Source organism: Rhizorhapis sp. SPR117, assembly GCF_021742065.1.
The window spans coordinates 1-55,790 of sequence record NZ_JAKKIE010000010.1; the positions used below are offsets into that span (position 1 = coordinate 1).

General features: G+C 59.1%; 61 protein-coding genes and 1 tRNA gene (1 of these 62 running past the window's edge). 43 read left to right on the forward strand and 19 right to left on the reverse strand.

Going from position 1 to position 55,790, the window contains the following annotated elements; all coding sequences use genetic code 11:
• Window positions 1-180: 180 nt before the first annotated feature.
• From L3X40_RS05795 to L3X40_RS05820, 6 genes are all read left to right on the forward strand, one after another.
• A complete protein-coding gene (locus L3X40_RS05795) occupies window positions 181-705 on the forward strand; it encodes a hypothetical protein (protein WP_237364816.1) in 525 nt (174 codons plus the stop codon).
• 134 nt (window positions 706-839) lie between these two features.
• Window positions 840-1,613 carry a hypothetical protein gene (locus tag L3X40_RS05800; RefSeq protein WP_237364817.1) on the forward strand — a complete coding sequence of 258 codons (774 nt, stop codon included), beginning with the start codon at window positions 840-842 and terminating at the stop codon, window positions 1,611-1,613.
• 96 nt (window positions 1,614-1,709) lie between these two features.
• Window positions 1,710-2,513, forward strand: a complete 804-nt coding sequence (locus tag L3X40_RS05805; protein WP_237364818.1) for a fimbrial biogenesis chaperone — start codon at window positions 1,710-1,712, stop codon at window positions 2,511-2,513.
• Window positions 2,514-2,707: 194 nt separating this feature from the next.
• Window positions 2,708-5,137 (forward strand): hypothetical protein, encoded by a 2,430-nt coding sequence (locus L3X40_RS05810; protein ID WP_237364819.1) that lies wholly within the window; start codon window positions 2,708-2,710, stop codon window positions 5,135-5,137.
• A 9-nt stretch (window positions 5,138-5,146) separates the two neighbouring features.
• Window positions 5,147-6,064 carry a hypothetical protein gene (locus L3X40_RS05815; RefSeq protein ID WP_237364820.1) on the forward strand — a complete coding sequence of 306 codons (918 nt, stop codon included), beginning with the start codon at window positions 5,147-5,149 and terminating at the stop codon, window positions 6,062-6,064.
• Between the two features lie 228 nt (window positions 6,065-6,292).
• Window positions 6,293-6,706, forward strand: coding sequence for a hypothetical protein (locus tag L3X40_RS05820; protein ID WP_237364821.1), 414 nt, complete (start codon window positions 6,293-6,295; stop codon window positions 6,704-6,706).
• A 96-nt stretch (window positions 6,707-6,802) separates the two neighbouring features.
• Here the strand turns inward: L3X40_RS05820 and L3X40_RS05825 are convergent, their stop codons facing one another.
• On the reverse strand, window positions 6,803-7,102 hold the full coding sequence (locus tag L3X40_RS05825) for a hypothetical protein (protein WP_237364822.1): 300 nt from the start codon (window positions 7,100-7,102) through the stop codon (window positions 6,803-6,805).
• 137 nt (window positions 7,103-7,239) lie between these two features.
• On the opposite strand from L3X40_RS05825, the gene L3X40_RS05830 reads away from it, so the two are divergent.
• The 10 genes from L3X40_RS05830 to L3X40_RS05875 all read left to right on the forward strand — a co-directional run bounded on the left by L3X40_RS05830 (window position 7,240) and on the right by L3X40_RS05875 (window position 19,835).
• Window positions 7,240-9,450: an autotransporter assembly complex protein TamA gene (locus L3X40_RS05830; protein ID WP_237364823.1), complete on the forward strand. Its 2,211-nt coding sequence runs from the start codon at window positions 7,240-7,242 to the stop codon at window positions 9,448-9,450.
• Complete coding sequence (locus L3X40_RS05835; RefSeq protein ID WP_237364824.1) at window positions 9,450-13,691, forward strand: translocation/assembly module TamB domain-containing protein; 4,242 nt, start codon at window positions 9,450-9,452, stop codon at window positions 13,689-13,691. Before L3X40_RS05830 ends, L3X40_RS05835 begins: the two co-directional genes overlap by 1 nt.
• A 2-nt stretch (window positions 13,692-13,693) precedes the next feature.
• A complete protein-coding gene (locus L3X40_RS05840) occupies window positions 13,694-13,924 on the forward strand; it encodes a hypothetical protein (protein ID WP_237364825.1) in 231 nt (76 codons plus the stop codon).
• Window positions 13,906-14,997, forward strand: coding sequence for a YihY/virulence factor BrkB family protein (locus tag L3X40_RS05845; protein ID WP_237364826.1), 1,092 nt, complete (start codon window positions 13,906-13,908; stop codon window positions 14,995-14,997). Before L3X40_RS05840 ends, L3X40_RS05845 begins: the two co-directional genes overlap by 19 nt.
• Window positions 14,998-15,205: 208 nt before the next feature.
• A tRNA-Leu gene (locus L3X40_RS05850) sits at window positions 15,206-15,292 on the forward strand.
• Window positions 15,293-15,499: 207 nt separating this feature from the next.
• Entirely contained in the window at window positions 15,500-15,742 is a 243-nt protein-coding gene (locus L3X40_RS05855; RefSeq protein ID WP_237364827.1) for a CDGSH iron-sulfur domain-containing protein, read from the forward strand.
• Complete coding sequence (locus L3X40_RS05860; protein ID WP_237364828.1) at window positions 15,739-16,467, forward strand: extensin-like domain-containing protein; 729 nt, start codon at window positions 15,739-15,741, stop codon at window positions 16,465-16,467. The genes L3X40_RS05855 and L3X40_RS05860 overlap by 4 nt, the downstream gene beginning before the upstream one ends.
• A gap of 553 nt (window positions 16,468-17,020) precedes the next feature.
• Entirely contained in the window at window positions 17,021-17,617 is a 597-nt protein-coding gene (locus tag L3X40_RS05865; protein ID WP_237364829.1) for an EF-hand domain-containing protein, read from the forward strand.
• Window positions 17,618-17,715: 98 nt separating this feature from the next.
• On the forward strand, window positions 17,716-18,435 hold the full coding sequence (locus tag L3X40_RS05870) for a response regulator (RefSeq protein WP_237364830.1): 720 nt from the start codon (window positions 17,716-17,718) through the stop codon (window positions 18,433-18,435).
• A gap of 47 nt (window positions 18,436-18,482) precedes the next feature.
• Window positions 18,483-19,835 (forward strand): HAMP domain-containing sensor histidine kinase, encoded by a 1,353-nt coding sequence (locus L3X40_RS05875; protein ID WP_237364831.1) that lies wholly within the window; start codon window positions 18,483-18,485, stop codon window positions 19,833-19,835.
• A gap of 10 nt (window positions 19,836-19,845) precedes the next feature.
• Here the strand turns inward: L3X40_RS05875 and betI are convergent, their stop codons facing one another.
• The 15 genes from betI to L3X40_RS05950 form a co-directional block, all read right to left on the reverse strand.
• Window positions 19,846-20,451: a transcriptional regulator BetI gene (gene betI / locus L3X40_RS05880; RefSeq protein ID WP_237364832.1), complete on the reverse strand. Its 606-nt coding sequence runs from the start codon at window positions 20,449-20,451 to the stop codon at window positions 19,846-19,848.
• A gap of 180 nt (window positions 20,452-20,631) precedes the next feature.
• Window positions 20,632-21,672, reverse strand: a complete 1,041-nt coding sequence (locus tag L3X40_RS05885; protein ID WP_237364833.1) for a flagellar motor protein MotB — start codon at window positions 21,670-21,672, stop codon at window positions 20,632-20,634.
• A gap of 3 nt (window positions 21,673-21,675) precedes the next feature.
• Window positions 21,676-22,539 (reverse strand): flagellar motor stator protein MotA, encoded by an 864-nt coding sequence (gene motA, locus L3X40_RS05890; protein ID WP_237364834.1) that lies wholly within the window; start codon window positions 22,537-22,539, stop codon window positions 21,676-21,678.
• Between the two features lie 123 nt (window positions 22,540-22,662).
• Complete coding sequence (locus L3X40_RS05895) at window positions 22,663-23,508, reverse strand: flagellin (RefSeq protein WP_237364835.1); 846 nt, start codon at window positions 23,506-23,508, stop codon at window positions 22,663-22,665.
• 13 nt (window positions 23,509-23,521) lie between these two features.
• Window positions 23,522-24,853, reverse strand: coding sequence for a flagellar hook-associated protein FlgK (gene flgK / locus L3X40_RS05900; RefSeq protein ID WP_237364836.1), 1,332 nt, complete (start codon window positions 24,851-24,853; stop codon window positions 23,522-23,524).
• Window positions 24,850-25,137 carry a rod-binding protein gene (locus L3X40_RS05905; RefSeq protein ID WP_237364837.1) on the reverse strand — a complete coding sequence of 96 codons (288 nt, stop codon included), beginning with the start codon at window positions 25,135-25,137 and terminating at the stop codon, window positions 24,850-24,852. Before L3X40_RS05905 ends, flgK begins: the two co-directional genes overlap by 4 nt.
• Complete coding sequence (locus L3X40_RS05910; RefSeq protein WP_237364896.1) at window positions 25,137-26,234, reverse strand: flagellar basal body P-ring protein FlgI; 1,098 nt, start codon at window positions 26,232-26,234, stop codon at window positions 25,137-25,139. Before L3X40_RS05910 ends, L3X40_RS05905 begins: the two co-directional genes overlap by 1 nt.
• 39 nt (window positions 26,235-26,273) lie before the next feature.
• Window positions 26,274-26,948: a flagellar basal body L-ring protein FlgH gene (locus L3X40_RS05915; RefSeq protein ID WP_237364838.1), complete on the reverse strand. Its 675-nt coding sequence runs from the start codon at window positions 26,946-26,948 to the stop codon at window positions 26,274-26,276.
• Between the two features lies 1 nt (window position 26,949).
• Window positions 26,950-27,738, reverse strand: a complete 789-nt coding sequence (flgG, locus tag L3X40_RS05920; protein ID WP_237364839.1) for a flagellar basal-body rod protein FlgG — start codon at window positions 27,736-27,738, stop codon at window positions 26,950-26,952.
• Between the two features lie 23 nt (window positions 27,739-27,761).
• Entirely contained in the window at window positions 27,762-28,505 is a 744-nt protein-coding gene (gene flgF, locus L3X40_RS05925; protein WP_237364840.1) for a flagellar basal-body rod protein FlgF, read from the reverse strand.
• 29 nt (window positions 28,506-28,534) lie between these two features.
• Window positions 28,535-29,371, reverse strand: a complete 837-nt coding sequence (locus L3X40_RS05930; RefSeq protein WP_237364841.1) for a flagellar hook-basal body complex protein — start codon at window positions 29,369-29,371, stop codon at window positions 28,535-28,537.
• 28 nt (window positions 29,372-29,399) lie between these two features.
• Window positions 29,400-30,077 (reverse strand): flagellar hook assembly protein FlgD, encoded by a 678-nt coding sequence (locus L3X40_RS05935; RefSeq protein WP_237364842.1) that lies wholly within the window; start codon window positions 30,075-30,077, stop codon window positions 29,400-29,402.
• Window positions 30,074-30,466, reverse strand: coding sequence for a flagellar basal body rod protein FlgC (gene flgC, locus L3X40_RS05940; protein ID WP_237364843.1), 393 nt, complete (start codon window positions 30,464-30,466; stop codon window positions 30,074-30,076). The genes L3X40_RS05935 and flgC overlap by 4 nt, the downstream gene beginning before the upstream one ends.
• A gap of 17 nt (window positions 30,467-30,483) precedes the next feature.
• Window positions 30,484-30,840: a flagellar basal body rod protein FlgB gene (gene flgB, locus L3X40_RS05945; protein WP_237364844.1), complete on the reverse strand. Its 357-nt coding sequence runs from the start codon at window positions 30,838-30,840 to the stop codon at window positions 30,484-30,486.
• An 87-nt stretch (window positions 30,841-30,927) separates the two neighbouring features.
• Window positions 30,928-31,284: a hypothetical protein gene (locus tag L3X40_RS05950; RefSeq protein ID WP_237364900.1), complete on the reverse strand. Its 357-nt coding sequence runs from the start codon at window positions 31,282-31,284 to the stop codon at window positions 30,928-30,930.
• On the opposite strand from L3X40_RS05950, the gene L3X40_RS05955 reads away from it, so the two are divergent.
• From L3X40_RS05955 to L3X40_RS05995, 9 genes are all read left to right on the forward strand, one after another.
• Window positions 31,267-31,782, forward strand: a complete 516-nt coding sequence (locus L3X40_RS05955; RefSeq protein WP_338331130.1) for a MotA/TolQ/ExbB proton channel family protein — start codon at window positions 31,267-31,269, stop codon at window positions 31,780-31,782. The two genes, L3X40_RS05950 and L3X40_RS05955, sit on opposite strands and share 18 nt — an antisense overlap.
• The gene (locus L3X40_RS05960; RefSeq protein WP_237364845.1) at window positions 31,779-32,264 is read left to right on the forward strand and encodes a flagellar motor protein MotB; all 486 of its coding nucleotides are present in this window, start codon (window positions 31,779-31,781) and stop codon (window positions 32,262-32,264) included. The genes L3X40_RS05955 and L3X40_RS05960 overlap by 4 nt, the downstream gene beginning before the upstream one ends.
• A gap of 58 nt (window positions 32,265-32,322) precedes the next feature.
• Window positions 32,323-32,823, forward strand: a complete 501-nt coding sequence (locus L3X40_RS05965) for a flagella basal body P-ring formation protein FlgA (RefSeq protein ID WP_237364846.1) — start codon at window positions 32,323-32,325, stop codon at window positions 32,821-32,823.
• 53 nt (window positions 32,824-32,876) lie between these two features.
• Window positions 32,877-33,161 (forward strand): flagellar biosynthesis anti-sigma factor FlgM, encoded by a 285-nt coding sequence (gene flgM, locus L3X40_RS05970; protein WP_237364847.1) that lies wholly within the window; start codon window positions 32,877-32,879, stop codon window positions 33,159-33,161.
• A 1-nt stretch (window position 33,162) separates the two neighbouring features.
• Window positions 33,163-33,465: a hypothetical protein gene (locus tag L3X40_RS05975; RefSeq protein WP_237364848.1), complete on the forward strand. Its 303-nt coding sequence runs from the start codon at window positions 33,163-33,165 to the stop codon at window positions 33,463-33,465.
• 112 nt (window positions 33,466-33,577) lie between these two features.
• Window positions 33,578-34,393 carry a lytic transglycosylase domain-containing protein gene (locus L3X40_RS05980; protein WP_237364849.1) on the forward strand — a complete coding sequence of 272 codons (816 nt, stop codon included), beginning with the start codon at window positions 33,578-33,580 and terminating at the stop codon, window positions 34,391-34,393.
• Window positions 34,394-34,400: 7 nt separating this feature from the next.
• Window positions 34,401-36,527: a flagellar biosynthesis protein FlhA gene (gene flhA / locus L3X40_RS05985; protein ID WP_237364850.1), complete on the forward strand. Its 2,127-nt coding sequence runs from the start codon at window positions 34,401-34,403 to the stop codon at window positions 36,525-36,527.
• Window positions 36,528-36,551: 24 nt separating this feature from the next.
• Complete coding sequence (locus L3X40_RS05990) at window positions 36,552-37,283, forward strand: sigma-70 family RNA polymerase sigma factor (protein ID WP_237364898.1); 732 nt, start codon at window positions 36,552-36,554, stop codon at window positions 37,281-37,283.
• Window positions 37,284-37,416: 133 nt separating this feature from the next.
• Window positions 37,417-38,337 carry a cation diffusion facilitator family transporter gene (locus L3X40_RS05995; protein WP_237364851.1) on the forward strand — a complete coding sequence of 307 codons (921 nt, stop codon included), beginning with the start codon at window positions 37,417-37,419 and terminating at the stop codon, window positions 38,335-38,337.
• Between the two features lie 16 nt (window positions 38,338-38,353).
• On the opposite strand, the gene L3X40_RS06000 is transcribed toward L3X40_RS05995, so the two are convergent.
• The 3 genes from L3X40_RS06000 to L3X40_RS06010 form a co-directional block, all read right to left on the reverse strand.
• The gene (locus tag L3X40_RS06000; RefSeq protein WP_237364852.1) at window positions 38,354-38,584 is read right to left on the reverse strand and encodes a hypothetical protein; all 231 of its coding nucleotides are present in this window, start codon (window positions 38,582-38,584) and stop codon (window positions 38,354-38,356) included.
• Window positions 38,585-38,790: 206 nt separating this feature from the next.
• A complete protein-coding gene (locus L3X40_RS06005; RefSeq protein ID WP_237364853.1) occupies window positions 38,791-39,606 on the reverse strand; it encodes a flagellin N-terminal helical domain-containing protein in 816 nt (271 codons plus the stop codon).
• 79 nt (window positions 39,607-39,685) lie between these two features.
• Entirely contained in the window at window positions 39,686-40,501 is an 816-nt protein-coding gene (locus tag L3X40_RS06010; protein WP_237364854.1) for a flagellin N-terminal helical domain-containing protein, read from the reverse strand.
• 354 nt (window positions 40,502-40,855) lie between these two features.
• On the opposite strand from L3X40_RS06010, the gene L3X40_RS06015 reads away from it, so the two are divergent.
• The 18 genes from L3X40_RS06015 to fliD form a co-directional block, all read left to right on the forward strand.
• Window positions 40,856-42,139: a sigma-54 interaction domain-containing protein gene (locus tag L3X40_RS06015; protein WP_237364855.1), complete on the forward strand. Its 1,284-nt coding sequence runs from the start codon at window positions 40,856-40,858 to the stop codon at window positions 42,137-42,139.
• A 13-nt stretch (window positions 42,140-42,152) separates the two neighbouring features.
• On the forward strand, window positions 42,153-42,506 hold the full coding sequence (fliE, locus tag L3X40_RS06020) for a flagellar hook-basal body complex protein FliE (protein WP_237364856.1): 354 nt from the start codon (window positions 42,153-42,155) through the stop codon (window positions 42,504-42,506).
• Window position 42,507: 1 nt separating this feature from the next.
• Complete coding sequence (fliF, locus tag L3X40_RS06025) at window positions 42,508-44,226, forward strand: flagellar basal-body MS-ring/collar protein FliF (protein ID WP_237364857.1); 1,719 nt, start codon at window positions 42,508-42,510, stop codon at window positions 44,224-44,226.
• A complete protein-coding gene (fliG, locus tag L3X40_RS06030) occupies window positions 44,219-45,238 on the forward strand; it encodes a flagellar motor switch protein FliG (RefSeq protein WP_237364858.1) in 1,020 nt (339 codons plus the stop codon). The genes fliF and fliG overlap by 8 nt, the downstream gene beginning before the upstream one ends.
• Window positions 45,231-45,878 (forward strand): FliH/SctL family protein, encoded by a 648-nt coding sequence (locus L3X40_RS06035; RefSeq protein ID WP_237364859.1) that lies wholly within the window; start codon window positions 45,231-45,233, stop codon window positions 45,876-45,878. The genes fliG and L3X40_RS06035 overlap by 8 nt, the downstream gene beginning before the upstream one ends.
• Window positions 45,875-47,206, forward strand: a complete 1,332-nt coding sequence (locus tag L3X40_RS06040; protein ID WP_237364860.1) for a FliI/YscN family ATPase — start codon at window positions 45,875-45,877, stop codon at window positions 47,204-47,206. Before L3X40_RS06035 ends, L3X40_RS06040 begins: the two co-directional genes overlap by 4 nt.
• Entirely contained in the window at window positions 47,203-47,628 is a 426-nt protein-coding gene (locus L3X40_RS06045) for a hypothetical protein (protein ID WP_237364861.1), read from the forward strand. Before L3X40_RS06040 ends, L3X40_RS06045 begins: the two co-directional genes overlap by 4 nt.
• Window positions 47,628-49,166: a flagellar hook-length control protein FliK gene (locus L3X40_RS06050; protein ID WP_237364862.1), complete on the forward strand. Its 1,539-nt coding sequence runs from the start codon at window positions 47,628-47,630 to the stop codon at window positions 49,164-49,166. Before L3X40_RS06045 ends, L3X40_RS06050 begins: the two co-directional genes overlap by 1 nt.
• A gap of 47 nt (window positions 49,167-49,213) precedes the next feature.
• On the forward strand, window positions 49,214-49,807 hold the full coding sequence (locus L3X40_RS06055; protein WP_237364863.1) for a flagellar basal body-associated FliL family protein: 594 nt from the start codon (window positions 49,214-49,216) through the stop codon (window positions 49,805-49,807).
• 38 nt (window positions 49,808-49,845) lie between these two features.
• Window positions 49,846-50,730 (forward strand): flagellar motor switch protein FliM, encoded by an 885-nt coding sequence (locus L3X40_RS06060; RefSeq protein ID WP_237364864.1) that lies wholly within the window; start codon window positions 49,846-49,848, stop codon window positions 50,728-50,730.
• Complete coding sequence (gene fliN, locus L3X40_RS06065; RefSeq protein ID WP_237364865.1) at window positions 50,727-51,053, forward strand: flagellar motor switch protein FliN; 327 nt, start codon at window positions 50,727-50,729, stop codon at window positions 51,051-51,053. Before L3X40_RS06060 ends, fliN begins: the two co-directional genes overlap by 4 nt.
• The gene (locus tag L3X40_RS06070; RefSeq protein ID WP_237364866.1) at window positions 51,053-51,310 is read left to right on the forward strand and encodes a FliO/MopB family protein; all 258 of its coding nucleotides are present in this window, start codon (window positions 51,053-51,055) and stop codon (window positions 51,308-51,310) included. The genes fliN and L3X40_RS06070 overlap by 1 nt, the downstream gene beginning before the upstream one ends.
• A 136-nt stretch (window positions 51,311-51,446) precedes the next feature.
• Window positions 51,447-52,205, forward strand: coding sequence for a flagellar type III secretion system pore protein FliP (fliP, locus tag L3X40_RS06075; protein ID WP_237364867.1), 759 nt, complete (start codon window positions 51,447-51,449; stop codon window positions 52,203-52,205).
• Between the two features lie 18 nt (window positions 52,206-52,223).
• Complete coding sequence (gene fliQ, locus L3X40_RS06080) at window positions 52,224-52,496, forward strand: flagellar biosynthesis protein FliQ (protein ID WP_237364868.1); 273 nt, start codon at window positions 52,224-52,226, stop codon at window positions 52,494-52,496.
• Entirely contained in the window at window positions 52,493-53,272 is a 780-nt protein-coding gene (fliR, locus tag L3X40_RS06085; protein WP_237364869.1) for a flagellar biosynthetic protein FliR, read from the forward strand. Before fliQ ends, fliR begins: the two co-directional genes overlap by 4 nt.
• The gene (locus L3X40_RS06090; RefSeq protein WP_237364870.1) at window positions 53,273-54,412 is read left to right on the forward strand and encodes an EscU/YscU/HrcU family type III secretion system export apparatus switch protein; all 1,140 of its coding nucleotides are present in this window, start codon (window positions 53,273-53,275) and stop codon (window positions 54,410-54,412) included.
• Window positions 54,413-54,481: 69 nt separating this feature from the next.
• Complete coding sequence (locus tag L3X40_RS06095; protein ID WP_237364871.1) at window positions 54,482-54,943, forward strand: hypothetical protein; 462 nt, start codon at window positions 54,482-54,484, stop codon at window positions 54,941-54,943.
• Between the two features lie 44 nt (window positions 54,944-54,987).
• Window positions 54,988-55,790: the 5' portion of a flagellar filament capping protein FliD gene (gene fliD, locus L3X40_RS06100; RefSeq protein WP_237364872.1), read on the forward strand. 604 nt of this gene lie beyond the right edge of the window; the window shows 803 of its 1,407 coding nt (coding positions 1-803); it begins with the start codon at window positions 54,988-54,990; its stop codon lies beyond the right edge, outside the window.

Consider the following 55,790-nt stretch of genomic DNA (forward strand, 5'->3'; position numbering starts at 1 on the left):
ATCGCTTCAATCCGGCGAACCGCCAGATTTATCGCACGAGCTTGAATCCAATGAATATTAATTTTGAGTCGGACTCTTAACGAAAGGAAGTGAGTCGGGGTCTCGCTCTCCTGGGTAGTGGGGGGATGTTCAAGCTTGAAAGAGCGTTGACATCCATTGTGTTCTTTGGGGGGGGTAGCCTTGCGTTTCCAGCTTTTTGCGCTCGCTGCAGCGGCATTTGCCGTGCCTGTTCATGCGAGCGAAATCGAAAATCTTCGCTCTCTCGACATCGCGGTCAGCGGTTCCATTGGCCAGCACTGCGCCATGGGCGGCATTCCCGATATGGATTTCGGCAATCTGGAACGGCGCGGGCTTGGTATCGAAACGCATGTGGCGTTCGACTGCAACATTCCCTTCAACATGACGATCACGGGCGCAAAGGGTGCGCTGACCCACACCAAAATGCCGCATGGTCAGGGGCCATATGGCGGTGCGCTGCCTTATTCACTGGCGGTTAAAATGCCTGTGCGGCATCCGGCGACGCAGGTCGTCAGCCGCTCTTTCAACAGTCGGCAGTTACAGGGCGGCGGGGTGATCTCCAGCAATGGCGGGATTGCCACGGACGGCATGGTCCTTTCGGTCGAACTTGGCATGCCTTCCGGCGAGGCGGGCCTTCTCGCCGGCGAATATTCAGAAACGATCACCATCAGCGTCAGCCCGATTTGAAGTTCCGCTTGCGGTTGTTCCGCAAGCGTCGGCCAGAAGAGTAGGCACCGTTGCTCTTTCGGCCTTCATATCCCCGGTGCAGAAATCACGCCCCAAACATTTTCATGGGGCGGTGTAACAGAAGGAAGAAACCTATGAAGAATATCCTTCGCGGCGCCGTAGCCGCCATCGCTCTGGCCGGCTTCGCCACGTCAGCCGCAGCGCAGACCAATCAGCGTCATTATGCGGGTCTGCCGATTGTTGGAACGGCGACCAATCCATCGGACTATCACCCGTTGGGCTTCCTCCCTTCGGCACAGGATCTTGCTGATTTTGTCGTTACACACGGTATTGGCACGCGCTACACCGCCGAAACCAATAGTCATGGCGATTCCGTTGCTGCCGTCGACCGCATCGATGTGGAATTCAGCCTCAGCGGCACCGTCAACCGGGACTGTTCCTTCTATGCCGGCAACAATGCCAGCGCCCGCAATATTGATTTCGGCGTGATCGGTATTCGTACCGGCGACAACGAAAACGTCAATTCGGCGTTCGAAATGGTTGGCCCTGCCACTGCCAACATCGAAACGCTGACCGCTGGCTGCAACACCAACAATGTCGTCGAAATCAACAAGGATGACATCCGCGGTCTCGTGAATCTGGCCCCCGGTGGTTACGACACCAACGAGTTCCAGGCGAATATCCCGTACAGCGTTGAAGCGCGTTGGACAGGCGTGCCTCTCAACAGCCAGGCCAATGGCACTTTGCAGACGCTGAACGTCGCAACAAATGCGAATGCCGGTCAGAAGCAGCAGGGTGCATGGCGCTCCGATCTGGAAATCAACATCGTCGCTCCGGCGGTAACGTCGCGCGGCCTGGTCGCTGGCAGCTATACCGGCAAGACCACGGTCACGCTGCGCGCGATCTAAATTTCACGACCGTTTGAGAAAGGGGAAAGAGTAATCTTTCCCCTTTCTTAAGTAATATATCGGATGGCAGTCCGCGTAATTCACGGGCGAGGGATCATGACAATTTTGACGATGTCGAAGCGGTGCGGCCGCGCACTGCTGGCCGCTATTGCTGTATTCATGGCATTGGCGAGTCCCGCCCTCGCCATGCGGGTTTCCCCGATGGTACTGGAAATGGAATCGCGCGGAAGCAGCGCTGTGGCGCGTGTGGAAGTTCAGAACATCAACCAGGGCAATCTGGCGTTCGAAACCCGCGTTTTCCTGATGACCATCAACGATAATGGCGACATTGTCGAAACCCCCGCCGACGACAAGTTTCTGGTCTTTCCGCCTCAGGGCGTCCTGCCGCCGGGCGGCCGTCAGGTGGTTCGCCTGCAATGGGTCGGTGAACCCGATCTGGCCGCGTCACAGGCCTTTTACGTATCCGTTCAGCAATTGCCGGTGACGTTCGAACCAACCGAGACGGATTCCGTCGCCGCACAAGTTCAGGTGCTTTACAACATGCGTGCGCTGGTGGTTGTCGCGCCGCCCGGAGCAAAGCCGGATGTGAAGGCCGATCTCGTCCGGCAGGTCGATTATCAGCCACCCGCCGCAGCCGGTTCGAGCACGCTTCCGCCCATGCAGGATGGCGTCGAGATCACCCTGCGCAATGAGGGCCGCCGCCATGCCATGATGTCGAATTTTGGCTGGCGTCTTGAGGGCACCGATACGAAGGGCGAGAAGCTCCGGGTCGATATTTCGCCGGAGGAACTGAATCGCGCCGTTGGCACTGGTTATGTTCCCGCACTGGGCAAGAGGACGTTCCATGTTCCGGTTCCCGGCTTTGGTCCTGAACCCATCCGGTTGTCGTTCATCCAGTGAAGATTCGCTTTGCTTTGAGTTCTGTCGCGCTTCCGGCTCTGTATGCGGGGGCGGCGGCTGCGCAAGTCGCGATACCGCTTCCGCAGGGAGAGGGAAGGGCGCCGCAAACGCGAATTCCTGAAGCGCCAACCCCGATTCCGCTGCCCGGACCAACACCCACTCCAACGCCGCGCTCATCTCCTGCGCTGCAGCAGTTGCCGATTGGCATTCACGGACGACCGGACATCAATCCGTATGAACGCGACATCGATATGACGGTGCCGCTCAATTTCCAGAACCGCACCTTGGGCGAAATCCCGATGCGGTTGACGGCAGACGATCGCTTTCTGCTCGAAACGGCGACTTTCCTCCGGCTGATGCGGCCAATCCTCAACGATCAGGCTCATGCGGCCTTGGCAGCCCAGTTGCAATCCTTACCGAATTTCAGTGCGGACGACCTCGGCACAAACGGTGTTCAGCTCACCTATGATCCAAGCACGCTGGCCGTTGTCCTGGTGGACGTGGGGGCAGAGCAACGGGCGGTTCAAAATCTGTTCGCCGCGCCGCGCGATGATGTGAACGACGTTACGTTGAAACCCGCCGGTTTCTCCGCATATCTTAACCTCAATCTGAATCAGACCTATATCTGGGAACAGAATCAAGCCGATCCGCCCACGATCAATTTTGACGGCGCCTTTCGTTTTGGCCAACTGGTGTTTGAAGGCGATGCGCAACTGGGGCAGCGATTTGGCGGCGATGGCGACGCTTATAAATTTTCGCGCAATTACGCGCGTCTGGTTTACGATCAAGCAGACGATTATCGCCGGTGGATGATAGGCGATCTCGACCCCGAAACGCGCGGTCAACAATCCTATGTTCAAATGGGCGGGATCGGGGTGCTGCGACAGCAGCGCCGCTTCAACGCTTTCCGATCCGCCATTTTACAATCGAACCGTCAGCTTATCGTGCAACGGGAATCTACGGTGCGTTTCCTGCGCAACGGCGCACTGTATCGCGAAATTCGGCTTCAACCGGGTCGTTATGATTTCAGCTCCCTGCCGCTGGTTGCGGGAAGCAATGACGTCGATATCGAAATCAGGGACAATAGCGGCAGCGTTCAAAGTCTCTCCTATCAGCAATATCTCGACCCCATCGACCTGGATCCGGGCGATTATGAATTCGGAGCCTATCTGGGCATGACGAATCGCTCTTTCGGTTCTGCGCCGGACTATAAAGGGCCTGCCGCTTTCACCGGCTTTTTCCGCAAGGCTTTTGTGGACAGTCCTGCCATAGGCATTGGTCTGCAGGCCAGCAAAGAGGTTCAGACCCTGTCGGGGCAGACGCAATTCATCCTGCCCAATGGCGGCCGTATTCTCCTCGATGGAGCGGCGAGCAACTCCAAAGATGCGGGGCAAGGTTTTGCATCTGGTGTCAGCTATGAGCATTTCATCGACCGCGGGGGCCTGTCGGACAATTTTTCGCTTCGCGCGGATTACATCTCTCCAGACTATGCGACGCTGGGGAATCCAGAAGCTTTCAATTCAACGTCGTTCAATCTTTCGGGGCAATATACCCGGCAATTCAGTTTTCGCGTGCTCGGCACTGCCACCGCTTCTTATCTGAAAGGGCGTGGGAATGTGGGCGACAGCTATCGGCTGGGCGTGACAGGTCACTATAGATTGACGCCCAAATGGACCTTTCGGGCCGGTGTCGATTACGCCAAATTTCCATCGGCATTCGCCAGCGGCAACGGCATCAGCTTCAATATTGGTCTGGTCTTCCAGCCCGATTACCGGCGTCGTGCGGAGGCGCGATTTGAAAGCCGCGACAGGCTGGCAGAGCTGTCTTATAACCAGAGCGGCCTCAACCAGTTGGACAGCCTTGGCTTCGGAGGCGTACTCGCGCGTCAGGACGACAATGCACGGGCTCAGGGTTTTGCGACATATTCTGCCAATCGTTTCGAAGCAGCCATGAGCCACGGAACCTTCGGTCCCAGCCTGTCCGATCTTGGCTCCGTCAATGCAACGTCTGTTCGTGTGGGCACCACACTGGCCTTCGCTGATGGCATGTTTGGCGTTGGTCGGCGTATCAATGACAGCTTCATGCTGCTGTCGCCCCACAAGAATCTGGGGGATCGCAGCGTTGTTGCGGGACAGTCCATCGCCGAAAACAACTATATCGGTCGAAGCGGCACATTAGGCGCCGCGGTAAACAATTTCCTCGGTTCTTACGTCACCCAGTCCGTTCAGTACGATGTCGAAGATCCTCCAACCGGATATGATATCGGTCCGGGCGTCGTCCGTGTACATCCTCCGTACAAGAGCGGCTATGCGTTGCGCATCGGTACGGATGCATTTGTCAGTGCGGTGGGCACTTTGGTTCTTGCGGCTGATCGCCCCGTGTCCCTGATCGGCGGTCGCGTGACCCTGCTCGATGTAAGAGAAGGTGAGAACCTGCAGCCCATTCCGTTCTTCACGAATTCGGTGGGACGCTTCTCGATCAGTAATTTGCTGCCGGGACGGCGCTATCTGGTGGAAACCTATTCCACCAACGGTACAGTTGATCGAGGCTTCGAATTTGCTGTGCCGGCTGACACCGACGGACTGGCGAAGCTCGGCATTGTCCAGTCCGGTACGAAAAACTAGGAGGCATCCATGTTGCGTTCATTTTTGTTCCTCGCAGCGGGGTTGCTGACAACATCGGCGCTGGCGCAGCCCCCGTCGAATCCCGCCGCATCGACCGGCCGTGACTGCCTCATCCGGACGAACGCGACTCCGACATCCTGGATGATCCAGGGCTATGATCCCTTTGGCGGGTCTCTTCCCGAAGGAACGTTCGGCGTGACTTTCGTGAACGAAGGGTCATCTGAATGCCGTTTCACACCCGTGTTCGAACTGGTTCAGCCGCCCTTTGGCCTCTCGACCGGCTCTGGCAAGCCAATTGGTTATGCCTTGCTGAGCATGAGTGATTCCCAGGACGTCACACCGCGGGCGGGCCGATCCCAGCAAAGACCCTCTCAACGCGATCTGAAGCTTGGACCCAATGAATCCAGGACGCTGCTATACAAGCTGGTGGCCGATCCGGATGACGTGGCGGATGCCGGAACATTCACGCAGAATGTGTTGATCGAGGCTCAAGATAATCTTTTCCGTTCGCTCGGCGGTACTCAGTTGGTGCTGGGCATCAATGTATTGCCCTCCGCACGTATCGGCCTTGCCGGGGCCTTTATGATGGATAACGGACACGCTGTGGTTAATCTGGGCGAGCTGCGACGAGGGATTGCCCCTGTTCCGCTGCAACTTCGCGTCAACAGCACTGGCCGTTACGCACTAAGCGTCTCTTCCGCTAACTCCGGTCGTCTCCGCCTGGGCCTTAGTGAGTGGTATGTTCCCTATACGATCGCCATTGGCGGCACGTCCGTCAATTTGACCGGGGAACGCAGTGTGGCAGGACCGCCAAGTTCAGGGTTTCGCCGGGATTCCCTGCCGATCCAATTTCAGATCGGAGACGTTGCCGATCGGCGTGCCGGCACCTACAGTGATGTCATCTCGATAACGGTGACTGCTCGTTAAGTATTCCAAGTCGCATCCGCTGAAGAGTGAATGGTTGGTAATATTTGCAGGAAGAACAAAAATTCACGCGTAAATCCGGTAAACTTTGTTCCTGTAGATCCGTATCTTCAATTTGTGGTGATCACGCTCTAAATTGATGGTTTATCGTTTTTAACCTCCATTATAAAGCTAATTTTAGACCGGCAGGAATACAAACTCATCCATAACCTGATTTGAAAGGGGTTACGGATGATTGCGAAGATATTACTTGCCGCCGGGAGCGTGATGCTCGCAGCAGTTCCCACCAGCGCGCTGGCGGAGTCGGTCGGATACAACCTTCGCTTGACCGTCCCCCTATATTGCACAGTCAAACACCAGGCCTTGGGCTATGGGAATAGCCAGAGCGGGGTCGTCTCCCTTGGAACCTTTCGCGAGTATTGCAATGCGCCGCGCGGATATAATCTGATCATCACTTACACTCCTGGTTCACTCAGAGGAGCCAGAATCATTGCGGGAAATGAAGAGGTCATACTCGACGGCTCCGGACGATCAGTTCTCAGCCGCGAAACTGGTCCGCGCGTGAGAGAGAGAATTATCGCAGCCATTCCCGGCGAGAACGGTTTCGACACAGATCGGTTGGAACTTATCGTCGTCCCAGTCTGACACGACCGTTCATCAGCATGCGCTGTGTCCAGCAGCAACATATGAAGGTGATGTGGCATGTTGAGCGGGCTCTCAACTGCTACCTCTCACCTTGGATCAAGCCTGTTCCTGTCTTGACGAAAACGCAAGCGTTGCGAGCCACCCTGCCACCGCATAGCCCCCGAACCACATCAGAACGGCGGCCGCATCTCCGCTTGCTAAAAAGGCGATGGGCGCTGGAATGAGCAGCGTCATATATTCCGCCACCACAACGGAGAGCATGCTTTCGGTCCTGTGATCCGTTTGCGTGCCCAGCACCCGCCAAACCATCCAGTCACCAGCGATCAGAACGGCGGTATCGAGAGCCATGATGATCAGCTGACCTATCGTCACCTGCCAAGCGGCGTGCGGAATCATCAGCGATAGTTGATGATGCGGTAATGATGTGCTGCCGGAACGTTGCCGGGTTTTGAAGCGTATGTACCTATGGACTGCCAAACCGTGCTCTGTACGAGACGTCCGACGTTGTTGTTTTGGTATCGGGAAAAGCTTTTGTGATCTGTCGGGCGTACCATCTCATCCGAAAAATTGTCGTTGTGGCGACATTCCTTCCTTTTCTCTCCCACGCGCAGACCTCCCAGACCCCGTCCTCCACGAGCACTTCACAGCAGCAGCAGGACCGGCGGGAACCGATCATCACCGATGAGGAATTCGACGAGACTGTTCCTCCGATAAAGGATGACCTTGGCGCTCCTATGGGTTCGGTCCAGCAATGGGACGAGGAACAACGGAAGCTTGAACAAAAAGCCAGAGCGGAAGATGGGAAGGATGGCGTCGCGACCCTTCCGGCGGCGGCGGATGGCAAAGCAGAGGAGCTCCTGGCCGACCCGCCAGTCAACGATCCGGAGATCGACGATCCGCTGACGCCACTGTCGCAGTTCGACGTGACGCCCATTGATGAGGACGCCTATACCGAACAGGCCGATGCCGAAAAGCCCGCCAGCCTGCGTTACAGTTATCGGATCACCGGCCTTGAAGAATTGAGCGATGACAGCAAGGTCGCCGATGTTGATGCCAGTGACATAACGGGCCGCTTCAAGGATCTGTCGGCTCTTGAGGATGGCGATGGAAAAGCGGCCAATGGGGCGATGGTGTCCGCGCGGATGCGGGAAGACCAGCAGTTGCTGATCGATATATTGCAGGGCCAGGGCTATTTCGATGCGATGGTAAATGGAACGGTCGAACTGCCCGACAAGGAAGAGGGCAAGGTCAATGTGGTGCTGTCAGCTGCGCCGGGCAAGCGCTATGCTTTCGGAGCCATCGCGTTCGACAGCGAACCGCTCGTGCCCGCCGATCTCGCACGTAAAAATTTCAAGATAGATAGCGGTGAGCCAATCGTTGCCGAACGGGTTCAGGCGGCTGAGGCTAATGTTGCGGTTGAGTTGCCAGAAAATGGCTATCCCTTCGCGCAGACCGGCGACCGCGATATATTGCTGGATGCTCAAACCGGCACGGGCGACTATACGCTGCCCATTTCCGCCGGACCGCGGAGCAGCTTTGGTGAGATCGCCACAAGCGGCACCACCGCCTTTGACGCCGATCATATTGCCGTGCTCGCACGCTTTAAAAAGGGCGAGCTTTACGACAGCAAGAAGGTCGATGATCTGCGGCAGGCGCTGGTCGCCACCGGCCTGTTCTCGCTCGTCTCGATCACGCCTGAGCAGACCGGCCAACCCGGACCGGATGGGACCGAATACGCCCGCCTCTCGGTAAATCAGGAGGCGGGGCCGCCACGCACCATCGCGGGAGAGGCAGGGTATGGAACAGGTCAGGGTTTTCGCGTCGAGGGAAGCTGGACTCACCGCAATCTGTTTCCGCCGGAAGGCGCGCTGATATTTGGCGCGGTGGCGGGCACGCAGGAACAGGGGGTATCGGCGCGTTTCCGTCGTTCCAACGCTGGCAAGCGCGACCGGACGGTGGAATTAGGGGTTTCCGCGACACACAGCGACTATGATGCCTATGAAGCTTATACCGGCCTGATTTCTGGCAAAATCGCCTATAACAGCACGCCGATCTGGCAGAAAAAACTGACCTACAGCTATGGGTTCGAACTGCTGGCCAGTAATGAACAGGATTATGATTTTACCGCCGGAAAGCTGAACCGCCGTACATTTTACGTGGCGGCGCTACCGGGTCAGGTGACTTTCGATCAGTCCGACGATCTGCTCGATCCTACAAGCGGCTACAGGCTGACGGCCAAATTGTCGCCCGAGGCTTCGCTTGGAAGCGGTACGCAACTATATGCACGCGGACTGATCGAGGGATCGGCCTATTATCCCGCGGGCAACAGCATCGTCTTGGCCGGACGCGTTCGGGTCGGCTCCATCTATGGCGCGGACCGTGCGCAGATCGCGCCGACGCGCCGCTATTATGCCGGTGGCGGCGGTTCGGTCCGCGGCTTTGGCTATCAGGAACTTGGCCCGAAAGACCCGCAGAACCGCCCGATCGGCGGGCGCAGTCTGTTCGAAGCGGCTGCGGAAGTGCGCTATCGCTTTGGAAATTACGGCATCGTCGGTTTCGTCGATGCCGGGCAGGTCTATACCAGCTCGACGCCCGGCTTTGACCATATCCGCTTGGGCGCGGGTATTGGCGGGCGCTTCTATACCAATTTCGGGCCGATGCGGCTCGACGTTGCAACGCCGATCAATCGTAAACCGGGTGAATCTCGTATCTCCATCTATGTCTCGATCGGGCAGGCCTTCTGATGGCGACGGAAAAAGATAGGACGGCGCAGGAGCCGGAAGCCGGATCAACACCATCCCGCAACCTTTGGCCGCGGCGCATTTTAATCGGGCTGGGCTCGGTTCTTGGCATCCTTGTGCTCGTGATTGGCGCAGGCCTTCTGTGGCTCAACAGCGAAAGCGGACGCCGCTTTGCCGCAAAGCAGATCGAATCGATGCAGTTCGCAAATGGCATGCAAATCGATATGGGCAGAATCGATGGCTCGCTTTACGGGGCGATGCGTGTTCACGATCTGGTGTTCCGCGACCCGCAAGGCGTGTTCTTCACTGCGCCGATCGTGGAAATGGATTGGCGTCCCTTCGCCTTCATCAACAACCATGTCGACATCCGATCACTTGCTATCCCCAAGGCGCGACTGCTGCGCTTGCCGACATTCAAGCAAACACCGTCCGACCCCGATGCGCCCCTGCTGCCTGATATCGATATCGACGTGGGTTCGTTGAAAATAGGGCAGTTCCTCATCGAGCCGCCAGTGACTGGAAAGCGCCATGCCATCGCGCTCAATGGCAAGGCGCACATTGCCGATGGGCGCGCGGTGGTGGATGCCGATACCCGTGCGATGGCGGGACCCAATATCGCGGGCGGCGACCGAATGACGCTCCGGCTGAATGCGGTGCCGGATGACAATAAGCTCGACCTTGCGCTTGATATCGCTGCGCCCGCCAATGGTCTGGTCGCGGCGCTTTCGGGTATTGGCCAACCGATGCGCCTGACATTGAAGGGCAAGGGCGATTGGGAGCGGTGGAACGGCACGTTGACAGGCAATAGCGGTGGTCGGCCACTTTCGGACATTACGCTTTCAGGACGTGACGGCACCTTTGCTGCAAAAGGCAGTATGCGCCCCGGCCTGCTGCTGCCCGGACCCGCCGGAAACCTGCTACGCCCGGTGACGCAGGTCGATCTGCGCACCACGGCGCAGGATCGCCGCTTCGACGTTGACGGCAGCATCGAAAATGAAAATTTCGCACTCAGCGCATATGGCATCGCCGATCTTGGCGCCAACAGCATGCGCGACCTGGCCATCGGTTTCCAACTGAAGAAGCCCAATGCGCTCGCCGAAAACCTCGTTGGGGCCGGGATAAGTGCAGGCATTACCATGAACGGCAAAATGGCCGCGCCCCGCATCGACTATCGCATCAACGCCGCACGGATCGGATTCGATAAAACGGTCATTCAAGGATTGCAGGCGAACGGAAGCGCGCAATTGCGCAAAGATCGCTGGATGATTCCGGTGAATGCCCGGGCCAGGGCGATAACCGGCCTCAATGCGGCGGCCGGGTCGCTGCTCACCAATGTCCGTATCAATGGCGATCTTGCCTATGCGAACTCCAAAATCCTTTCCGACAATTTGCGGCTGCGCTCCGACAGGATAGACGCCACCGCCATCGTGCTCGCCGATCTGAGCAGCGGCCTCTACACCGGCGGGCTCAAGGGCCGTGTCAATGATTACAGCATCGATGGCGTCGGGACCTTCAATGTCGTAACCGATATCGATCTGGATACGCCCAAGCCCGATACCTATCGCCTTGCAGGAACGGTGCGCGCCAAATCCAGCCGTATCTATAGCGATGGCGTGCGGAATTTCCTTGGCGGCAATTCGCTGATCGTCGCCGATGTCAGCTACAGCACCGATGGCATTGCCCGTGTGAGTCGCCTGAACATCGCCGCGCCTGCCTTTCGCCTGACGAGCGGCAGCGGAACCTATCGCACCAATGGGGCGATCCAGTTTACCGCGCGCGGCACCAGCAACCAATATGGTCCTCTCGGCCTTGATGTATCGGGCACAGCGGACCGACCGGTGGTTAAGCTCGCCGCGCCAAGGCCCGGTGTCGGGATTGGTCTGGCCGATCTGGTCGCAACCGTCCGGGGCACGCCGCGCGGCTATGCGGTCGCGGCGACCAGCACCAGCGACTATGGTCCATTAAAGGCGGACGTGGACCTTATCATGGGTCGCGGGCCGATGCTGATTCAGGTGAACGACGGCAGCAGCTTTGCCGGTGTCGGCTTGACGGGCCAGCTGCGACAGACCGCCGCTGGACCGTTCGATGGCCGCCTTGTTGCCAACGGCTCGGGCATTGAAGGGACTGTGCAACTTTCATCGCTGAGGGGCAGCCAGCGTGCGGTCGTGGATGCGACCGCGCTGGACGCTCGCCTTCCGGGCAGCGCCAATATTTCGATCGGGCGCGCAATCGTCGACGCGGACGTCATTCTCTATGACCAACCGCAAATCACCGCTGACGTGCAGCTCGAACGCGCCCGGACGCGCAAGCTGTTCATTGCGGCAGCGCGTGCCAAGGTCGATTATCGCAGCGGCAGCGGCACCGCCAAGCTGATGGTGGAGGGACGCAACACATTCCCGTTCCGTCTGGCAGCCAACAGCATTCTCCGGCCCGATCTATGGCGGATCGCACTCGATGGCCGCGCCAACGGCATTGATTTCAAGACGCGCAATCCCATGCGAATCATTCCCACAAACGGCACCTACCGCCTGATGTCGACGACCATCGATCTGTCGAACGGCGCGGTGCAGCTTGCGGGCGATTATGGGGATGGCATGAATATCCAGACCCGGCTTAACGATGTCGACCTCGCCCTCTTCAACCCGATCATGCCCGGACTGGGACTGGGGGGGAGCGCAACCGGGAGTCTCGATTTCGCGCAGCCCACCGCCAATGCGTTTCCCCACGCCGATGCACGCCTGCGTATCGATGATTTTACACGCACCAGCCTCGCTTCGGTGTCGCAGCCTGTGGATATTCACCTCGTCGGCAGACTTCTGCCCGATGGCGGCAATGCGCGCGCGATCATCCGGCGTCGCGGCGCGGCAATCGGGCGGATGCATGTGAACCTGCGCCCGCTCCCCCCGGGCGCGGGAAGCTGGACGACGCGATTGATGGCCGCGCCGCTTTCCGGCGGCATTCGCTACAACGGCCCCGCCGATACGCTGTTCTCACTGGCGGCCCTTCCCGACCAGAGCCTGAAAGGTCCGGTTGGCGTCGCGGCTGATTTTTCCGGTCGCGTGCAGCGTCCACAGCTCAGCGGCATCGTGCGCGCCAACACGCTGGTCTATGAAAACCATGCTTACGGTACACGCCTTACCAACATGCAAGTGCGCGGCTCTTTCACCGGTGACCGGCTGAATGTCGAACAGCTTACTGCCCGGGCGGGCGATGGAACGATCAGTGGCTCAGGTTTCGTTTCGCTCAGTTCCGACCAGGGCTTTCCGGTGCAACTGGCACTCGACCTGGATCATGCGCGACTTGCGAACAGCACGGACATCGCTGCGGTTGCGAGCGGCAAGATCAGCGTGATCAACAATCCCGGCCAGCCAGCGACCATATCAGGGCGGATTTCGCTTCCCGAGACACGCTACAAGATTGTGCGGGAAGGATCGGCAAAGGTCGCGACGTTGACCGGCATTCGTCGGAAACCGGCGATTGGCCGTGCCCGGATTACCGGCGATGCGGACGCGATGACAAGCCTCCCGAACGACTGGAAACTGGATGTGGATGTCATTGCGGACAACCAGATCCATGTTTCCGGCATGGGACTTAATTCCGAATGGGCGGCTGACATTCACATTGGCGGCACCACCGGCAATCCGTCAATTACGGGAGGCATCAAGCTGGTGCGCGGCACGCTTGGGTTCGCCGGACGGTCATTCGACCTTCAGGAGGGGCGACTGCAGTTCAACGGCGGTGTTGTGACCAATCCATCGATTCGGCTGGTGGCGTCGGGTGAAGCCGATGATGTCACCGTCAATGTGATCGTCGGCGGGACAGGAGACAATCCGGAAATCACCTTCTCTTCGACCCCCGGCCTGCCGCAGGACGAGATTGTTTCGCGCATATTGTTCGGCAATTCGATTGGGGAACTTTCCGCCATACAGGCGGTGCAACTCGCTGCTTCGCTCAACAGTCTGCGCGGCGGGAGTGGGGGACTCAATCCGCTCGGCGTGCTGCAGCAAAGCGCCGGCATAGACCGGCTGCGCATATTGGGCGCGGACGAGGACACGGGGCGTGGAACCGCGGTCGCCGCCGGGCAGTATATCTCCAACGATGTGTATGTCGAAATTGTCACGGACGCCCGCGGATATACGGCCACGCAGCTTGAGATCAGCCTTACCAAGGCGCTCTCGGTGCTGAGCCAGGTCGGTTCGTTTGGCGGGTCCAATATCAACCTGCGCTATCGCAAGGATTACTAGCGATGTTGCGCGCCTTATACGTTCTCCTGATGTCCATGTCCATTGCCGCGCTTTCCGGCTGTAGTGACAAGGATGATTTCGACGCACGGTTCGACCGGGAGCGTCAGGCGATCGAGCAGCAAGGCGCTGCGATCGAAAATGCGGTGGCGAATGATATGACAGCGGCGCGCGAGGCAGAGCGTGCACGGGCGGAGAGCGGCAACAGGGCGGATGCATGGCGGACGATGAACTGAACAACACACCGGAACTGCCAAGAAAGTTGTCCGGGCCGGAACTGGTGGCATTGCGCCGGGAAATTCCCGGAGCGAAATCCGGAGCGCAATGGCACTTGCCTGCCAGTGCGTGGTGGTCCGTTATGAAACGTATCTATGTGATGAACGATTTTTACAACCTGCCGATGCTGGCTGCGGGTGTCGCCTTCTTCGCGTTTCTAGCGGTCGTGCCGTTCATTGCGTCGATTGTGCTCATTTACGGGTTGATCGGCGACCCGCAGACGGTTGCGAAGAGCCTGAATATCGCGCGCGATTTCGTTCCAGAGGAGGTGATGCACATATTGGCCGAACAGCTGATGGAAATCGTTACGACCAGCGCGACGGCCAAGGGTTTCGGGCTCGGGATTGCGCTGGGTCTTTCCCTCTATGGCGCAATGCGTGCCGCCACCGCCATGATAAAAGCGCTCAACATCATCTATGAAGAGTATGAAACACGGAACATCATCCGCACTACCGGGGTGGCACTGGGGATCACGGTGGGAATGGTAAGCGTTGCCATTATTGGGCTGATCGCGATTTCCTGGTTCGGCTATGTGAGCATTTTTCTGTCCCGATTTCTGGGACCGAGCGCATTGCTGTTTGTCCAGATCGCGACCTGGCTGGTTGCGGGTATGCTGGTGAGCTGCGCGTTCGCCCTGATCTATCGATTGGCACCGGACAGGCGCGCCGCCAAGTGGCGTTGGCTGACGGCGGGATCGGTGGTGTCGACGCTGATGTGGGTCGCAATATCGTTGGGGTTTGGTTTCTACGCGGCGAACATCACCGATTATAACGCCACCTATGGTTCGCTGGCGGCCATCGTCATTTTTCTGATGTGGCTGTTCCTTTCCGCTTATTCCGTATTGATCGGCGCCGAAATCAACGCTGAGACTGAACGACAAACGATGCGCGACAGCACAGTCGGGCCGGATCGTCCAATCGGCCAGCGCGGCGCCGTTATGGCCGACAACATTGCGCTGGATGAGGCAAAGCGGGCTGTGCTGGAAAAGAAGAAGCGCAAACATGCCGATCATGTCGCGCGCCGGGTGACGTGATCGGCATGAAAATGAGGCCGCAGTCATTGCTGACGCCGATATATGCATCCCTGGTGTTGAGCATTTGCGCCACGCCTGCATTGGCCGACGAGATATGGGCCGGTGCCCGCTGAATATTCCTTGACGATTCGGTCTGGAAATCCTCCAGGAGCTCGCCTATAGCGTCGGCACCGTCGATCTGCGCCCGTTGAAACGGGCCGGTCGGCTTGCGGGCGTGGTGAAATTGGTAGACGCGCGGGACTCAAAATCCCGTTCCTTAATCGGAGTGTCGGTTCGAGCCCGACCGCCCGCACCACACACTTCTCAAAATCCGGTTGACGGCGGAGCTTGGCCGATATCGCGATGATAGCGAAATGGGTCTCGGGCAATCAAAAGGTCCGGGATCAACGCAGGCATCCTGTTGCTCTCATTATCAATTCATCGGAACATCCGGCGAGCCCGGGAGTCCTCATCAGTATCAATGTAATAATCATCACGCTGCAGCTTGGAAAAGGAGGGCAGGATGGCGATTGAGCTTGTTGCTACGAGGAATGGCCCCTATCTGGTCACCGGCGATCTTGGTCAGCTTGATCTGCGGGACGGCGATGGAAACCTGTATGATTTCACTGGGAAAAGCCGGGTTTTTCTTTGCCGTTGCGGTGCGTCCACGACCAAGCCCTTTTGCGATGGCCAACATACGAAGATCGGCTTCCAGGCAGCGGAAGCAGCGGTAAAGGCATCAAAACCGGCCCTTGATGGTGCATGACAGCGCGTTTTGCCGTGTTATCACTCCTGCTGTTGATCGCGGGCAGTGGTTTCCTTGCCGTGCGATATGCCGAGCGGCACTATCCGGAGCATTTACCGTGGACCCCGCTTGATCTTGACGACCCCATCGGCACATTCACGGGCCGCAAGCTTTCCGCGCTTGGCGAGAAGCCGCTCCGATGCCGCCAACTGCTTACCGATGCCCATATAGATTACATGCCGCTCCCCAAGCGCACGGAGGGACCGCATTGCGGCTATAGCAATGCGGTGCGCGTGTCCTTTGGGGAGGAGCCATTCATTGGTTACGAACCTTCATCTCTTGTCTTGTCGTGCCCGCTCGCCGCTACGCTGATCCTGTGGGAGCGCGCCGTCGTTCAACCTGCCGCCAGTCGGCACTTGGGAGCGCCGGTCGCGAAAATTCGCCATTTCGGCACCTATGCCTGTCGCCGCGTCAATGGGGGAAGCGGTGGCAGATGGAGTGAGCATGCGAACGCCAATGCGATTGATATTGGCCGCTTCGACCTGGCCGATGGCAATCGCATTTCAGTTGCCAGCCATTGGGAACGCGGTGCTGCCGAGGAGAGAGCCTTCCTGAAGGATGTCCGCGACGGAGGGTGCCAATTGTTCGCGACGGTGCTCGGTCCGGAATATAATAAAGCCCATCAGGATCATTTCCATCTGGATCAGGCATCCCGCGGTGCTGCTGGCGGGCGTATGTGTCGTTAGGCTGGCGGTCTAGCGGGGCCGGACGTTGGAGCTTCCATTTTTCTCGCAGGTGGCCTGGTGGCGGTCCACAGATAGATGGGGCGACCCATTATCTGGATGGTCCTGTCCGGCTTCCAATCGCCCATGTCATGATAATGGCTGCGATACGGGAGCCGGGACGAAGCTCGCATATGAGCTTTGACCGCAGTCTCAGATTGACGTCGGGGAGAGAAAGAGCGTCACGACCGTGGCGTCGTCGACATCGGCCTGGAATAAATCCTCGTTCCGGAACGTCGCCAGGTCTGCAACGGAAATCGACTTGTTTGCTATTTTGCATCTCCTGTATAGTTCCGCGTCCGCTACCGTTTCATTCCCACCCGCCCTCTATCGGAATTCCGACATTATGTTCCACGATCCGGCAGGGAACCTTCACCGTTCGTCGCGTCTTTATCCCTTTGATACACTTTGCGACAAACAAGCAGGTGACCTGACATAGTTCTGGTACATAATGGCGGCATAACAGCGTCAGGGCAGGACATGCATCTGCCGCATTGAGACAAGGAATGAGGATCTCATGAAAAAGAAACTGTTTATCGGAACCGCTCTGGGCGGCATGATCGTTGCCGGTACTATGGCTGTTGCCGCCACGGCTGGGCATGGCCCGATGCGCGCGGATACCAATGGCGATGGCAATCTGACGAAAGCCGAAGTCGTGGCTTCACTCGACAAGCGCTTTGCTGAATTGGATACCAATGGCGACGGCAAAATCACCCAGGATGAGCGCAAGGCCAAACGCGAAGCCCGCTTTGAAGAGCATTTCAAGGCTATGGACAAGGACGGCAACGGCCAGATCAGCAAGACGGAAATGAAAGCTGCCCACGAAGCGCGGATGGAAAAGCGCGGCGATCATATGGGCAAGCGTGGCCATGATGGTGCGGCCTCCGGTATGGGCGGGCATCACAAGGGCATGTGGCGTGGCCACGGCGGGTCCATGGCGATGACGGATGCGGACAAGGACGGCGTTGTGACCAAGGCCGAATTCCAGGCGAGGGCGCTGAAAATGTTTGCCAAGGCCGATGCGGACAATGACGGCACAGTGACAAAGGCGGAGCGCGAAGCTGTCCGTAATACCATGATGAAAATGCGCCAGAACAAGCAACCTGCGAACTGATCCAATTCCCCCTACCTCTCGAGGATCAGTTTGCGATGGGAAGGGCGAGGCCTGTCTTCGCCCTTTCTCATTGCCTGATGGCGTGACAATAAAGCCCCATGAGCGACAAACCTCATCTATTGCTGGTCGATGACGAGCGTTCGATCCGTGAGCCGTTGGCGCAGTATCTGTCAAAAAACGGTTTTCGCGTCACGGCCGTGGATGGGGCTGCACAGGCGCGGGTGCGACTGGCAGGGAATGCCATCGACCTTGTCATCCTGGACATCATGATGCCGGGTGAGGATGGCCTCAGCCTGTGCCGCCATATCCGGGAAACCAGCGATATTCCCGTCATTCTCCTGACCGCAAAATCGGAAGAGACCGACCGGATTGTCGGCCTGGAAATGGGTGCGGACGATTATGTCCTGAAGCCGTTTTCTCCACGCGAACTGGTGGCGCGGATCAAGGTTATTTTTCGCCGCGTTGCGACTGGAGGCATCCGGCAACGCGCCCCCGACGCCGCAGGTTACGCCTTTGCCGGATGGACGCTGAAAACAGGCGAGCGTACACTGGTCGATAGCGATGGAGTGGTTCTGCCGCTCAGTACCGCCGAATATAATTTGATGCTCGCCTTTGCCACCCGGCCCAATCAGGTGTTGAGCCGTGATCAGTTGCTGGATATCACACAGGGAAGAGAGGCCAACGCCTTTGATCGCGCTATCGACAACCAGATCAGCCGTCTTCGCCGCAAGGTGGAGGAAGACCCCAAAAATCCGCGGTTGATCAAGACTGTGTGGGGCGGTGGTTATACGCTGGCCGCTGAGGTCAAGGCGACTTGACGGCTTCCCTGCCCGGTTCTGGCGCAAGCGGTTCAGGAAAGGGCCTGTTGCGCCGAATTTTCCCCGCCAGTCTGGTAGGACAGGTTATTCTGATTGTCGCGCTTGCCCTGTTCGTGGCGCAAGCGGTCAATTTTGCTCTGCTCTATCGTGAACGGGAACGGCAGTTGCTGACGGTTGCGGCGGCGCCCGCCGCAGCGCGTGTGATAGATGCCATCGACCGGCTGGGAAGCGGTGCGACATCCTTTCCCCGGGTGGAGCGCGTCGTCTTTTCCCAATCTGCACCGGTTATTGCCGGTCAACGACGGTCGGATATAGAACAGCGGGCCAGCGATATGCTGAATGAAGCCGGCGTGCGGGTTTTGTCCATCAGAGCGATCGCACGGCCTTATGATGCGCATCAACGCTCCTGGCGACACAGCGCGAATCCGGTCATCCGCGACCTGCGCCCGCCACGTGGCGGGCTGTTCCTTTCAGTCGAATATGCAAAGGATCAGTGGGTTACGGCCCAAACCCGATTGCGAAGGCATTCACCACGTTTTCTGGGGTGGTTGATTGGTCAGACGCTGGTTCTCTATGTCTTTGTCCTTGTGCCATTGTTGTTGGTCGGTCGCCTGATCGCGCGTCCCTTGCGGGATTTGACGGGGGCGGCGGAACAGTTTGCGACCACTGGCGCGGCAGGGCCGGTCCATGAACGTGGGCCGGGTGACGTGCGCCGCCTTACTACAGCCTTCAATGCGATGCGTTCACGCCTGCTGGCGATGCTCAATGAAAAAGACCGGATGCTGGGCGCGATTGGTCATGATTTGCGGACGCCACTGGCCTCGTTGCGGGTGCGGGCGGAATCGGTGGAGGATGAAGGCGAACGCGCGCGCATGACTGAAACGATCCTGGAAATGAACCGGATGCTCGACGATATATTGTCCCTCGCTCGCATGGGGCGGAGCATGGAAGAGATCCAGAAAGTCGATCTGGCGGCGCTTGCTGATGCAGTCGTCGAAGATTTCGTTGAATTGGGCGGCGATGTGGCGTTGACCGAATGCGACCGCATCATCGCATTGGTAAGGCCGCAATTGCTGAAGCGGGCGTTACGCAATCTAGTCGAAAATGCCCTGAAATATGGTGAGCATGCCCAGGTCGAACTGGTGCGGGATGGCGATAGCATTCGCATTGATGTGAATGACGAAGGCCCCGGTATTGCGCAGGAGCGCATGGCGGAAATGATGGAGCCGTTCACCCGGATGGAGGATTCACGCAACCGCGACACCGGCGGCGCGGGGCTTGGTTTGGCGCTGGTTCAGGCGATCATGCTCGAACATGGCGGGGAACTGCGCCTTGCAAACCGTTTAGAAGGCGGTCTGCGGGCCAGTCTGGTGCTCCCGCTATCGGCGCCGGAGAGTTGAGCCGATACTGTCAGAAATCCGGCCGTTCCAGCAACGTGTCGATCCACCGAATTGCTATGGCGCTTGCCTGATCCGCGGTAAATGCAGACGAGCCGAGCGACAGTTCGAGCCATAATCCATCGATCAGCGCGGTCAGGGCAATTGCAGCGGGACCGGCCTGTGCCGGGGTCATGCCGCATTCGGCCAGCAACTCTTCCAGTTCCGCCCGGAAAGCGGCATAACTATGCGCGTGAATAGCGGCGATGTCGTTATCGTTCTTGATGAGGCTCCAGAACGCGATCCAGGTTGCAAGCAGCGTCGGATCCGCGACCGGAGGATGAAAATTGGCCGTGACATAGGTAATAAGACGCGTGCGCTTGTCATTCCCGGCCGCGGCCACGGCTGCCGATACCGCTTTCGACAGCCGGGTGCTGGTGGCGCGATAGGTGTCGGCGATCAGCGCATCCACCCCGTCGAAATAATGACGGAGCAATCCTGCCGATACGCCCGCCCGCCTGCAAATGGCGCGCACCGATGTGCCGGCCACACCCTTTTCAGCGAGGCACGCGGCAGTTGCATCAATCATCGCCTGCCGACGAAAATCAGCAGATTCGCGCGAAAAAGCCGCTCTGGTCATTACGGCATCCTGGGTTGTTTTATCGTGCATTACTATATTGTTATACGTTTGTAAAACATATGGAAAGTCCAGTATCCTGTTGCCGCCCACGTACCGGACCCGGGTAGGATGATTCGCGGTTGGGGCGGATTTTGCCGACGCTGCGTTATAGTGATCCATCCCATTCAGGAATGGCATCGCTCAATCGATGGATTTCAATTCCACTCCCGGCGGCAGGGCGGTTTTGCCCAGATCGACATTTGTGGGCGGAAGGGGCTTGTGTCTGCCCGGCGGTCGTCTTGGGGGTTTGGGCTTGACCTTGTCAGGCAGCATGGCCGATCCCCTGATGCTGTGGGGACCTATGCTGCGAGGTGCCCCTTTGCTCCAGGCAAGAGTAATCGATATGCGGCGGTTGCGCGGGTCATAGATATTGGAGGGCGTGAAAGGTTCGCGATCGGCAACACCCTCTATCCGGGCAAAGCGATCAAGCGCGATCCCATTGTCGAGCAGCGCCCGGCGCGTCGCTTCGGCCCGTGCTGTCGAGAGCATCCAGTTGTTCATTGTACGCCCCCCGGAATAGGGCAGGGCATCGGTATGGCCGCGCACGATCACATCATTGGGCATGGTGGTTATAGCCTTTGCAACTTCGGCAACCAATCCGCGCGCCTGTGGCAGCAGCCTATCGGTCGCGAGTGCGAACATCGAAAAATCAGCCTCATCGACCAGATCGATGCGCAGGCCTTCCTTCGTTTCCGTAAAGCGAACATTCTTGCGCAGCCGCTGCATATCCTTGTTCATCGCCATCCGCTGTTCCAGGGCTTGCTTGATTTCCTGAAATTTGGCGCGGTCACGGCTTTTCATGCTTTTGCCGCCCTCGTCATTCACCCCGGTCGCATCGCGCGGGATAGTGATCGAACGGTTGCCTTTGCCGCCGGTGGTCGGATAATTATCCTTGGCGACCAGGCTGTCACCGCCGAACAGGCCGTTGGAACCGGCGCTTTGCAGCTTCATTTCCACCAGGGTTGGCGTGAAATAGTCGGCCAGCGATTTGCGCTGCCGCTCGGTTGTTGCGCCCAACAGCCACATCAGCAGGAAAAACGCCATCATTGCCGTTACAAAGTCGGCATAGGCCACTTTCCATGCCCCGCCGTGGTGACCGCTATGACCTTCGACGATGATCTTTTTGACGATGATCGGCCGGGGCTCGGGTTCGTTCGAACCTCGCTTCTTGGATGCGGCCATGGCTTATTTGCCTCTCATGCCATCAAATACTTCGGCAAAGGCGGGCTGGTTGGCATGGGACAAGCTCGATCGTGCGGCTTCGATGACCAGCGGCTGGGGATGGCCGTGGAGCGATGCCACGATGATCTGCTTGACGACGTGATAGATCGCGCCGTCATGCTCTATGATCGACCGGCAGCGATTGGCAAAGGGGTTGACCAGGCCATAAGCCAGCAGAACGCCCAGAAACGTACCAACCAGCGCGGAACCGATCATCGCGCCCAGAATTTCGGGCGGCTTGTCGATCGATCCCATGGTCTTCACCACGCCCAGCACGGCGGCGACAATGCCCAATGCGGGAAGGGCGTCGGCCAATCCCTGCAGATTGTCCGCAGGACGGATCGATTCATGATGATGGGTCTTCAGGCTGTTGTCCATGACGTCCTCGACCGCATGAGGGTCGAGCGTACCCGATGACACGACGACCAGCCGCAACGTGTCACAGATCAGGTGGATGAGTGTCGTGTCGCTTACCAATCGGGGATATTCGGCAAAAATCGTCGAGGACTTAGGGTCCTCGATATGCGGTTCCAACGCCACTGGTCCCTCGACGCGCAAGGTTTTCATCAGGCGCGAGACCAGGAAGATGCAGTCGAGAAAGTCCTGCTTCTTGTATTTTGGACCCACGAATACTTTTTTGAGGCCTCCCAGCAGTGCCTTCAAATCAGCGCCGCTGTTGCCGATGATCAGCGCGCCGACAGCAGCGCCGCCAATGATCATCATTTCATGGGGGAGAGCATGAAGAACCGGACCAATGTCGCCGCCAGTGATAACGAACCCGCCAAATACCATGACGAGAAGGACGACTACGCCGATACCTGCAAACATGATGATCCCCGCGGTTAAGTCCAATTGGTCCCGGTCCGAAAAACTGGCGGTCCGATATTGGGAAAAACGGCTGCGGCGGGCGAAAATTTAGGGCGAGAACAGATATATTGGTGGAAGGGACAGTTAGCTGATCAGGTCGAAAAGGGATTTCTGGTTGATCCGCGCAAAGGCTGCCTGTGCCGCCTCCAGCGTCAGCAGCTTTTGCTGCATCTTTGCTATCGTTTCGGTCAGATCGGTATCTTCCAACGTGGACCGCTTTTCGTTCAGCGACAAAGCGGCATCGGTCAGGCGGTCAGCGACCGAGGACAATCGTTCGGCTCTGATGCCCTGTTTCGACTGTTCGCCAATGACATGGCTCAAGCCCTTCTCAACGGAACTGAGCGCAGCAGCCTGTGCAGCATTATCTCCGCTGGTCACGGCAGCAATGGCTGAAGCCAATATATCGTCGAGCGACATCGCGGTGCCATTCACGTCAATGCCTTCGGCAACACTCTGGCGCGTGCCAACGACTTCCAGCTGGATACCGCGCCCGACGGGAATTTTGACCGTCGTGCTGTCGTCGAATACGGGCACTCCCTGATAATCGGTTTCATTCAGTAGCGTCGACAGGGTTTCGCGAATGCCGTTCAAGTCAGCCAGAATGGCCGTGCGACCTTCTGTCCCCCCGGCAGCCGAGGCGGCGGCGACGAGTAATTCCTGTGCCCGGATCATCAGATTGTTGATTTCGCTCAGGTTGGTTTCCGCTTTGGATGAGCGGCTTTCGCCATAGGCGGCATTATCGGCCCAGGCGGCATTGCTTGCCTGCATCTTGCCGATCTCCGAAATTTCCACCCATGACTGAACATCGTCGGATGGCGCGGCAAGTTTTTTGCCTGACGAAACCGCTATCTGAGCCTGCGTGATCTCCTGCGTCAGCTTTTGCTGGCGTCTGATTTCATCGGCGAGTGTCTGACGCGTGATCGCAACCATGATTTGCTAATCCTTAAAGCAGGTCCAATATGTTCTTGAACGTTTCCCGCGCGACCTGGATGATTTTCGCGCATCCCGAATAATTCTGCTGCATGCGCAGCAACTCCGCCGCCTCCAGATCCAGATCGACACCGGACACTTGTTCGCGGGCGGCACGGGCTTGTTCATCGCGGGCACCGGCAGCGGTCGCTTCGTTCAAGGTGGCGGTCAGAAGGGTGCCGTGCGTATTGATGATCCGGGTCCAGCCGCTTTCGGCGCCGCTTGTACCCCGGATGGAATTGATATTCAGCAGATTGCCGTTGGCCGTGCCATCCGCCGATGCAGTGGCAATGTCGGCTGGATTGCTGATCAGCAATTGCAGGGATGCGGCTGTGGTGCCAACCGATAGGATCGCCTCTCCGGCAGCGCCCGCCGATGTGTAGCCTGCCTGATGCCAATTGTTCATATCCTGCGCGAACTGCACAGCCAGCGCATCAACATCGGTGATGCGCGTGCTGGTGACGCTGGCGCTGGCGAACAGGCCGCCCAGAACACCGTTGCCGGGTGCAGCGACGGCGTTGCCATCCAGGGTCATGGCGAGTGTGCCGTCAGCATTCTGGGCAACGGAAAAGGTGCCTGCTGCCCCGTTTGCGACGATATTATTGCCGGCATACTGCACGGTGACGGTGCCGCGATCGCCAAAGGCGATACTGACGTCGATCTGGCTGGTGATCGTCGAAAGCGCGGCGTCGCGGCTGTCGATAAGCTGTGCTTCGACCGATGTGCCGGAATTCACGCGGCGCAGGCCGTCATTGACCCGCGCCAGTTCAGTCAACGCATCGTTGATCGTTGAGACGCTGACCGATGATGCGGACGCAAGGCCCTCCGATACCGTTTGCAGGTCGCTCGCGGTCTGTTGAAAGGCGGCCACGACCTGATCGATGTTGAAAAGGAAGGCTGTACCCCGGGATTCATTCGTCGGGTTTGCCGCCAGCGTTTCAGCCGAAGCAAACATGGAGGTCATGAGTTGCCCGACGCCGTTCTTCGTGTCGTTGAGCGCGGTTTCCACATCGGTGAGCCATTTCGCCCGCGCTGAGGCGCTGCCCAGCCGGTTGCCCGTCAGCCGTGCGGAGGCATCCAGATAGGGATCGCTGGCACGTATGACGCCGGCAACTTCCACGCCGCCGAAATTGGCGCTGGGCACATAGAAGGCCGATGTACTGGTCGATACCGCCGACTCGCTCATCCGAATTGATCGCCGTGCATAATTGGCGGTGTCGGCGTTGGAGATATTTTCGGAAATGGCAGCCAGCGCCGCCCGATACGCCTTGGTGCCGGATGCGCCGATGGACAGAAGATCGCTCATATCTTGCCCTCAAATTGCTTGAGCAGCATCGTTGCGATGCCCAGGCCCTCACCGTCCGCCATCGTGTCCGCCACGCGCGCGTCGGACATATCGCGGAATTGCTCGGTGGCTTTGGAACCCAGCAAATCTTCGCCCAGACTGGCCGACCGCATCGACGAAATCATCTGGCGCATGAAGACGGCTTCAAAGGCTTTGGCTGCCTTTGTCAGGGCTTCATGATCCGTCGCGCTCGTTGCAGCGGGCGCGACGGATCTCCCTGAGGAAAGGATAGCGTTCGTATTCATTACAGCACCACCAGTTCGGCTTTCATGGCGCCTGCCTGTTTCAGCGCTTCCAGAATGGCGACCAGATCGGCAGGGGCCGTCCCGATGGCATTCACAGCCTTGACAATATCGGACAGGGACGCGCCGCCCTTGAACTGAAACATCGGATTGCGTTCTTCGGCGACGTCGAGCGTGCTTGATTGTTCGACCGCGGTCCGGCCCTTGGAAAAGGGCAGCGGCTGGACGACGCGGGGGGATTCTCCCACGCGGACGGTCAACTTTCCATGGCTGACGGCGGCTGGATTGATCCTGACGGCGCCGTTGATGACGACGGTTCCCGTGCGTGCATTGACGATGACCTTGGCGGGCGCTTCGGCAGGCTTCACGTTGATGTTTTCGATCAGCCCCATCATCATGATGCGCGTTTCCGCGCCGGGCTCTGCCTCGATTCTGATCGAAACGGCGTCTTCCGCATGGGCGCGGTTGTCACCAAAAGTCAGGTTGATAGCGTCGGCCACACGCAATGCGGTAGTAAGGTCAGCTTCAGCTAGGTTGAAGGTCAGCGACGGGGTATCCGCAAAGCCCGTGGCGACTGCCTGTTCAACCGTCGCCCCGCCCGGAATACGTCCGGCCGATGGGATGTTGACCGAAACTTTCGAACCGTCCGCGCCCTCGACACCCAGACCGCCAACGGCGAGGTTGCCCTGCGCCATTGCGTAAATCTGTCCATCGGCACCGCGCAAAGGTGTCATGATCAGCGTACCGCCGCGCAGCGATTTGGATTTGCCGAGCGCCGATACGGTGATGTCCAGCCGCTGACCGGGCTTGGCAAAGGCCGGCAATTCAGCGGTGACCATGACTGCCGCCGCATTTTTCAGGGATGGGTTGATACCGGGCGGCAGGGTCAGGCCGAAACGCGACACCATGCCTTTGACGCCCTGCGTCGAGTAATCCAGACTGTCATCCCCGGTTCCCGCCAGACCCACGACTATGCCGTAACCAGTCAACTGGTTGGTACGCAGGCTTTGGAAATTGCCCAGATCCTTGATCCGTTCGGCAGACGCTGGACTGGCCGCGACGATCGCGCCCAGCATCAGGCAGAACAGGCCGCGAAGCATAGGGGGCAGGGGAAACAACCGGGTCATGAACATGCTCCGTTAAAAGGGGCTGATGGCGGAGAAAAAGCGTTGCAGCCAGCCTTGCCGACTGGCGCGCGCGAGTTCTCCCTTGCCGGTGTAGGTGATCTTTGCATCGGCGACGCGGGTCGATGCGACGCGGTTGTCCGGGCCGATGTCGGCCGCGCGAACCAGTCCCGAAATCTGGATGAATTCGTCGCCACGGTTGAGCGTGAGCTGTTTTTGCCCACGCACCAGCATGGTGCCGTTGGGATAGACCTGGGCAATGGTCACCGTCACTTCGCCTGACAAGGCGTTGGACTGTTCCGCCTGACCCTTGCCGGTGAAATCCTGACTGCCGCCCATGCCGATGTCGCTGCTGGAAAAAAGCGAGAGGGGGCCGGTGGCGGGCGGGCTGAGACCGATGCCGCCTTTCCGGTCGGTAGAGGCGCTGTTGCTTTTGGTCGCCTGCGTCCGTTCGACGAGTGCAATGGTCAGCACGTCGCCAACCATGGCGGCGCGTGTGCCACTGGTCAGCGGAGCATAGCCGCTGGCGAGCTGAAATATCGAACCGTTGGCGACTTGCTGCTGCGACGCGAGGGATTGGGCGTAAGTGGGCGCATAATCCAGCGGGGCCGCTCGCGAACGCGCCTGTGCCGTTCCGCCGATGCAGATGCCTAGAGCGCTTAACGCGATCACTGCGGCAAAGCGGTTCATATCAGATGTTCTGATTGACATATTTCAGCATTTCGTCGGTGGCGGAGATCATCTTGCTGTTCACTTCATAGGCGCGCTGCGTTTCGATCATGTCGACCAGTTCTTCGACGACATTGACGTTGGAGCCTTCCAATGCGCCCTGACGGATAGCACCGCGCCCGTCGATACCGGCGGCGCCGACCTGAGGCTGGCCGCTGGCGGCGGTTTCGGCATAGAGGTTGTTGCCCAATGCCTGCAGTCCGGCGGAATTGACGAAGCGGGCCGTTTCGATCTGGCCGAGCTGTGTCGGTTCGGCCTGTCCGGCCAGTGTTGCCGATATGGTGCCATCGGAGCCTATGGTCAGGCTGGTGGCGCCTTCAGGCACCTGAATCTGCGGCTGGACCGGAAGGCCATCGCCAGTGACGATGACGCCTTCGCTGCTCAGGTTGAAATTGCCCGCGCGGGTATAGCCGGTGGAACCATCGGGCATCGAAATCTGAAAATAGCCCGAACCTTCAATCGCCATATCCAGGCCGTTGCCGGTGGTCGTCATCGAACCCTGCGTATCGATGCGGGCCGTGCCCGCCATCTGCACGCCCGAACCCAGCGAGAGGCCCACGGCATATTGATTTTCGGAATCCGACTGCGTGCCGGCCGCAATCATTTGCTGATAGGCCAGCGTTTCGAAATTGGCCCGGTCCTTCTTGAATCCGGTAGTATTTACGTTCGCCAGATTGTTGGCGATGACCTGCATCTTGGTATTTTGCGCGTCGAGCCCGGTGCGGGCGACCTGCAGTGCGGCATTGGTCATGGCATCAATTCCCTTCGCTAAATTCAGTTGGGCAGGCGCATCAGACTAGCGCCGCTGTCATCGAGTTCCTTGGCCGTGGTGATCATCTTGATCTGTGTTTCCCAGGCGCGGCTGGCATCGATCATCTGGACCAGCGCATCGGTCGGATTGACGTTCGACCCTTCCAGTGCCTGCGATGTGACGCTGGCGTCCGGGTCTTCCGGTAACGCGCCGCCGTTCACCTCATGGAAAAGGCCATCTATGCCCTTGGAGATTTCCGAGCCCTTGGCCGAAACCAGCTTCAGTTTTTCGATCTGCTGCGGCTGGGCGAGGTCGCCGCCTTGCGGCACGATCCAGATGCTGCCGTCCTTGCCGATGGAAATGCTGTCGGCGGGCGGCAGGGTGATGGGGCCGCCTTCACCCAAAACGGGATTGCCATCGCCGGTGGTGAGCAGGCCGCTTTCGTTCAGCGTCAGATCGCCGCGCCGTGTATAGGCTTCACCCCCATCGGGGGCCTGCACGGTCAGCAAAGCATCGCCGTTCAAAGCCACATCAAGCGGATTGCCGGTCTGTGTGACCGATCCAGACTTCATGTTGGCGGCAATCACCTGTTCGCTCTGCATGGCGCGGCTGTTCAGGCTCTGCCCGTTCAGCCATGTCGTGCTGGCATTGGCAATTTCGGCGCGAAAGCCGGTCGTGCTGGCATTTGCAAGATTATTGGCGATGGCCGTCTGCCGCGCCATGGCGCCGCGCATAGCGGTCAGCGATGTGTTGATCAGACGGTCCATCGGTCAATAACTCCCTTTAATCAGGCGAATCAGGTGCGCAGATTGACGATGGCCGAAGTCATCGTGCTGGCGGATTCGATGGCCTTTGCATTGGCCTGAAAATTCCGCTGGGCTGAAATCAGTGCGACCAGTTCTTCGGTGATGTCGACGTTGGAGCGTTCGAGCGCGCCGGACTGGATCGAACCGAACAGGCCCGAGGCGCCGGTGCCATATAGGGGGGTGCCGCTGGCGGCATTGGCCTGCCAATGTGCATCGCCGCTCTGGCGCAGGCCTTCCTGACTGGGAAAGCTTGCCATGGCGACATCGCCCAGTGCCTGCGTCGAACCATCAGCAAAGGTAGCGGTGACCAGGCCTGTTTGGGAAATGCCCAGGCTGGACAGCTCAATCTCGTTGCCCCCCGCATCGGTGTAGGAGGTCGGTACTTGCAGATCCATCAGATCACTGGCCGCCGTGCCCGTGACATTGCCACTGGCATCGACTGGCAGGCCCTGCAGGCGGCTGCCCGTCGTGTCCACGACGAAGCGATTTTCGTCCAGACCGAAGGCGCCGTTGCGGGTATAGCCGATCTGGCTGGTCGGCGGCGGTGTGCTGACGGTGAAGAAGCCTTCGCCTGTGATGGCAAGATCAAGCGTCTTGTCCGTGGTTTCCAGCGTACCCTGCGTGAATTGCTGCGCCAGACCGGTCAGGCGCACGCCCTGTCCAGCTACGGTGCCCGCCGTCTGCAGGGGCGCAGAGGCGAAAATGTCGCCAAAGTTGGCACGGCTCTTTTTGAAGGCGGTGGAGCTGACGTTCGCAACGTTATTGGAAATGGTCGTCAAATCCGCTTGCGCGCCTTTGAGGCCGGATAGCGAGAGATAGAAAGACATATGATGCTACTCCTTCTTGAAAACAGGTTCAGCTGAGCCGTTTGGCATCGCTGGGGGAAAATTGGCCGATGGCGGTGATGAGTTTGGCCGAACTGGCATCGGCGGGAGATTGCACACCCGCAATGGCAGCCCAGGTCGACATGGAAGAGGTCGTGCCGCCGTTTACGACTACCTGCAGCGCCTGACTGTCGATGGTGTTGCCGTTGGCGTCCTTGCCGTCCCAGTAAAAGGGAACCGTGTCGCCCTTGGATTTCGCACCAATGTCGAAGCTCTTGACGATATTGCCGTTGGCGTCGGTCAGATCGATCGAAAGCGCGTCTGTGTCCTGCGCCAGCGTCACTTCGCCACCATAGACGCCATAGCGGTCGGGTGTGGCGATATCGCTGTTGACCAGCATCGACATGCCGATCCAGTTAGCCGCATCGGATATACGCGAACCCGAAAGACTGCTCGACAGGCTGCCAATCGAGTTGGAGATGTTGGAGAGCGAGGCATTCATTTCGGAAATGCCCGCAACTTGAGAGAATTGCGCCATTTGAGCGACCATCTGCGTATTATCCATAGGAGAAAAGGGGTCCTGCATCTTGAGCTGCGCTGTCATCAGCGTGAGGAAGCTGGATTGATCCATGACGTTCGACCCCTTGGCATTGGTGGTCGATGTGCTCGACGCCAGGGTGGAAACATAGTCATTGGCGATTGTCGTCATTTGCCCATCCTTATGGTGTCGAGCATCAGAGATTTTGCGGTCTGGAGGACCTGCACATTATTCTGGTACTGACGTGCGGTTTCGATCATCTCGACCATTTCGGCGCTGCTATCGACGCCGGCTTCCCATACGTCGCCATTGGCGTCGGCAAGAGGGTGGCCGGGGTCATGGCGCTTGACCGGCGCGGTGTCGGACTGAACGACCTTGTCCACCTTTACAGTGGCGATGCCCGGACCGTCGGTTATGGTCTGGAACACCGGCTTGATAGCGCGATAGGCGGTTTTTTCGTCGCCCGTTATCGTGCCGGCATTCGCCATATTGGATGCCGTGGCATTCAGGCGCACGAGCTGTGCCGACATGGCGCGTCCGGCGATATCGAATATGTTCATGGGGTTTGCCATTGCGGTCATTCTCCCTTCAGCGCGCGTGTGATCGTCGCCATGCGGCCTTCCAGAAAGGCCAGCGTGGTGCGGTACTGCACGGCGTTTTCGGCAAAGAGCGTCTGTTCGGTCGAAAGCTCGACAGTGTTGCCGTCCAGCGAGGATTGCAGCGGCACACGATAGCCCATTGCGCCATCGGCGGCCTGATCGGCGCTGACGCCCCGCTGGGTCGCGACGGCGAGCGCCTTGTCAAAGTCGATGTCGCGCGCTTTATAATGGGGGGTCGCTGCATTGGCGATGTTGGAGGCGAGCAGGCTCAGGCGTTGCGAACGCAGCGCCAGCGCCTTTCCGTGCACTCCAAACAGACTATCTTCCAACGCCATTACGGCCTCCGTTAAAAGTTCCACCGCCGCTGCCGTTCTGATGGGTGAAGGCGATGCGACCGGCTTAAAAAGCTCACTCAGGTTCCCTTACGCAAAGGCTGTGCCAATTTGATGCGGCTCATTGCAAAAGTGGCATAAGAGACGTTTTTCCGTGGGTTTTGGCGCAGGCGGCAAAGCAGACGGCAAATTTTTGCCGTCCGGCGGCAATGGCTTGCCGCCTCTTGCCGGATGGAGTGGAAAGTGGCTGAATTGCTCGATTTCCTTGGGAATATTTTTAATCCCATTGCCTTTGCTCTGGTCCTTGCCGGTTCTCTGCTCGTCGCCATGCTTCAGGTGGGTCGCGAAAATTTTTTCCGTCTTCCCGCCGCCTTCCGCCCGCTCTTTCGCGCGCACCCGCGTGCGGACCGTGATGCGGCACGTCATGCCATGCGGCAGGTCGAACATGTCACCCATTTGAAGGGCCTTGCCTGTGCCGATCGGGTGGAAACCACGGGTCGTTTTCTGCGGCAGGCGATCGATGAACTTGCCAACGCACCCAGCGCGGGACATTTTCAGCGTTGGGCAGCACAGGATCTCGCCAGCCGGTCAGAACGGCATGATGCGGCGATCAAGAGCTGGCTTGCCATTGCCGACGCCGCGCCTGCACTTGGCATGGCGGGCACGATTTTTGGTCTTGTCCGCATGTTCGCCGCGATGGACGATCCCGCCACCATCGGCCCTGCAATGGCGATGGCGTTGCTGACGACGCTATATGGCGTGGTGCTGGCGAATATGGTCGCTGGCCCCATTGCCGCACGCCTTGCCCTGCTTTCCGAAATGGAGATCGCGTGGCAGCGTGAACTGACCGGGCATATGCTGGACGTGGCGTGTCAGGAAATGACCCGACCGCGTCAACAGGACGTCGCCCCGATGCGTCAAAATGCCGTCAGGCATGCTGCATGACCACGGTTCGCCGCGCACGATGGGCGATCAGTTTTGCTGATCTATGTCTTTTGCTGCTGGGTTTTTTCGTGCTGTTGCAAGCCAGCGGACAGAGGCCGGATCAGGTCGTCTCGCAGGTTTCCCAATATTTCGGGGGGCAGGCTGAGGGTCGTCGGATCGATATGCTCGCAGCCGATTTATTTGAACCGGGAGAGGCAATGCTGACGGATCGCGGCCGAACATTGCTGAAGAAAATTGGTGCGCAACACATTCATAACAAAGATATTATCCAGATTTCTTCGGCTGGTCAGGATGCAGGCAGTCGTCGTTTGGATGGCTGGGAACTGGCTGCTGCTCGTCTGGCGGCCATCGCCCGCGCGTTCCGTGAAGCGGGCGTTCCCGACAGCCGGATGCGCCTTCGCGGCCTGGATGAACAGGCACAGGTGGTCGGCGGTCAACACATATTGATCTGGCAAGAGGAAGAGCGCAAAGCGAAAGATTGAGCTCCCTTGGCACATTAATTGCATACTTATTGCGGAATGCAATGCCGAGGAGAATTTTGTGCGTAAAGCAATATCTGCGGGTCTGACGCTGCTCGCCCTGACAACCGTGCCGGCCACGGCGCAACGTTTTGAGGATCTGAACGGCCTCGACGCGCTGGTGGCGGCAAGGCTGGGCGCCGGGGTGGGGCAGTCGGGCGGACCGGCCGCTCCCATCGACCGGCGGCTGAAACTGGCTGCCTGTCCTGATACACCAACGATCGAAGGGCCTGTCATGGGCGCGGCCGTCGTCCGCTGCGATGCAATCGGCTGGCGGATTCGCGTGCCATTGCGGGCGGGAGCAACGCCCGCTGCGACACAAGGGACGGCCATTCTCGTCAAAAAGGGCGATCCGGTGCAACTGGTCGCGGGTGGAGCGAGCTTTTCCGTTTCGACCATGATGATTGCCGACGAGGACGGGGCGCGAGGCGACATGATCCGGGTCCGGGCCGACCGGAGATCCGATCCGGTTTTGGCGCGGGTCGTTGAAATGGACGTGGTCAGCGTACCAGGATTTAATTAATTCTTACTTCTGCCGTTATCAGGCGGGAGCGGGGCGAACAAAGGAACATTATCATGGTTGATTCCATAGGTCAGGCAAGGACGTCAGCGCTGAATTCCATCAAATTGCGTGAAAGCGCCAAGGGGCAGTCGGCATCGTCGACCGGCCTTGGCGATGGAACGTCGAAAACTGGCGCGGCACACAATCCCGCCGCGCGCATGGCCGCGCAGGGCGCGCCTGTCGATGCTGCGCGCATTGCCGAAATCAAGGTGGCGATCGCCAATGGCGATTATCCGGTCGATCCCGAAAAAATCGCGGAAAAGATGATGGATCTCGACTTACCCGGCAAAGAGGGCTGATATGACTATTCCCGCATTGGACCGTCTCGGAAACGGATTTTCCGATCTTCTCGATGTGCTCGACAGCGATGATATTGCGCGCATGGAGGCTGTGCTTGCCGACGTGCGTGGGGCGCTGGAAGAAGTGCGTTCACATGGGGCATGGCGGGATACACACGAAGTGACCGGCCGTATCCGTGAAATCATGCCGCTGGTCGAAGCGGCACGGGTCCGTGTCAACTTCCTGACGGACATGACGCGGGAGCGCGTCGATCTGTTGGCAGTTCATAGCGGAAGCATGGATCTGACCACCTATAAACCCTGATTTTCCTTGGGCGTTTGCCCATTTTGCAATTGGCACGAAAATTGCTTTTCAAGTCCCTGAGAAATCGGGGACTTTTTTTATGGTTCGTCCCCGATCCGTTTTGGGGATTTGTATGTCGGCCTTCCGGGACATGAATATATCAGGGGCAGAGCGCGGTAGCCGCGTCACCAATGCTATTGCCATGGCCAGTCGGCGGACAGGGGTGGATTTTAATTATCTGTTCAACCAGGCAAAGATTGAAAGCAGTCTGAATCCCGATGCTCGGGCCAGCACATCCAGCGCGACCGGCCTGTATCAGTTCATTGACCAAAGCTGGCTGGGCGTCATCAACGACCATGGTGAAGAACATGGCTTGGGTTGGGCATCCAGCGCCATCGGCAAGAGCAGTAACGGTCGCTATTATGTCAGCGATCCGGCGGTCCGCCAGCAAATCCTGGACCTTCGCACCCACCCCGAAATCGCGTCCGTCATGGCGGCTGAACATGCCGCCGACAATCAGGCGACGCTTGAAGGCCAGCTTAGCCGCGAAGTCACCTCCACCGATCTCTATCTCGCCCATTTTCTGGGTGTTGGCGGCGCTGCGAAATTCCTGCGCGCCCACGATCAAAATCCCGGTGCATCTGCCGCATCAGTCATGCCTGCGGCTGCGGCGGCCAATCGTTGGGTTTTTTATGATCGCAACGGTGCACCGCGCAGTCTTGCCGAAGTACGCCAGCGCTTTGCCGAAAAACTGGGTGGGGAGGGCGATGTCTTGCCCTCATCGCGCGGATCAGGATTGCCCGCTCTGGCCGAAAACAAGCAGGTTCAGCCTGCCGACTATGTCCGGATTGAAACGGCGCGGCTTGAAAACCGGACCTATCCGACGACCGCGCCGCAGCCAGACACGGCGCGGCTTGCCTATTTGATGCTTGCGACTTTTGGAAGGTAAGCGCCTGATGACACGCACTCAAGTGAACGGAAAATTGTGGGTTGGCGCGGCGAAGGGCGCAATCCTGCCGATGGCGACGCTGATGCTCGTCATGTTCATGGTCGTGCCTATTCCCGCTTTGGTCCTCGACATCGGTTTCATCACCAACATCATGATTTCGCTTGCGGTTTTGATGGTGGCTTTGAATGCGGCCAAGCCGCTGGATTTTTCCAGTTTTCCAACAGTTCTGCTGTTCGCGACGCTGTTGCGGCTGGCCCTGAACGTCGCATCGACCCGCGTGGTGCTGGTCGATGGGCATAATGGACCGGGCGCGGCGGGGCATGTCATCGAGGCATTCGGCAATTTCCTGATCGGCGGCGATTATGTCGTCGGCATTTTCGTCTTCGCCATTTTGATGATCATCAATCTGGTGGTCATAACCAAGGGCGCGGGTCGGGTATCGGAAGTGTCGGCCCGTTTCACCCTGGACGCCTTGCCGGGCAAGCAGATGGCGATCGACGCCGACCTGAACGCCGGTCTTGTCACCCCGGAAGAGGCGAAGGCGCGGCGTCAGGAAGTCGCCACAGAGGCGGATTTCTACGGCTCGATGGACGGCGCTTCCAAATTTGTGAAGGGCGATGCGGTCGCGGGCGTGCTGATCCTTGTGATCAATATTCTGGGCGGCATCATCCTTGGCACTGTCAGTCATGGCCTGTCATTGGGTGAGGCAGCGGAGGCCTATGTTTTGCTGGCCATCGGCGATGCCTTGGTGGCGCAGGTGCCCGCATTGCTGCTTTCCATTGCGGCGGCAGGGATCGTCACGCGCGTCAATTCGCCGCTCGATCTTTCAGGTCAAATCACCAGCCAGTTCGGATCAAGCAAGGCATGGACGCCTGTGGCGGGCATTCTCACCATCATGGGCCTGTTGCCCGGCATGCCGCACATGATCATCCTGCCGGCCGCCGGTGTCGCGGGCTTTGCCGCCTGGCGGTTGCGCCATGGCCCAGCTGCAACGGATGAGGCCGCGGTTGAAGAAACGCAGCCCGAAAATCCGGCACAGATCAACTGGGACGACGTATCCGACGGCGCGACGCTTGGCCTTGAAATCGGCTATGGCCTGATCGGCCTGGTTGATGAACGCAAGGGTGCGCCATTGATGGCGCGCATCACCGGCATCCGTCGTCAATTGTCCCGTGAGCTGGGCTTTGTCGTGCCCATGGTGCGGGTGAAGGACAATCTGGCGCTGGAACCCAATTGCTATCGCATCACCATAGCCGGCGTCATCGTCGGTGAGGATGAGATCTGGCCAGAGGATTTGCTGGCGCTCGACAGCGGCGATCTGGAAAACGAAATTCCCGGACGCAAGGCAAAAGACCCGACCTTCGGTCTGGACGCAGTCTGGATTCCGAAGGACAAGCGCAGCGAAGCGGTGGTGGCGGGTTATACCGTTGTCGATCCGCCAACCGTGGTGGCGACGCATCTCAACCATCTGATCACACTGAATGCATCGCAGATGTTTGGCCTTGATGAAGCCCGCAAGCTGCTCGACGCGCTGAAGGAAAAGGCGCCCCAGCTTGCCGAGGGCCTGACGCCCAACCCGCTTTCGCTCGCCGCCATTGCCGCTGCCTGTCGCTCGCTGCTGTCCGAGGGCGTGCCGTTGAAGGATTTCCGCCGCATTTGCGAGGCAATGATCGATGTTGCCGGACCCGATGTCAGTCCCGACCAACTGGTTGAGGGCGTGCGTCAGCGTATCGGGTCGCTCATCATTCAGAACCTCGTGCCGGTGAAGATGCCGCTGCCCGTCATCACGCTTGATGGTGATCTGGAAGCCATGCTGGCGCAGGCAATGCGTATTTCAGGCGCGGCGCAGCATCCGATTGAGCCTGCTCTGGCCAACCGCATTGTCGAGGCGGTCATGCATTCGGCCCGCCCGATCATGGGGCAGGCACGCAGTTTTGCAATCGTGACTTCGCCAGTTGCAAGGCGGGCACTGGCCCGTCTGTTCAAACCGCATTTGCCCGAAACACCGGTGCTGTCCTTCCTGGAAATCCCGGACAGCAAGCCGGTCGAAGTCGTCGCCGTCGTCGGGGGAGAGGCTTCGGCCACCCGACGCGAAAACAAGGCGCAGTCATTCTCACCTGAAAAAACAAACTGAAGTCGGGGGACGTAAACGATGATTATGCAAGACATAAAGGCACAGGAAACCGGACTCACTTATGGTCGCCGCGCCACAGCGGTGACGCCCGAAGCGCTGGCCCGTAAATATATGCCATTGGTGCGCAAAATCGGTTGGCACGTTCATGGCCGCGTTTCGAACGCCATCGACATAGAGGATTTGCTGCAGATCGGCATGGTTGCTCTGGTCGAGGCGGCGAACAGTTTTGAAGATCGCGGCTTTGGTTTTGCCAGCTATGCCCAGATGCGCATTCGCGGCGCGATGATCGACCACTTGCGGCGTCACGCCACGATCTGCCGATCGGCCATGGCGCGCCGCAAGCAATTGTCCGCTGCGCGCGGCAGGTTGGAACAACGGCTGGGCCGCATACCGACCGATGCGGAAATGTCCACAGAGATGGGGCTGGCGCCCGCCGAATATCGCCAGATCGTCGATAGCAGCGAAATCGCCCAGCATCAGAGCATGGACGAAGTCTATTCCGATCAGAATATGTGGTTTGCCGATGTCGAGGACCGCGCCGATGACGTGCTGGAACGCGAAGGCCTGAAAGGGGCGATAGCGGAAGGCATTGGCCAGTTGCCCGAGCGCGAGGCAATGGTGTTGCAACTCTACTTCGTTGAGGAAATGAATCTGGAGGAAATTGGCCAGACGCTAGACATCGGCGCGGCCCGGGTGTGCCAGATCAAGAAAGCCGCCCTTGCAAAATTGCGCGGCATGTTGAGCGAATGGGACTAACTCTCTTCCCTTCGTTTCCCGAATTGATTGACTTGGCCCCGGTTTTCCGGGGTCTTTTTTGTCGGTTCATGTCCTAGCATTACCTGCGCCCCGGCTGATACACGTACAGCAATGCAATTTATTGGTCGGGATAATGTACGGACATCATAACCACGGACCGCAAGGCCACAGCCACGCCCCTGCCGATTTCGGGCGGGCATTTGCTATTGGTATCATTCTGAATATCAGCTTTGTCGCGGTTGAGACCGTTTACGGCCTGATGGCGGGATCAATGGCGCTATTGGCCGATGCCGGACATAATCTTTCGGATGTGTTGGGTCTTGTCATTGCCTGGGCGGGGGTCGGCCTGGCCAAGCGGAGGCCGTCGCGACGCTTTACTTATGGACTGCGCGGGTCAACGATCCTTTCTGCGCTATTCAATGGCCTGCTGTTGCTCGTCGCGGTCGGGGCTATTGCTTATGGAGCCATTGGTCGGCTGGGTGCGCCGCAGCCCGTGGCGGGTGGCACGGTGATCGTGGTCGCTGGCATCGGCATCGTCATCAACACTGCGACTGCCTTGCTGTTCGTGCGAGGCCGCAAAGGCGACCTTAATATTCGCGGGGCATTCCTCCATATGGCCGCGGATGCCGCTGTGTCGCTGGGCGTGGTCGTTGGCGCTCTGGCAATGATAGCGACGGGCGCATACTGGATCGACCCGGTCATAAGCCTTGTCATCGCGGCCATCATCCTTTGGAATACCTGGGGTTTGCTGATGAGTTCGATAAAGATGTCACTTGCCGCGGTTCCACCGGGCATAGATCCTGAAGCGGTGGAAGCATCGTTGGTCGCGCTTCCCGGCGTGACGCATGTTCACGATCTGCACATCTGGCCAATGAGCACGACCCAAACGCTTTTGACAGTGCATCTGGTGATGCCCGATGGCCATCCAGGCGACGCTTTCCTGTTCGATGTGCAGAACCGGCTGGCCCATGACTTTCATATTGATCATGCGACGATTCAGATCGAACTCAGCGACGCGGGGGATTGCCAGTTGCATCCGGCGTGCGACGTCTGAGCAAATCTCTCTAGGGTCAGGACCCATGAATTGCGAGGTCGAGATGGAGACGGGAAAGGCCATTGGAAGGGAGGGCGTGCAGCCAGCTATCGGTGATAGCTGGCAATCGGTCGACCGCGCCAATGGTCTTTCCCGTCCCACCCCGAAGGGGCATGATTGTCCGGGCGCTGTGGTTCGTCGAACCGCTCAACCGGGCAATAGTGCCCGCTTCTCGCGCCTCTCCTCCCACAGCATCCCGGACAATCATGTCTCGATCCTCGTAATTCATGGGTCCTGGCCCTAAACGTGCGAAAGCCCCCGCCCTCTGCAAAGGACGGGGACTCGCGCGGATACCCCTTTCGGGGATTGGAAGACCCCCGGGACGTTGGGGACACAAGGCGCCCCGGGGGTCATTTGATCGGCAAAGGTGGACCAATACCTCAGTCGATCAAGTCTGTTTTCTTCAACCGATCCTTAGCGGATCAGGCTGAGTACACCCTGCTGGCTCTGGTTGGCCTGTGCCAACATTGCCGTGGAGGCCTGGCTCAGGATCTGTGACTTCGCCATTTCGGTCGTTTCCGACGAGAAATCGACGTCTTCGATCCGCGAGCGGGCTTCGGTCAGGTTGGTCGCCTGCGATGTCAGGTTGGTGATGGCCGAGGCCAGTCGATTCTGCGAAGCACCCAGGCTTGCACGGCTTTCGCTGATCGTGCCGATCGCGGTGTCGAGCAGCCCAAGGGCGGTCGTTGCGCCGGCCTGGGTTGACAGATCGACGGCAGCGATCGCGAGGGTGGCGGTCGTGGAGTCGGTCAAAGTGATGTCGATCGTCTGGCCGGAAGCTGAACCTGCCTGAATGGTGACAGTTGCCTGCGAACCATCGAGCAGATTGACGCCGTTGAACGAGGTGTTCGCTGCAATGTCGTCGATCTGGGCAAGAAGTTCGGTGGATTCGGTGTTGATCGAAGTGCGATCATCGGTGGACAAGGTGCCGTTGGCAGACTGGACGGCCAGTTCGCGAACGCGCTGTACCAGGTTGCTGATTTCACCCATGGCGCTGTCGGCGGTCTGGGCCAGTGAGATACCGTCGTTGGCGTTGCGAACTGCCTGCTGCATGCCCTTGATCTGGGCTGTCATTTTGCTGGCGATGGCAAGACCTGCGGCGTCGTCGGCTGCGCCATTGATGCGCTTACCTGTGGAAAGGCGCTCCATGGATTTCTGCAAACCCATCGATGCGCTGGAGGATGCGGTACCCGCACGGATTGCGGCGACATTGGTTCCAATTACAGTCATATCTAACTTCCTTCTTCATGGTGTAATGTCCCCGCAATTTTGGTGCTGGACCGGGTCACGGCCCAGCACCGGTCGGTAATTATTGGATAAGTTTCAGGACGCCCTGCTGGCTTTGATTGGCCTGGGCCAGCATGGCGGTCGACGCCTGGTTGAGAATCTGCGCCTTTGCGAGCGCAGTCGTCTCCGCCGAAAAGTCGACGTCTTCAATCCGCGACCTGGCTTCCGTCAGGTTGGTCATCGTGGATTGCAGATTGTTGATGGCCGATTCCAGGCGGTTCTGCGAAGCGCCCAGACCGGCTCGGTTTTCGTTGATCGTAGTGATTGCGGTGTCGAGTGTCGTCAGGGCGGCGGTCGCACCGGCCTGTGTCGTCATGTCAATGCCGCCAACGGCGAGCGCCGTCGTGTCCGCACTGGCCAAGGTAATGTTGATGGTCTGACCGGCACTTGCACCCGACTGGATGCTGACAGTGCCCTGCGAGCCGTCAAGCAGGTTGACGCCATTGAAAGAGGTGTTCGCCGCAATGTCGTCAATCTGGGCCAGCAATTCGGTGGCTTCGGTCTGGATGGACGTGCGATCATCGGTGGACATGGTGCCGTTGGCCGACTGGACGGACAATTCACGCAGCCGCTGTACCAGGTTGCTGATTTCACCCATCGCGCTGTCGGCGGTCTGGGCCAGCGATATGCCGTCATTCGCGTTGCGGATGGCAACGGTCATGCCCTTGATCTGCGACGTCATCTTGCTGGCGATCGCCATGCCTGCGGCGTCGTCCTTGGCGCTGTTGATGCGCTTGCCGGTCGACAGACGCTCCAGCGACATGGCGAGCGATATTTCCGCCCGGTTCGCGGCGCTGGCTGAGCGCATTGCAGATACGTTGGTTCCAATAACAGTCATTTCAAAATTCCTTCCGCGCTAAAAACAAGAGATCGCTGGTTTGATTGCAGTCCGTTGCGGTCTCGATTGGGAATAACGGCGGGCGTCAGAGGAACTTTAAATGCGCGTCAAAAAAATGTCGGAGGGGCGGTCAGTTCGTCAAAGTGCTGACGCGCACGCGTCAGGCGAGCGTCGCGCCCGCGTCAGGCGAGCGTCGCGCCCGCGTATGGTGGCCAGGAAAAACGCCGAATTTTGTGCATTGAGGAGACCTCTGAAACTGGCACGAACATTGCTTAATTACCTTGGTTAGTCTTCTCCGGTGAGGTTCGCCGGGAAGGCGGGCGGGGGGTCCGCCAGAAAATTGTGGGGGCATTGATGCAGCACGTTGAGCTGAGCGCGATAGTCAATGATCAAATTCCGACGCTGGCGCCCTGGTTGAAGGGAGCCTTTTTCAATGTGGCTGTCTTTTCAGGAACGCCGCAGCCCGATCGCAAGGTCGTGCGGATATTGGCGTCTGACGAAATCGCATCGGCCACCCATCGCGACATATTGGTAGAGTGGGGTGATGGCGAACCGCAGCTTGTTCGGGCGCGGTCCGGCATGCCTGCCCGGATAAGGTTCAGCTTTGGTGACGCGGCGTTGGGCCATGCGCTGATTGCTGAACTGATCCGCCCAGCCTCGCACCCTGCCGTTGGCGAACCCGAGAGTGCGCGGTTGATGCAAATCGCCACGCGGATCGCGCAAAGTGACGCGACGGTGCTCATTCAGGGGGACACGGGCACGGGCAAGGAAGGAATGGCCCGCTTCGTCCATGCCAGCAGCAACCGGGCGGACAAGGATTTCATCGCCGTCAATTGCGCCGCTCTACCTGAATCGATGATGGAGGCCATGCTCTTTGGTCATCGCAAGGGTGCGTTCACCGGCGCGTCGGCTTCGTCAGACGGTCTGTTTCAGGCAGCCGATGGCGGCACATTGTTTCTTGACGAAATTGCCGAACTGCCGCTTGCCCTTCAGGCCAAGTTGCTTCGCGCGCTTCAGGAAGGCGAAGTGCTGCCCGTTGGTGCGACCCATGCCGTGCCTGTCAACGTCCGCGTCATTGCCGCCGGCAACCGCGACCTTGCCGCGCTGTGCGATCAGGGCGGGTTCCGGTCTGACCTGTACTGGCGCCTGAATGTGATGCCGCTCAATCTGAAACCGCTTGCCGAACGCCGGCAGGACGTGCGTGCTATCACTGCGGCTTTGCTGTTGCGCCAGCAGGCCGGTGACGCTTCGTTTGTGTGGCCCACGGCGCGGGCGCTGGAAAAGCTGATGACGCATCGCTGGCCGGGCAATGCCCGTGAACTGGCCAATGTGTTGCAACGTGCGCTTGTCCTGCGGGACGGCGAGCGGATCGAGGCGGACGACCTTCACTTTGCTGGCGCACCAGTTCCTGCAAGCGAACCGGCTGCGGTTCCGGCACAGGTACATCAGGCCCCGGCGTTCTGGTCATCGGAGGCTGCAACACTGCAAGATGTGGCGCGTGCGTCGGCATTCGACCGGATTCGGACCGTCCTTGACGAAGTGAACGGCCACCGCGCCCATGCGGCACGCAAGCTGGGCATTTCCGAACGGACCTTGCGCTACCGCCTCGCGGAAATCCGCGAGCGGGCGGCGGCATGACGGGAGCTGAGCGATGACAGGCATCAACACCAACAGCGTGATGGCGATGCGCGCCGCCATCCTGCAACAGAACAGCGCGCTTCGGGAAGCATCGTCGGCGGGTAACGCCGCTGCTCCGCCAGTGTCCGGCACGTCCGGCGCGGGTTCAACGGATTTCGGCGCGGCAATGAAATCCGCGCTTAATGAAGTGAATGCGCTGCAAGGCACGTCGTCGGCTGCGGCTGCGGCCTATGAACGCGGGGAAACTACCGACATCGCGTCGGTGATGCTTGCCAAGCAGCAAGCGTCGATCGGGTTCGAAGCGACGTTGCAGGTCAGGAACAAGCTCCTGTCCGCCTACAAGGATATCATGAGTATGCCGGTGTAATATGAGCGAAACCAGTCTGACCATCGATAACCCGCCCACGCCCAGCCGTGGTCTTCCAGCCCTTTCGTCGATTGGCGGCAGCGGCGGCTTTGACAGCATACGTGCCCGCTTTGTCGAGTTTTTCGGCCAGCCGGCCATTGCAAAAAGCTTGCCCATGTTCGGCATGATGGCCGTTGTCGGCCTGGCCGCGCTTGCCTGGCTTTCACTGCGCGAACCGCCGCAGCGCGACCTGTTCCGGGGGCTGCCCGATAGTGACAAGGCCGCCGTTGCACAGGTACTGGATTCATCGGGGATAACCTATGACCTGAATGATGCGACCGGCGCGCTCACGGTTTCGGAAGATGATTATCACAAGGCGAAGATAATGCTTGCCGCGCAGGGCCTGCCCAAAAGCGCGCCTGACGGCAACAGCATGATCGACTCCCTGCCCATGGGCGCCAGTCGCGCGGTGGAAGGCGAGAAACTGCGTTCCGCCCGTGAACTGGATCTTGCCCGAACGATAGAGGCGATCGATGCCGTGCAAAGCGCACGCGTCCATCTGGCCGTTGAACAGCCCAGCATCTTCCTGCGCGACAAGGTAAAACCCGCCGCGTCGGTCATGCTGCGTCTGGCCAATGGCCGCGCCCTGTCCGATGCGCAGGTGCAAGCCATCGTCCATCTGGTCGCATCGTCGGTTCCCGGTCTTTCGCCCGACGGTGTATCGGTCGTCGATCAGAACGGCCATCTGCTTTCCAGCCCCGGCGACGCGGGCGGTGCGGCGGAAACCGACCGGCAGATAGCGGTACAGTCGCGAGTTGAAGAGCGCTATCGTCAGGCGGTCATTGCCTTGCTGACACCGATCGTCGGAGCAGACAATTTCAGCACTGAAGTCCATGCGGAACTGGATTTTTCGGAAGAGCAGGCGACGCGCGAATCCTTTCCATCCGACGAAGCTCGCATAAAATCCGAACAGGGTAGCTGGACGGCGGGCAAGGGTGAAGCGCCTGCCTATGGCATTCCCGGCGCGCTTTCCAACCAGCCGCCGCCACCGGCAACGCCCGGCGCACAACCTGCCGATCCTGCTGCTGCGGGCGAGACGGCGGATGGCGCCAAGACTGCCGAAAATTATGTCCGCAATTTTGAACTGGGCCGCGAAGTATCCGTGACCCGCAATGCCACCGGCGCAGTCAAGCGCCTGTCGGTCGCGGTCGCCCTGCGCAATCCCGAAACCGGCAAGCCCCGCGCAGCGCAGGAAATTGCTGCCTTGGAAGCACTCGTCAAGGGCGCGGTCGGCTATGATCAGAGCCGCGGCGATGTCGTCGCCCTTTCCGCACGCAAGTTCGCGGTCACTGATGAAACGGAATTCACCCAAAGCTGGTACGAGGCGAGCTGGGTTTCGATGCTGGTCCGCAATCTGTCGGCGTTGCTTGTGGCTCTGGCGCTGATCTTTGGTATTGGCCGTCCGCTTCTTAAACGCCACGCGGCGATGAAGGAGCAAGCAGTCGGAACGATGGCCGCACGCAAATCTGCTATCGGTGCGGAAATATCGCAGGAAATCCATCGCGCCGCCGCAGCCGATCCCAGCCGCCCGGTCACGCTCGACATGATCTCATCAACGCAGACCTATGCCGAACGTGCGGCGCTGATCCGTAATTTCGTGAAACAGGACCCTGATCGCGCCGCACTGGTCGTCCGTGACCTGCTGCGTGACGCCGATCGCAAGGAGGCAGCCAATGCTTGAGGCAAGCGAACAGAAACGCGCCATGACCGGAAGCGCGGCCGCCGCCGTCCTGTTGATGCTGTTCGAAGAAGACGAGGCGGCGCAAATCCTGTCCCGCCTGGAACCGGATGAAGTGCGGCAACTGGGCTATGCCATGTATGACGTCGCCGATGTCGCGGTGGATGAGGTCAACACGGCCCTCGACCATTTCGTCAGCAAGGCGAAAAGCCGCACGACCGTCGGCTATGGCGCGGGCGAACATATTCGCGGGATGATGCACAAGGCGCTGGGCGCTGACCGGGCCGACAATATGCTGGCCCGCATCACGCCGCCCACGCGGTCGAACAAGCTGGAAATGCTCAAATGGATGCAGGCAAAGGAGGTCGCGCACATTATCGAGCAGGAACATCCCCAGATTATGGCGCTGGTCATCGCCCATCTGGACCCGACCGTGGGTGCCGAAACGCTGCAACTCCTGCCGCTCGATGTGCAGGACGACATTGTTTACCGCATTGCCACGCTTGGCCCGGTGACGACTGATGCCCTGGATGAGCTGGAGGCATTATTGGTGCGTCGTGGCAGCAGTGTGGCGACGGGCGCTTCGTCCCAGCGCGGTGGAACGACCGAAGCAGCAGCGATCATGAACAATGTGCGCAAGGTCAATGAACAGCGGATCATCAAGCAGATCGGCAAGCGCGACAAGGCCATGGCCCAGACCATCGAGGAAGAGATGTTCGTTTTCGATAATCTGATCGAGATGGATGACAAGAATCTGGGCGCGCTGCTGCGTACTATCGAAAACGACATATTGGTTGTGGCACTGAAGGGCTGCAACGAACTGCTCAAATCGAAAATCTTCGGCTGCATGTCCAGCCGTGCGGCACAGGCGATTGCGGACGAGATCGAGGATCGCGGTCCGATCCGCCTCGCCGATGTGATCGATGCGCAGAAACAGGTCATCGCCGCTGCCCGTCGTATGGCGGAATCCGGCGCAATCATGCTTGGCGGCAAGGGAGGCGAAGATTTTGTCTAGTATCTGGCAAGGTGCACAGGCGCAGGCCGCCCGTTTTGGAAGCTGGAGCGATTTGCCGCCGCAAGGCGAGTTTCAGCCGCTCTATGGGCTGGATGAGAGCGGCTTTGCGCCGCGCCTCCACCTGAGCACCGCTAACGGGTTCGAAGAGAATTCCGAACCGCCCGTTTCCATCGAGGCGCTGACAGCCGATGCATTTGCGGAGGGCTTTGAAGAGGGGACGCGGGTCGGTCGTGCTGAACAGGATGCCGATCGCGCCGCGCATTTGCGGCTTTCCCTCGCCCTCGAACAATTGCAGGCGGAATCGAGCGGGGCGCTGTCGGCGCTTCTTTCCACGGCGGTGCTGCGCCTTGTTCGCCAGATCGCAGGTGAAGTGGAAATCGACGCGGATCTGCTGGCAAAGCGGTGTCTGGCCATTGCCGAATGTATCGAACAGGAGGTTGGTCAGCCTGCTCTCCATCTGCATCCTGACGATGTAGCTTTGATGGAAGCAAAAAATCTTCCGGTCCGGCTGGTGCCCGATGCAGAGATGTTGCGTGGCTCGGTCCGGCTCGAAACCGCCGATGGCTGGGTCGAGGATGGTCCCGAAATTCGCTTGTCCCGCCTTCAGGGATTGCTGGACGACATGACGGGGCAGGCATGATCGGTGCAGTGCTGAAACAGGCTGAATCGCTGCTGGAAACCATGCAGGTGGCCAATGCTGGCCCGCGCCATGTCGGGCGGCTGGTTGCGCATGAAGGCGGCATGCTGGAAGTAAGCGGATTCAATCGTCCGATCGGGGCGGGCGCACGCGTTATCGCTGCCGACGGCACTGTCGCGCGGGCTGAAGTGGTCGGTTTTCGTGGCAATCGCGCGCTGCTGGTTCCGCTGGACCTGGATGCGCCACATGAAAATGGGGCGCGTGTCGAACCCGACAGCGCCGCCAACATGGTGCAGGTGGGCGATGCCCTGATGGGCCGCGTTATCGATGCCATGGGCATGCCGCTGGATCGCAAGGGGCCGATCATGGCCAACGCCTATTGGCCGCTCGCGGGTGTTAAAGGCAATGTGCTGGATCGCGGTCGGGTTACCGAACCGTTCGACCTGGGGGTGCGTGCCGTCAATGCATTACTGACCGCCGGGCGGGGCCAGCGCATCGCCATTATTGCAGGATCCGGCGTCGGCAAATCCGTGCTGATGGGCCAGATGATCGCAGGCGCGGAAGCCGATGTGGTCGTCGTCGGCCTGATCGGTGAACGCGGCCGCGAGGTCAGCGACTTTCTGGAAACCAAACTGGAAGGCATGATCCGTTCAAAAAGCGTGGTCGTCGCGGTTCCTGCAGACCATCCGCCGGTCCTACGCCTGCGCGCCGCCGCAAGAGCGACCGCTATTGCCGAATATTACCGTGCGCGCGGCAAGAAAGTACTGCTCCTGATCGACAGTTTGACGCGCTGCGCCCATGCTCAGCGGGAAATCGGTCTGGCATTGGGCGAACCCCCGGCGATGAAGGGTTATCCGCCATCGGCCCTTTCACTGATCCCGCGCCTGGTTGAGCGCGCGGGCGTTGATAGCCGTTCGGGCGGGTCGATCACTGCACTTTATACCGTTCTGGCTGATGGCGATGACACAGACGATCCCATTGTCGATGCAGCCCGCGCGATCGTGGACGGCCATATCGTGCTGTCGCGACAATTGTCGGAACAGAGCATTTTCCCGGCCATCGATGTCGGCAAGTCGCTTAGCCGCGTCATGGCCGATGTGGTGACCAGCGATCATCAAAAGGCCGCATCCGGATTCCGCCGCCTTTGGGCGGCTTACGAGGAAAATCGCGATCTCATCCTGATGGGCGCCTATCGCCCCGGTAATGATCCGGTGATCGACCTTGCCGTCGAGCGGCGCCCTGATCTGCTCGAATTCCTGCGTCAGGATGCCCGCAGCCATATCGATCTGGATACCAGCGTCCATGCATTGCAGGAGGCATTTGGGTTATGAGACAGCTGATCGCCAAGCGCGAACGCATTGTCCGCGCCCGCCGTGTGCAGCATCTGCTCGCCAGCGTCGAAACCGCGCACGCGCAGAATGAAGCGCTTGCCCTGGAAGACAATGCAAAGCGGGTGCATGCTGTTCGCGCCGATCTGTTCGATGTGGGCAAGATCACCTCCGGCGCGGCGCTGGCATCTCATCGCGAACTGGCCGGCAGACTGGAACAGGCCGGACGACAGCTAGATGGCGCGATATATGACGCGCACAAACGTGTGGAACAGCGTGAAGGCGAGCGCCAGCTTGCCAACCGGGATCAGGAAATCGCCGAAAGGCTGAAAGAAAAAGCGGCGCGCGCCGCCGCCGAGCAGATGGAGACCCGGTTGCAATCGCTGCCGCGCCGAAATCGCTCCGTTTCATTGGGAGATGTTTGATGATGGCCAATCTGCCAGCCGTTAAGGATATGGCGGCGAACCCGCTTGCCCTGACCGCCAAGCCGGGAGATCCCGCCGCCGCCGGGGAAGGTGTGGACTTTTCCGCATTGATGGCGAATGCTCAATCCGGGACTGGAGATGCTCCGGTACAGCTATTGACGAACATGGCTGCGCCGTCTGTGCCCATGACTGAGGCTGCGTCGGGTGCGGCAGGGGCTGTCATCGAAGGATCTGTTGTCCCGCCAGTTATCACGGCGCCAGTTGTCACAGAGAATATGACCTCTGTTGGCGATATGGCGACTGGCGAAATGCCCGTTCCGGTTAAGCCCGTTGAGGGCAAGGAAAAGGGGCCGAAGATTCCCAATCCGGCAAAGCTCGCCCAAAGCGCATCGGCCTTGCCCCAGCTTGCCATGGCCATGATGCCGCAGGACATCACCAGTACGAAAACCGCGCCCAAGAGCGATGACGCCATTCAGAGTAAGGATGATGCAGGTATAACCGATACGCCATCGCAGGCGCCTTTCGCTGATGGGTTGGCGTTGCCATTGCTGCAAGGTCTGGAAGTGCCTGTCACGACTGTTGATGGCCAAAAGGCTCCAAAGCAGGTGGCAGCCCATGCGCTGTCGCTGGAAGCATTGCCCCGCAATCTGCAACAGGCCGCCACGCTGCCGGATAATGCCGCCGTGCCAGCACAGCTTCAGGCGCAAGCCCGCATTGATGCCTTTACGCTCGCCGTCGCAACGCCAGAACGTACCGCGGGGCGGGGACTGGAACAGGCGATGGTACAGTCATCGGGTCGCGTTCAGGCGTTGGCGCTGAGGCAGGAGGCTCCGGCCATGAGCCCAATCCTGTCCATGTCAGGTGACAGCCCGGTCGATACAGCCGCCCCCTCCATCCCGGCGGTGGATATGGGTGCCGGTGACGTTGACACACCTGCTCCGGTTGCTGCCCCTGTATCGAGCCTTTCCGGCGTGACACCACCAATGAGCGCCAACCCCATGCCGATGCCGATGGGAATGGCTGCATCGCTTCAGCCTGTGGCGGTCGTCGCAGACACGGGGGCCATGTTGGGTGACCAGGTTATCGATATGGGCGTCGATGGGCAGTGGATCGATCGTATGGCCAAGGAAATTTCGGATATTGCAGCGGGCACGGGGCGTGCGTCATTCAGCCTGAACCCGGAAAATCTGGGGCGGCTGAAAGTCGATATCATGCAAGGTGATACCGGCGCCAATGTTCGTCTGACTGCTGAGACCGACGCCGCCGTCGCCATGCTTCATCAGGGGCGCCATCAATTGCAACAGGATGCGCGGTTACAAGCGGTGCGTATCCATGATGTGCAGGTCGAACGAGGCAATGAATCCTCTTTTTCCGCGCGCGGGCAATCCATGGGGCAGGATCAGGCCGGTCATCAGGACCAATCGCAGGCCTTTCATAAAAAACCTTTGATCCAGGCCGTTTCCACTATGGCGAATGGGCAGGAACAGGACCGGGCCCTTGTGGCGCGCGCATCCAGCCAGCGGGCACGTTATGCCTGATGGAGCAATGACGGTTCGCCTGACAGCCAGTGAACAGGAGATTTGAAGTGAGCGACGAGACGATACCCCAAAAAAAGGGCGGCAAGCGCAAGAAATGGATGATCCTGATCGGGCTGGTGGTCCTTTTGGGTGGCGCGGGCGTGGGTGGCGCGTTGTTCGCCATGGGTATACTGGATGGCAAGACTCATGCAGAAGCCGAGGACGTGAACAAACCCAAGCTGGTGCTGAAGGGCGAGGGCGCGCCGGCAGGTGAGGGTGAAAAGGCCGAGCCAGTGATTGGCACGGTCGCGGGCAATGGGTCGACACCAAAGGACGCCAGCAAATATCAGGCAACCTATTACCAGATCGAAGCCCCCTTTACATCGAACCTGAGGGACAGTGGTTCCTTTGCGCAGATTTCGATCGCGATCGCGACCTATTATGACAGTCGCGTGCTGCAAAATATCAAGCAGCATGAAATTGCCGTGCGTTCCGCCGCATTGATGCGTATTGCCGATCAGGACGAACTGGAACTTTCTACGCCGGAGGGGAAGGAACGGCTTCAAGCTGAACTGAAAGCTGCTATTAACCATGTTTTGATCGAAAAAGCGGGCTTCGGGGGCATTGATAACGTTTATTTTACCAATTTCGTTATTCAGTGAGCTTGTGCGAACCATCGTTCGCCGGGGACATGCTATTTATGGATGACATCGAACCTTTTAAATTCGGGCAATCCGAACCGCAGGCGCCTGTCGTGCTATCGGGCATGGACCGAATCGGTGAACGCATGACGCGCCGCATCCGGGCTGTCCTTGAACCGATGGTCGGCGCAAAGCCGCAGGTGAGTTGCGAAGCTGTGTCGGTTTTCAGCTATTCGAACTGGTGCCTGTTCGTCCCCGATTTCGTCAGCCTGACCGTTTACCGGTTGCATCCTTTGAAGGGTGCAACCCTCTTGCGCATCGATGCCGATATGGTATCGGCGCTGGTCGATTGCGTCTATGGCGGAACGGGCGCGCGGGCGCCGTTTAACCGCAAGGAATTTACGCCCACAGAAGACAGGCTACTGGCCAGATTTACCGGCACCCTGATCGAAAAGCTGGTCGAATCCTGGGCCGAAACCCATGCTGTCGATGCGACGCTGGTGAACCGCGAAACCAATATCAACTATATCAACGTGGCCGGTCCCGATGAACAGGTCGTGGTGCAGCGCTTTGAAGTGTCCCTGGGCCGCAATGACGTATGGCCGATCGAGTTCATCTATCCGCTGACCGCCCTGCGCGGTGTGGAGCAGTTGATGGGCGCAAAGGTACATGACGAGCTGAAAATCAGCGACCCTGCCTGGCGCGAACGATTGGGACGGCAGATCAATCATGTCCGTTTCCCGGCCCGCAGTGTACTGGCGCGGCCGTCAATGTCGCTGTCGCAACTCATGCAGCTTGAACCGGGCGATGTTATTCCCGTACAGATCAGCCGCAGCCTGCCTCTTATCGTGGGCGACCGGGTTTTCGCCCATGGCACCATTGGCGAAAAAGAAGGGCGCGCCGCTTTCATGATCGAAAAATTAGCTGAAGGAAACGAAGGATGAGTGACATGAGCGAGGCGCCAAAACTGGACGACGCCCTGGGTTCGCTGCCGGGCAGCCGCAATTTCCGGCTGCTGGCCGACATACCCGTGCGTATGTCGGTGGAAGTCGGCTCGACTTCGCTGAAACTGGCTGAGGTGATGGACCTTGCAGAAGGCAGCATCGTGGAACTGGACCGTCAGTCCGACGAACTCCTCGACATCATGGTGAACGGCACGCTGATCGCCAAGGGAGAGGTTGTGACCGTCAACAACCGCTATGGTATCCGCATTGTCGAAGTCGCTACCGCAGAGGCCCGGATGGCCGGTGTGGAACGGCGCGGTTAATGCTCTGGTACTTTGTGAAGTTGCTGATCCTGCTGCCGCTTGTCGGCGGCATGGCGGTCGGCGCGCTATGGCTGTGGCGCAAATATCAGCCCAGTCTGATGCGCGGGCACCAGGATCGCGCGGTAAAACTGATCGATGCGATCCCCATGGGGACGTTCGGCAAGCTCGCCGTGGTTGAGTTCGAGGGCAAGCGCCTGCTCCTGTCGGTCACGCGCGGCCGCATCGACAAAATCGCGGAAAGCGCCGATGAGGGTTAACGGCGCGGCGGTCTTTTTGAAGTCCGTCATTCCCGCGAAGGCGGGAATCCAACTCCAGACCATGCGTCAGGCGGAAAGGGCAGGGGATGGATCCCCGCCTTCGCGGGAACGACGAATTTCTTATGCATATGGCGCCATGGCCTGTGCGCTTATTGCCGCCTTTGCGATTTTTCTGCACGCCGATCCAGCCTTTGCGCAGGCCGCGGCGCCCGATAGCTCGGGCGCTCTGACCAAGGCGCTGGCCGACGTGTCAGGCGAAGGCCGCCCACTCTCGCTCAGCCTTCAGATCCTCATTCTGATGAGCCTGTTGACGGTGTTGCCGTCGCTGATCCTGATGATGACAAGTTTTACCCGCATCATCATTGTCCTCTCGCTGCTGCGGCAGGCGTTGGGCCTGCAACAGACTCCACCCAATCAGGTGTTGGTCGGTTTGGCGCTTTTCCTGTCGCTGTTCGTCATGCGGCCTGCGGTCGATGCGATCAATAATCAGGCGATGACACCCTATGGCGCAGGTCAGATTCCCATTGAGGAGGCGATTTCGCGCTCGGCCAATGTCCTGCACGGCTTCATGGCGAAACAGACGCGTCAAACCGACCTCAAACTGTTTTCCGATCTGGCGGAAGCCAAACCTTTTGCCAGTCCAGCCGATATTCCCTTTTCGATCCTGCTTCCAGCCTTCGTCACTAGCGAGTTGAAGACGGCGTTTCAGATCGGTTTCCTGATCTTCCTGCCGTTTCTCATCATCGATCTGGTCGTTGCATCAACATTGATGGCGCTGGGTATGATGATGTTGTCGCCGACGATCATTTCCATGCCTTTCAAGCTGTTGCTCTTTGTCCTTGTCGATGGTTGGGCGCTGACCATGGGTTCGCTTGCCGGATCGTTTGCGACATAGGCGGGGCAGGGGGCAGGCGTGGAAAATTCGGATTTTTTCATCGGCATCGCCCAGCAGGCGCTGTATATCACTGCGCTGGCGACCGCCCCTATCCTGATCCCCGCGTTGCTGGCGGGCGTGGTGCTCGGCATGATTCAGGCCGCAACCTCGATCAATGAAGCAACATTGAGTTTCGTGCCGAAGCTGATCATCGTTGCCCTGATGCTGGCGCTGTTCGGCGGATCGATCCTGATGCTGATCGCTGATTTCACGCGTGAGATTTTCGAACGGATACCGGAACTTCTCCAATGATAGCGCCGGGGCTTGCCGGGGTGGAGGCGCAGCTCTGGCTGTGGCTGATTGCGATGATCCGGCCCGGTGCCGCCTTTCTGGCCGCTCCCGTTTTCGGCACGCGCGCTGTCCCTGTGCAGCTCCGCCTTGTCCTTTCGCTCGCGCTTGGCATGGCTGCGCTCAATAGCGTCACGATAACCATGCCGGAAGGCGGCGTTGCCAGCTTTGGCGGCGTTCTGCTGGTCGCTGGTGAAGTGCTGACGGGATTGGCGATCGGTTTTGCGTTGCAGATCGGCTATTCCGCCGCGTTCGTCGCGGGCGAAGTCATCAGCAACGCCATGGGCCTTGGCTTTGCCAGCATGTCCGACCCGCAAAGCGGGATGTCGAGTCCCGTGGTCGGTACATTCCTGTCGGTTCTTGCGACCTTCCTGCTGTTTGCCATGAACGGGCATCTGATGCTCATCGCTTTTATCGTCAAAAGTTACGAAGCCATTCCGCCCGGAACCATGTTGTCGAATGATGCGGTGTACAGCCTGGTGCTGTTCGGCGGCACTTTGTTTGGGGCAGGATTGACCATTGCCCTGCCAGTGGGTTTCGCGTTGATCCTGATCCAGATTGTCATGGCGATGCTGGCGCGTTCGGCCCCTTCGCTTAACCTCTTTTCCGTCGGGCTGCCTGCTGCGCTGATCTGTGGCCTTATCCTGCTCGCCATGGCTGCGCCGGTCATGAGCGACGCGATCATGGATGCGCTGAACCTTGGTCTTGATCAGGCGCAGATCATGGCCGGGGACAAGTAAATGGCGGAAGGATCCTCAACCGGGGAAAAGACCGAGAAGCCAACCGACAAGCGTCTTCGTGATGCAGCGGAGAAGGGCGATGTCCTCCAGTCAAAGGAACTGGGAACCGCACTGGTGGTCATGGCGGGCATGGTCTGGATCGCGCTGGCCGGTCCGGCGATCATGGAAGCCATGGCGCATATGCTGGTCGAGGGTTTGCGTTTCGACCAGAATGATGTGCTCAATTTCACGCCCGCCACGCGCGCTTATGAGCTGTTGGGCCTGATCGCCTTGCCTATTGGCGGCATCATGGCCGCGACGATCATTGCCGCGATTGCCGCGCCCGCCATGCTGGGATCGATTGGCTTTCGCACCAAGGCATTTGCGGTCAAGCCGGAGAAGCTCAATCCTTTCAGTGGCCTGAAACGCATTTTCGGGGTGCAGGGACTGGTGGAGCTCGGGAAATCGCTCGCCAAGGTCGTGCTGCTGGGTTCGATCGGTTTCTGGGTCGTGTGGGACCGGCTGCAAGCGATCATCGCCATGGGACAGACGGGCACCCGTCCGGCCCTGATGGAATTGGGCAGTCTGTTCGTTGTTGCGTGCCTGACCATGGCGGGCGCACTGTTCGTCATTGCCGGGATCGACATACCCGCCCAGATGTTGCAGCGGTCCAAGCGGCTCAATATGTCCAAACAGGATTTGAAAGACGAGCACAAGGAGACGGAAGGATCGCCCGAGCTGAAGGGCATGGTCCGCCGCCGCCAATATGAAATGCTCAACAACTCGGTGCGCAAGTCCATCAGCGAGGCATCGGTCGTCATCACCAACCCGACCCATTTTTCAGTCGCGCTACGGTATCGCCCCGGCGAGGACGCAGCGCCTATGGTTGTGGCGCGCGGACGGGGTGAAACCGCGCTCGCCATTCGTGAGCTTGCCGATGAAAAGGGGGTCCCGCTGTTGCAATATCCCGAATTGGCCCGCGCTATCTATTACACGTCGCGGGCAGGGCAGGTCATCAACGAACAGCTTTACATGGCGGTCGCCACCGTTCTCGCCTTTGTCTTCAGAATTGAAAACAAGATGGCGAGCGAAATGGATCGCCCGCATATCGACGTTCCGGGCGATTTGCGCTTTGATGCGGACGGCCGGAAAATGAACTGAAAAAAATTTCCTAAACTTTCTGTGGCTGCATCCGTCCTTACGATGCGGGGCAGAGTTTAGGATTGGCACATGAACGATTTTCTCGCCCGCAATAGCAATATCCAGCCTTCCCGCAATGTCGAGAGGGCCAGCAAGGCCGTGCTCGAAAGCCAGGCATCACAACAGGCCGCGACCCGCCATGATCGTGAATCCGCCGGCAAGGCGGCCATGGCGCGCCTGCCGAACAATGGCGATATCGATCAGCAGGTGTCCAGCGCGGCCGATGTCGCTGAAGCGCAGGCGAAGATTGCCGATCTGTTGATGGACATCAGCACGATGCGCAACGCAGTCAATATCGAACCTGATGCGATAGAGGCGCAAATCGCGGCCTTGCTGCCCAAACCGATGGTCATCGTACCCTTGCCCCCCGCCAATCGCGACGCCATTGAGCGGGCCGTCGAGACAGCTGAAACAATCCGCGCCTCCGCAATGGTAGCCCTGTCGGCGCAGGCCAATGTTCCCACCGACATTGCAGAAGGGACATTGGCCTAAAAGAACGGGCTTTGCGGTCGTTTTAAGCCTCGAAGGGATTGAACATGGTATCGAGCGTTTCATCGAGCATCACCTCTGCCTTGGGCATGGGCTACGGCATTGACAGCTCCAGCATTGTGTCTGGCCTGGTTTCCGCCGTCCGTGCACCCAAGAATGCGGCGCTGACGTCCAAGGAATCGCTCGCCAGTGCCCAGGTTTCGGCGCTTGCCAATGCATCGAGAGCGCTCGATAATTTTTCGACAGCTCTGACGACCCTTCTGGAAGGCAGTGACTATTCGGGCCAGCCCGCATCCAGCAATAGCAGCATCGCCAATGTCAGCCTGACCCGGCCGGGCGCGCTTTCGGGCTTGCCGGTCGAACTGGAGGTCAAACAGCTCGCTACATCTCAGGTCCTGAAATCCACAACTCTGGCTGACAGCAGCACGGCGGTGGGACTTGGCACATTGACTCTCAGCACGTCGAGCGGCAGCTACAATATCGTGATCGACAGCAGCAACAACACGCTCGACGGACTGGCCGCGGCAATCAATGATGCCGGTGCCGGCGTCACGGCCAACGTCATTACCGACAGCAGCGGCTCGCGGTTGGTGCTGAAGGGCGGCATCGGGGAAAACGAAGCCTTCACCCTTGTCGATGGCGGCGATGCGGACGGCGATCTGTTGCGCTTCACATGGGATGGCGCAGCGGGCGGCATGACTCAGACGCGCGCTGCCCAGAATGCCGTGATCGTACTCGACGGCGTGGAAACAAGCTATGCAGGCAACAGCATCACCGGCGCCATTCCCAATGTCACTATCGACCTGGTAAAGGCGACGCCGGGCGCCACCATCACCATATCCGAAGAACA

What these genes read in the sequence shown, in the direction of transcription:
- L3X40_RS05800 (WP_237364817.1), top strand. Translation starts at nt 840, where the DNA reads ATGAAGAATATCCTTCGCGGCGCCGTAGCCGCCATCGCTCTGGCCGGC.
- L3X40_RS05805 (WP_237364818.1), top strand. Translation starts at nt 1,710, where the DNA reads ATGACAATTTTGACGATGTCGAAGCGGTGCGGCCGCGCACTGCTGGCC.
- L3X40_RS05815 (WP_237364820.1), top strand. Translation starts at nt 5,147, where the DNA reads ATGTTGCGTTCATTTTTGTTCCTCGCAGCGGGGTTGCTGACAACATCG.
- L3X40_RS05820 (WP_237364821.1), top strand. Translation starts at nt 6,293, where the DNA reads ATGATTGCGAAGATATTACTTGCCGCCGGGAGCGTGATGCTCGCAGCA.
- L3X40_RS05825 (WP_237364822.1), bottom strand. Translation starts at nt 7,102, where the DNA reads ATGATTCCGCACGCCGCTTGGCAGGTGACGATAGGTCAGCTGATCATC.
- L3X40_RS05835 (WP_237364824.1), top strand. Translation starts at nt 9,450, where the DNA reads ATGGCGACGGAAAAAGATAGGACGGCGCAGGAGCCGGAAGCCGGATCA.
- L3X40_RS05840 (WP_237364825.1), top strand. Translation starts at nt 13,694, where the DNA reads ATGTTGCGCGCCTTATACGTTCTCCTGATGTCCATGTCCATTGCCGCG.
- L3X40_RS05845 (WP_237364826.1), top strand. Translation starts at nt 13,906, where the DNA reads ATGGCGGACGATGAACTGAACAACACACCGGAACTGCCAAGAAAGTTG.
- L3X40_RS05855 (WP_237364827.1), top strand. Translation starts at nt 15,500, where the DNA reads ATGGCGATTGAGCTTGTTGCTACGAGGAATGGCCCCTATCTGGTCACC.
- L3X40_RS05860 (WP_237364828.1), top strand. Translation starts at nt 15,739, where the DNA reads ATGACAGCGCGTTTTGCCGTGTTATCACTCCTGCTGTTGATCGCGGGC.
- L3X40_RS05865 (WP_237364829.1), top strand. Translation starts at nt 17,021, where the DNA reads ATGAAAAAGAAACTGTTTATCGGAACCGCTCTGGGCGGCATGATCGTT.
- L3X40_RS05870 (WP_237364830.1), top strand. Translation starts at nt 17,716, where the DNA reads ATGAGCGACAAACCTCATCTATTGCTGGTCGATGACGAGCGTTCGATC.
- betI (WP_237364832.1), bottom strand. Translation starts at nt 20,451, where the DNA reads ATGACCAGAGCGGCTTTTTCGCGCGAATCTGCTGATTTTCGTCGGCAG.
- L3X40_RS05885 (WP_237364833.1), bottom strand. Translation starts at nt 21,672, where the DNA reads ATGGCCGCATCCAAGAAGCGAGGTTCGAACGAACCCGAGCCCCGGCCG.
- motA (WP_237364834.1), bottom strand. Translation starts at nt 22,539, where the DNA reads ATGTTTGCAGGTATCGGCGTAGTCGTCCTTCTCGTCATGGTATTTGGC.
- L3X40_RS05895 (WP_237364835.1), bottom strand. Translation starts at nt 23,508, where the DNA reads ATGGTTGCGATCACGCGTCAGACACTCGCCGATGAAATCAGACGCCAG.
- flgK (WP_237364836.1), bottom strand. Translation starts at nt 24,853, where the DNA reads ATGAGCGATCTTCTGTCCATCGGCGCATCCGGCACCAAGGCGTATCGG.
- L3X40_RS05905 (WP_237364837.1), bottom strand. Translation starts at nt 25,137, where the DNA reads ATGAATACGAACGCTATCCTTTCCTCAGGGAGATCCGTCGCGCCCGCT.
- L3X40_RS05910 (WP_237364896.1), bottom strand. Translation starts at nt 26,234, where the DNA reads ATGCTTCGCGGCCTGTTCTGCCTGATGCTGGGCGCGATCGTCGCGGCC.
- L3X40_RS05915 (WP_237364838.1), bottom strand. Translation starts at nt 26,948, where the DNA reads ATGAACCGCTTTGCCGCAGTGATCGCGTTAAGCGCTCTAGGCATCTGC.
- flgG (WP_237364839.1), bottom strand. Translation starts at nt 27,738, where the DNA reads ATGACCAATGCCGCACTGCAGGTCGCCCGCACCGGGCTCGACGCGCAA.
- flgF (WP_237364840.1), bottom strand. Translation starts at nt 28,505, where the DNA reads ATGGACCGTCTGATCAACACATCGCTGACCGCTATGCGCGGCGCCATG.
- L3X40_RS05930 (WP_237364841.1), bottom strand. Translation starts at nt 29,371, where the DNA reads ATGTCTTTCTATCTCTCGCTATCCGGCCTCAAAGGCGCGCAAGCGGAT.
- L3X40_RS05935 (WP_237364842.1), bottom strand. Translation starts at nt 30,077, where the DNA reads ATGACGACAATCGCCAATGACTATGTTTCCACCCTGGCGTCGAGCACA.
- flgC (WP_237364843.1), bottom strand. Translation starts at nt 30,466, where the DNA reads ATGAACATATTCGATATCGCCGGACGCGCCATGTCGGCACAGCTCGTG.
- flgB (WP_237364844.1), bottom strand. Translation starts at nt 30,840, where the DNA reads ATGGCGTTGGAAGATAGTCTGTTTGGAGTGCACGGAAAGGCGCTGGCG.
- L3X40_RS05955 (WP_338331130.1), top strand. Translation starts at nt 31,267, where the DNA reads ATGCGGCAGGTCGAACATGTCACCCATTTGAAGGGCCTTGCCTGTGCC.
- L3X40_RS05950 (WP_237364900.1), bottom strand. Translation starts at nt 31,284, where the DNA reads ATGTTCGACCTGCCGCATGGCATGACGTGCCGCATCACGGTCCGCACG.
- L3X40_RS05960 (WP_237364845.1), top strand. Translation starts at nt 31,779, where the DNA reads ATGACCACGGTTCGCCGCGCACGATGGGCGATCAGTTTTGCTGATCTA.
- flgM (WP_237364847.1), top strand. Translation starts at nt 32,877, where the DNA reads ATGGTTGATTCCATAGGTCAGGCAAGGACGTCAGCGCTGAATTCCATC.
- L3X40_RS05975 (WP_237364848.1), top strand. Translation starts at nt 33,163, where the DNA reads ATGACTATTCCCGCATTGGACCGTCTCGGAAACGGATTTTCCGATCTT.
- L3X40_RS05980 (WP_237364849.1), top strand. Translation starts at nt 33,578, where the DNA reads ATGTCGGCCTTCCGGGACATGAATATATCAGGGGCAGAGCGCGGTAGC.
- flhA (WP_237364850.1), top strand. Translation starts at nt 34,401, where the DNA reads ATGACACGCACTCAAGTGAACGGAAAATTGTGGGTTGGCGCGGCGAAG.
- L3X40_RS05990 (WP_237364898.1), top strand. Translation starts at nt 36,552, where the DNA reads ATGCAAGACATAAAGGCACAGGAAACCGGACTCACTTATGGTCGCCGC.
- L3X40_RS05995 (WP_237364851.1), top strand. Translation starts at nt 37,417, where the DNA reads ATGTACGGACATCATAACCACGGACCGCAAGGCCACAGCCACGCCCCT.
- L3X40_RS06000 (WP_237364852.1), bottom strand. Translation starts at nt 38,584, where the DNA reads ATGATTGTCCGGGATGCTGTGGGAGGAGAGGCGCGAGAAGCGGGCACT.
- L3X40_RS06005 (WP_237364853.1), bottom strand. Translation starts at nt 39,606, where the DNA reads ATGACTGTAATTGGAACCAATGTCGCCGCAATCCGTGCGGGTACCGCA.
- L3X40_RS06010 (WP_237364854.1), bottom strand. Translation starts at nt 40,501, where the DNA reads ATGACTGTTATTGGAACCAACGTATCTGCAATGCGCTCAGCCAGCGCC.
- L3X40_RS06015 (WP_237364855.1), top strand. Translation starts at nt 40,856, where the DNA reads ATGCAGCACGTTGAGCTGAGCGCGATAGTCAATGATCAAATTCCGACG.
- fliE (WP_237364856.1), top strand. Translation starts at nt 42,153, where the DNA reads ATGACAGGCATCAACACCAACAGCGTGATGGCGATGCGCGCCGCCATC.
- fliF (WP_237364857.1), top strand. Translation starts at nt 42,508, where the DNA reads ATGAGCGAAACCAGTCTGACCATCGATAACCCGCCCACGCCCAGCCGT.
- fliG (WP_237364858.1), top strand. Translation starts at nt 44,219, where the DNA reads ATGCTTGAGGCAAGCGAACAGAAACGCGCCATGACCGGAAGCGCGGCC.
- L3X40_RS06040 (WP_237364860.1), top strand. Translation starts at nt 45,875, where the DNA reads ATGATCGGTGCAGTGCTGAAACAGGCTGAATCGCTGCTGGAAACCATG.
- L3X40_RS06045 (WP_237364861.1), top strand. Translation starts at nt 47,203, where the DNA reads ATGAGACAGCTGATCGCCAAGCGCGAACGCATTGTCCGCGCCCGCCGT.
- L3X40_RS06050 (WP_237364862.1), top strand. Translation starts at nt 47,628, where the DNA reads ATGATGGCCAATCTGCCAGCCGTTAAGGATATGGCGGCGAACCCGCTT.
- L3X40_RS06060 (WP_237364864.1), top strand. Translation starts at nt 49,846, where the DNA reads ATGGATGACATCGAACCTTTTAAATTCGGGCAATCCGAACCGCAGGCG.
- fliN (WP_237364865.1), top strand. Translation starts at nt 50,727, where the DNA reads ATGAGTGACATGAGCGAGGCGCCAAAACTGGACGACGCCCTGGGTTCG.
- L3X40_RS06070 (WP_237364866.1), top strand. Translation starts at nt 51,053, where the DNA reads ATGCTCTGGTACTTTGTGAAGTTGCTGATCCTGCTGCCGCTTGTCGGC.
- fliP (WP_237364867.1), top strand. Translation starts at nt 51,447, where the DNA reads ATGGCCTGTGCGCTTATTGCCGCCTTTGCGATTTTTCTGCACGCCGAT.
- fliR (WP_237364869.1), top strand. Translation starts at nt 52,493, where the DNA reads ATGATAGCGCCGGGGCTTGCCGGGGTGGAGGCGCAGCTCTGGCTGTGG.
- L3X40_RS06090 (WP_237364870.1), top strand. Translation starts at nt 53,273, where the DNA reads ATGGCGGAAGGATCCTCAACCGGGGAAAAGACCGAGAAGCCAACCGAC.
- L3X40_RS06095 (WP_237364871.1), top strand. Translation starts at nt 54,482, where the DNA reads ATGAACGATTTTCTCGCCCGCAATAGCAATATCCAGCCTTCCCGCAAT.